The following is a 57,019-nucleotide window of genomic DNA, read 5'->3' on the forward strand; positions in this document are numbered from 1 at the left end:
CGCCGGAACAGTGTCCACAACTCGTCCGGCACCAACCGCTCCAGCAGATCCGTCATGCACGGCACAACGAGCGATCACGCCATCAGAAACGACGTCTTACTGCCCGAACGCTCGGTCGTAGAGGCTCCGCAGCTTCGGGGCGGCCTCGGCATCGCCGTAGCACACCGGCACCTTGCCGTCCTTGGCGTAGACGAGGTAGGTCTGGCCGACAGCGAACTCCTGGCCGAATGACTCCAGTTGTCCTTCGTGGGTGTTGTCGAGCCGGACGGTGGAGGCGTCTTCGCCGCGGTACCAGTGGTCCACTCGGAGAGTGATCTGGTCGCCGTCGATGGACGTCGCGGTGCCCTCGAAGGCGGTCGTGTACTGCCGCAGGGCGGTGACGTCGAGTTCGGCGCACGCTGTGGCCGGGCCGCCGCCTGTGTCCTGCTGAACGGTCAGGACCAGCGGGGCGGCCACGGCCGGAGGAGTATCGCGGGTCGCCGTGACTCCCCAGGTGATGCCGGCTCCCACCGTGAGCACAGCGGCGGCTGCTGCGGCCAGCAGCAGAGATCCCCTACAACGGCGCCCAGTGGGCGCGGGCCTGGCCAGGGGCTGGGTGAGGATGGAACGTCGGCCTCATCGCGGCCGCACTCTCCGGCTTCGGGGTGACGGGCGGCCGCCAGAGGCTGCACCGCGCCCCCGCCCGGACTAAGCCCCGAGAAGACCGCCGCCCCGGCGTAGCGGAACCACTCACATGCCCGCCCGGGCCATGGGCGGCGCGAAGATCGCCCCAGAAAGGCGTCGTAAACCGATCGGTTTTCATTTTGTCCACATCGAGTTAACCTCGCGGCATGACCACCGAAGTGAAGCCAAGTACCAGAGAGCGGCTGCTGGAAGCAGCGGCCATGCTCACCTACCGAGACGGTGTCGGCATCGGCATCGACGCCCTGTGCAAGGCAGCCGGAGTGTCGAAGCGCTCCATGTACCAGCTGTTCGAGAGCAAGGACGAACTGCTGGCGGCGAGCCTGGGGGAGCGCGCCTCTGCCTTTGCGGACGGGCTCCTGCCGACGGCGGACGACGGCCGTTCACCCCGCGAGCGGATCCTGCACGTCTTCGACCAGCTGGAGGGGCAGGCGGGTGCGCCCGACTTTCAAGGCTGTCGGTACCTGGCTGCTCAGATCGAGCTCAAAGACCAGAGCCACCCTGCGAGCCAGGTGGCCCACCGGGTCAAAGAGAATCTGACCGTCTTCTTCCGTGCCGAGGCCGAACGGGGCGGGGCGAGCCATCCCGAGCTGCTGGCCCGGCAGCTCAGCCTGGTCTTCGACGGCGCCAGCGCCCGCGCGGGGATCGGAGCCGACAATCTGACAGGGCTCGTCACGCCCACCGTGACCACCCTGCTCGATGCGGCAGGCATGCACTGACACATCCCCTTTCGAACAGGCGCCGTGACCGTGCCCTCCCCAGGCCGATGACTCCCGCCCCCGATTCCCCGCAATCGAGGGGAGCCCGGTGGCCGTAAGGGTGTTGACGGGCGTGCCGCGCGCCAGGAAGGCCGTCGCCTCGTCGACATCAGCGCCCCACAGCAGGTACGCGGTTCCCCAGGGCCTCATCCAGTCGGCCCGGACCGCTTGGCCGCATCACCCTTGACGTCGGCGGCTGGCCACGGCGCCGTAGCCCTACACCTGCAGCTGGAGCGTTCAGGCGTGCCGCAGTAGCCCTTGAGCGCGGAATCGGCGGCCGCTGTACGGATGACACTCTCGCGTCCCTCCTGTGCGCTGACCCTATTGCTGCGGCTGGCAACCTCAGCCTTGCGCTCGGAAACCGATCGGTTTACGATGATGGAAACCGGTCGGTTTCTCAATGAACCCAAGGCCTGTCCGTGGTCACGCCCCCTTCGGGCGGGCCCTGCCCGAATCACCCGTCCGCAGCAGTTCACACAAAGGGAAACTGACGAGATGCCCAGCTCAGAGCCACGTCCCACGATTCACATCCCGGGAACCACCAGCCACACCATCGCCCCGCGCGCAGGACACCGCAGCGACGAGGGGACCCTGCGCTACCTCGGAGCAGGCACCGGTGCTCCCGTGGTCCTGCTGCACACCGTGCGCACGCAGGCCGAGCACTTCCGCTCCCTCATCCCGCTGATCGCGGACCAGTACACCGTGTATGCCCTCGACCTGCCGGGGATGGGCTACTCCGAGATCGTGCCCGGTGCGTCGTACGACGAGCCGGCCATGCGCGCGGGCGTCAAGCGGCTCCTGACCGAACTCGACCTCCACGACGTGACCCTGGTCGGGGAGTCCATGGGGGCGGTGCTCGCCCTGACCACCGCGGCTGACCTGCCTGAGCGGGTCCGGCGCGTCGTCGCGGTGAACACGTACGACTTCCGCGGCGGTATCGCCCGGTCCAGTCTTCTCGCCCGTGTGGTGGTCAGCGGTGTCCTCACTCCGGGGGTGGGCCCGGTGGTCGCCGGGGTGGAGCCCAAGGCCGTCGTCCGCAGGATCCTTCAGGGCGGGCTGGTCGACAAGACCGCGCTGCGGGAGGACTACCTCGACGAACTCCTCCAGGTGGGCCGCCGCCCCGGCTACTCGACCGTCGCCAGGGCCGTGTACCAGAGCCTGCCCAGTCTCATCGCCGCCCGCTCGCGCTACCCCGAGGTCAAGGCACCCGTCCACCTCGTCTACGGAGAGAAGGACTGGTCGCGGCCATCGGACCGGCAAGCCGACAAGGAGCTGCTGCCGGCCGCCGATTTCACGCAGGTGCCGGGAGCAGGCCACTTCATCGCCTTGGAACGGCCCGACCTGCTGGCCGACCTGCTGAACGCGGTGGCGTGACGGCCCCGAGAGCGCCGTGGACACCCTCGTTCGGGGGTAGTGCGTGAGAGGGCCAGGTTCGACCATGTCACGCGAGAGTGTCTTGGCGCGAAGGAGCAGCGCGTGGCGGAGATCCAGATCGAGTTCGATGTTCCGGCTCAGATGCGTGACGGCACGGTGCTGCGCGCGGATGTCTACCGGCCCGGAGGTACGGGGCCGTGGCCGGTGTTGCTGGCTCGGCTGCCGTACGGCAAGCAGGCGCCCATGATGGGCGTCGTACTCGATCCGCTGGCGGCGGCCAGGCGCGGCTTCCTGGTGGTCATCCAGGACACCCGGGGCCGGTTCGCCTCCGACGGGGAGTGGGAGCCGTGGACGTATGAGAAGAGCGACGGCTACGACACCGTGCGGTGGGCCGCCGCCCTGCCCGGCTCGAACGGCTCCGTCGGCATGATCGGCGGCAGCTACTTCGGCAACACCCAGTGGATGGCGGCGCTGTCGAAGCCGCCGGAGCTCAAGGCGATCGCCCCGTTGATCACGTGGTCCGATCCGGAGGACGGACTGTGGACGCGCGGCGGCGCGATCGAGCTCGGCATCACCGTGCCGTGGTCGCTCATGCAGGGTGCCGACACGTTGATGCGCCGTCACCGCACTGACCTCGAAGGTCTCGTGAGCAGCATCACCGGGCTCGTGCAGGATCTGGACGGCCTGGCGAGCGGCGGCTACGGAGAGCTGCCCGCCGGGCGGTTTCCCGCGTTCGCCCGGCACGATCTGCCCGAGCTGGGCTACGAGCGGTCCCGGCGGGAGCCCCACTGGGCGCGGTCCTGCACTGTCGCGGGCCGGCACGACGAGGTCGACCTGCCCACCTTCCAGGTCGGTGGCTGGTACGACATCTTCAGTCAGGGCACGCTCGACAACTTCACCGCCATGCGCAGCGCCGGCCGGTCCGCCACGCTCATCATGGGCCCGTGGACCCACACCAACTGGCAGCACGTGGTCGGTGACGTCAACTTCGGGTTCGGCGCGCACTCCGAGTTCATGGGCATGCGGGGACGCGTGCACGACATGCAGTTCGACTGGTTCGCGCGCACGCTCGGCGAGGACGGAGCGGCCCCGGAGCCGGACACGGGCACGGTGCTGCTGTTCGTCATGGGCGTCAACCAGTGGCGTGAGGAGACGGAATGGCCCCTGTCGCGGGCCGTGGACACGGACTTCCACCTGCGTGCGGGCGGACGCCTGACGCGGGAGCCGGCGTCCACCGCCGAGCAGGCTGAGGAGTTCACCTACGACCCGATGGATCCGGTGCCCACCACCGGCGGCGCGCTCTTGATGACCGACGGCTTCCGTCCCGGACCGCTGGACCAGACGGCCGTGGAGGCGCGTGAGGACGTCCTGGTCTTCACCACCGAACCGCTCGCCGAGGACCTGGAGGTGACCGGCCGGGTCCGGGCGCTGCTCTTCGCCGCCACGGACGGAGTCTCGACCGACTGGGTGGCGCGCCTGTGCGACGTCGACGAGAACGGTGTCTCCCGCAATGTGGCCGATGGCATCGTGCGGGTGCGCTCGGTGACACCGGGCGAGGCGGCCGAGCACGTCGTGGACCTGTGGTCGACCAGCATCGTCTTCCGGGCGGGTCACCGGATACGGGTGCAGGTGACCTCCAGCAACTTCCCGCGCTGGGACCGCAACCTCAACACGGGCGAACCCGAGGAGAGCGCGACCACGGCCCGAGTGGCCCGCCAGCAGGTCTTCCACGACCCCGCACGCCCCTCCCGCATCGTCCTGCCCGTGGTGCCTCCAGTCTGACCGGGAGCGATGGGGGAGCCGCCGATCCGTTGCTCCGGTGGGCAAGGGCGCCGAAGTAGCCATGTCGGCTCGGTCGAAGGGCGGCAGGCATCCTGCGGCGGAGGCGATGACCTCCCACGGGCGCCTGCCCCTCGGCAAACGCCGCGGTGAGGATTCCTCGGTCAGCAGACCGACCAGGTTCCGCTCGACCGGCCTGCGATGACGCGGCCGGATCCGGAGGGGCGGCCATCCGGTCGAGTACGGCACCGAGATTCTGGGCCAAGGGGGCACGAGTGACCCGCCTGCTCGATCTGAGGCCAGAGTTGGCCACCGAACTCCAACTGCTGGTCAACCACCCGCTACGCCGGCCACGATCCACTTCATCGACGCCCTGCCCACGACCCCCAGCGGCAAGACCGCAGCGCTACCCGTTGCGCAACCGCCGGCGCACCGAACTCGCCGCCCCGGAGCCACGTCGACCCGCATGGAACCTCTGCTCGTCGAGCAACGCGGCACCGTCCGGTGGCAGGGTGCGCAGTCTCAGCGTTGGAGGCCGGCGGCGGTCAGTCCGGCGTTGCCCCGCGCCGATGACCACCGCGTCGAATTCCGTCGTCGTGGTTAATTTTCGGCGGCCTCTCGGGCGATCTGCTCGAACTGGGCGCCCATGGCCTCGCCGAGCGCCTGGGCGGCGGAGAGCGGGCGCACCATCACCGTGAACTCGTCGATCTTCCCGTCGTCGTCGAAGTGCAGGAAGTCGCATCCCTGGAGCTGCTTGCCGGCGACAGTGGCGGTGAAGACGAAGGCGTGATCGCGGCCGTCGGGATTGGCGATCTCACGGATGTAGGTGAAGTCCTCGAAGACCCGGAGCACGCCGCGCAGGATCGCCGCGGTGATCGCCTTGCCCGGGTACGGCCTGAAGGTGACGGGGCTGGTGAAGACGACGTCGTCGGCCAGCAGAGCGGCCACGGCGTCCAGGTCGCCGCTCTCGACGGCCTTGCGGAAGGGATGCATGAGCCCACCTCTGATACTCAGCAACTTGAATAGGTGTGATTGAGAGTAGAGGGCCCCTTAGGGCTTGTACACAAGGAAGGGGTGACTTTTAGTCACGTTGTTGATTAATCTGCTAGCGTGCATCCATGGCTTTGCGGAACGCGGTGATGGCCGCGCTGTTGGAGGGCGAGGCGTCCGGGTATGACCTCGCCAAGGCGTTCGACGCGACGGTCGCCAACTTCTGGATGTCGACGCCTCAGCAGCTTTACCGGGAGCTGGATCGCATGGAGGCCGAAGGGCTCGTCACGGCCCGCGTCGTCGAGCAGAAGCGCCGCCCCAACAAGCGACTGTTCTCCTTGACGGAGGCCGGGCGGAAGGCCGTCCACGCCTACACCGCCGAGCCCTTGGGTAAACCGGCGGTGATCCGGGACGAGTTGCTTGTCAAGGTGCAGTGCCTGGACGAGGGTGACGTGGAAGCGGTCCGGACCGCCATCACCGAGCGCATGGAGTGGGCCACCGCCAAGCTGGCCCGCTACGAGCGGCTCCGGCAGCGCCTGCTCGACGGGCGCTCCGAGGAGGCGTACTTCGCCGAGGCCGAGCGCATCGGCCCGTACCTCACCCTGCTGCGCGGGATGTCGTTCGAGCGGGAGAACCTCCAGTGGGGGGACATGGCGCTACGCAGGCTCGAACAGCGCACGGCCGCGCTCCGGTCCGACGGCTGACCGCGGCGGTCCCACACGCACCGTTAGTCAACAAAGTTAGTATCTGGACGGGTCGTGAGCAGCCCGGCCTCTCAGGGGTCGTCGGTCCGTGTCCGAGCGAGGACCGGCTGCGGTTCCTTGTAGGGGGCTTGCGATGCAGTCCCTTGCGCTCGTAGAACCGGATCACGCCGAAGCCGAAGAGGCACGCGACCGCGAGTCCCATGCCCAGGTTCACCCAGGGTCGGGGCAGTCCGGCGTCGCCCTGGGCGTCGTCGCAAGCCAGAGCATCACACCGCTGGGGAGGTGTCCCCAGCGGACGTGGCCACCGGAAGCAGCGCCGGCCGCTTGGCCTGGCGGCCGTCGCCGGAGGAGCGGCCACGCAGGCGGCGGCCTACCCAAGGGCCGAGGAAGGTGCCGGCCCAGCGCGCGTCGGCACCCACGGTCCTCCAGACCGAGATGTCTGTCCCCTCGGCCGGAAGGGGAAGGGTCCACTTGTCGTCGCTGCCCGGCAGACCGAGCGCCTGGGCCACGGCAGCCGCGATGCGCGCGTGTCCCAGCGGGCCGGCGTGCAGCCGGTCAGCACTCCACAACCGCGGATCGGTCGCCGCCGCGTGCGCGGCCGTCTCCGCCACCACCACGCCGTGGCGGTCGGCGGCCTCCCGGATGCGCGCGTTGAGTGCGAGAACACGGTGACCGATCGGGCGGGCCAACGGCGTGATACGCCCGACGTCGGGAAACATGAGGGTCGCGACGGTGGCGCCCTGCGCGGTGAGGGCGGCGAACATCGCCTCCACGTGGCCGGCCACCTCGTCGAGGTCGCAGCCCGGGCGCAACACGTCGTTGACCCCGGCCACCACGGTGGCGAGGTCGGGCCGCATCGCGAGAGCCGGAGCCAGCTGCTCGGCGCGCACCTGACCGGCCTTGCGGCCGCGCACCGCGAGGTTGGCGTAGAGCAGGCCGGGGCTGTGGTGGGCGACCTGCTCGGCGAGCCGGTCCGCCCAGCCCCGAAGGCCACGGACGTCGTCGCCGTCCCCGAGCCCCTCGGTGTGACTGTCGCCCAGGGCGACATAGCACAGATACCCACTGCTCGACACGGGGCCGACCGCCTCTCGTCAACGCTGCTGATGGAAGTGGCACACGGCCATCGCTAAACAACGACAGCCCCAGCAGGTCGCTAACTGGATCATGTGGAATCCCGAGCGACTGCACCTTGAAGAGCAGCTGCAACTCACTGATGTACTTCTGCGCTGCCCGGAGTTGAATGCGGTGCGCGGCCACGTGCACACCTTCGCCCAAATGGTCCGCGACCTTGCTGGCGACCGCCTGCCGGCGTGGATGGATGCCGTCCACGCCGATGACCTGCCCACGTTGCATGCCTTCGCCGATGGACTGCAGCGTGACCACGACGCCGTCATGGCTGGTCTGACGCCTCCTTGGAGCAGCGGCCCAGTCGAAGGACACGTCAACCGCATCAAGGTGCTCAAGCGACAGATGTACGGCCGGGCGGGCTTCGCACTACTCCGCAAACGGGTCCTCCTGGCCTGACCGATATAACGCAACGTCACCTCGTCACGGAAATCTTGACTGAGCCTCTCGATAACGTCGCACCGCTCCCGCACCTGGGCACCCGGAGGGAGCACGCCTGTGGTCCGGTTCAACGGCGCCTCCCGAGGCCGCATTTCGATGGCTGCGCTGGTGTGCTTCAGGGCTGGCGGACGCAGCCGCTTGATCTACCGGCCCCGCATCCAGGGCCATCACCGAGGGGCCCATCGCGGTTTCACCTGGCAGGACTACCGTGATCTTCTCGGGCGGGCGCACCTTCGGTTCGGCGGTCCTGTCGTGGTGATCTGGGACAATCTGAATGTTCATCGCTGCAGTCGATTACGTGAGTACGCGCCCGGCCAAGACGAGGGCATCCAGGTTCGCCACTGGACCTCCTGGCATCGCCACCTCACCCTGGCGATGCTTGCGCTGGCCTTCCTCGCCGCCGTCGCCGTCAGCGCGAAGCCCGTCCGGAACACCGACCCGAACCGTTCAGTGCGCAGCAACGACCTGATCGACCTGACCGTCCCGGAGATCCGCCACCTCATCGCACTGGACTAGCTGCGGAGATGTGTCGTCTCCAGAGTCGCTCGGGCTGCCGTCAGCGCCGGGTGGGTCTGTTGCGCGACGCGGTGGAAGGTTTCCTGGGCGGGGCGGGCCGGCCAGGCCGGGGGAAGGTGGCGGGCCGGGAGTCTCGGGTCCGTGCGGATGGTCCGGAGCCAGTCGCTCACCAGGCGGAGCCGGGTGCCGATCGGGTCGTGGTCGGTGCCGTTTCCCAGGTGGGCGCTCCAGCGCTTGTCGAAGGCGACATAGCGGGCGGCGATGGACTCCAGGTCCCAGGTGTCGCAGATCATCTGCTCGATGTCGGTCACCTCGGCGGCCTGGGCGTGGAAGATCTTGACGTGGGCCGTGAGACCGAGGTCGGTGACCACCCTGGAGACGTCCACGTGCCCGGGGGCGATCCACAGGCCGCTGTACAGCGCGCCGAATCCGGACCAGGTGAGCCGTGAGCGCAGGTCGTGGCGCTGGCGTTTCCAGGAGTCGGGCAGGGAGAAGCCGAGCAGGGTCCAGGAGCCGTCCCAGTCGTCGTTGACGGCGCCCTGCTTCCAGATGCGGGTGCGGCCGTCGATCAGGACGCGGCCGGCCTGCGGGGTCAGGCCGAAGAACATCTTGCGGCCCTCGCGCTGACGCTGGAGCAGGCCTCGGTTGACCATGCGGGTGAGGGTGGAGCGTACGGCCTGTTCGCCCACGCCCACGCGGCCCAGGACGTCGATGATGCTGCCCGAGTAGACGCCCAGGTCCCCCTCCTCCAGGACGTGGTTGCCGAAGAAGGTGAGCATGAGCGACTGCGGGCGCGGCTGCGGCCCCTCCGTGGTGTCCAGGATGTCGTCGTCCTCCACGGGGGCAAGGGTACGACCGCCCGCCGACCGTGCGGCAGGCGGTCGTACGAGGTCACCGGCGGTCGGCGGGGTGGGCAAGGTCGTAGGGGCGGAGGTAGGGAGTGGGACGGTACGTGATGTAACGGGTGGGGGTGGTGGGGTCGGCCGCGGTGGCGCGGGCGTTGAGCGACGCCGGGTCGGTGCCCTGCCAGCTGCCGGTGGTCAGGCGGTCCTCCAGGGTGTGGAGGGCGGCCAGTTGTTCGGCGGGGCTGAACGTGCAGTGGCCGGCGTTGTCGACGTAGGCCTGGCGGAGGAGGGGGGCGGAGCCGGCGGCCGTCACCGCTCGGCGCAGGGCGCTTTCCGTCTGGACGGGAACCAGGGGGTCGCCGACGGTGTGGATGGAGAGCTGGGGCTTGGCCAGCTTGCCGGTGAAGCTGCTGGTGGTGCCCATCCAGGCGACGGCGGCCGGGTCCGCGGTGACGCGCGGGGCCTGGTTGAGGGCGGCGAGGTCCTTGGTCAGGGAGAGGCCCGCCTTCTTGTACAGCGCGGTGACCTCCTTGCGGACGGAGGACTTCCCGAGCAGCCGTGCGTAGTCGACGCCGGTGTTCCAGGACATGTTGCCGCCTGCCCGCACCTCGGCCTCGTGGCGGCGGTTGAAGGCGGCGATCTTCAGCAGGCCCTTGACGGCGTCGTACTGGTTGACCTGCTGGGCGTCCCAGTCGTTCGCGGCGGGGCGGGTCTGGGTGGGCGAGTTCCAGACCGGGATGTTGTGCAGGGCCGCGGCGAGGGCGATACGGGCCCGGCCCTCGGCCGTGGACTGGGCGGAGTCGACCTTGGCGGTGAGGGTGTTCGCCGCGTCGGTGGCCGCCTCCTGGCTGGGGAGGTTCACCAGCGGGACGTCGGAGCCCAGGAGCGTCTTGAGGGCGAACACCGGGTCGAGGGTGTTGTTCCAGTTGGCCACGCCACCATGGACCAGGCCGCACATGGAGAGCGAGCCGTCGATCTCGTCTGGGGCGCGCTCGGCTATCGCGGTGGTGACCAGGCCTCCGTACGACCGTCCCCACGCGATGGTGCGGGAGGCCTGGCCGAAGCGGGTGGTGAAGGCCTTCAGGGTGGCCAGCTGGTCGGGAACCGCGTCGGTGACCGCCCAGCCGGTGCTGGCGTACGAGGAGCCGATGAGGGCGTAACCCTGCTGGAGGAGAAGGGCCTTGGTGGGGGCGTCCGGGGCGTCCTGGGCGGGGTTGGCGGGGCCGGCGTTGTAACCGTGGCTGAAGAGGAGGACGGTGCCGTTCCAGGTGGCCGGGACGTCCATCATGTACGTGGCCCCGGAGGGGAGCCTGCCGTCCACGTGGGTGGGGTCCGCGTCCGCCGCCGTGGCCGCGGGTGCGGTGGTGAGGGTGAGCAGGAGGGCTGCCGTGCAAGCGATGCGGGTGCCGTGCCTCATGCGGTGATCTCCTCGGTGTGGTGGGGGGTGGTGGGGAGTTCGGGGGTGGGCTCGTCGCCGAGCGAGGTACGGCTCGTCTCGCGGACGAACCACACCGTCAGCGCGGTGATCAGCGAGCCGCCGCACAGCAGGAGGGCGACGGGGGTGCCGTTGCCGCTGCTCGCGACCAGGCTGCCGGCGATCAACGGGAGAATCCGGCGCCCACGAGGGTCGCGCCCTGGTAGCCGAGGGAGGCGCCGGTGTAGCGGACCCGGGTGCCGAACATCTCGCTGAACAGGGCTCCCAGCGGGCCGTACATCAGCGACTGGGAGATGCCGTGGCCGATGACGACGGCCAGGATCAGGGCTCCCGACGACCTGGAGTCGACCAGCGCGAGGACGGGGAAGGCGGTGGCCGCGGACAGGATCGCGCCGGTGAGGACGACCGGGCGGCGGCCGATCCGGTCGGAGAGCGCGGACGCGCAGGGCAGGACCACCAGGGCGACCGCGGCCGAGACGGTGAGCGCGGTGAGCCCCTGCGGGCGGGGACAGCCGATGCCGGTGGCGTACGCGATCAGGTAACTGGTCAGCAGGGACTGGGCGGTGAAGGCGCCGATGCCGACGCAGCAGGCCAGCAGCACGGGCTTCGGACGGCGCAGGACGTCGAGGATGGGGAGCCTCGACTGGGCGCGGTCCTTCTTCACCTCGGCGAACAGCGGACTCTCGACCACCTTGAGGCGGACGAACAGGCCGACGCCGAGCAGCAACACGCTCAGCAGGAACGGCACGCGCCAGCCCCAGGCCGCGAACTGGTCCTTGGGGAGGGTGGAGACCAGGGCGACCACGGAGGCGGAGATCAGGGAGCCGAGCGGGGCTCCCATCTGGGTGAAGCTCGACCACAGGCCGCAGCGGCGCTCGCCCGCGTGCTCCACGACCATCAGGGTCGCGCCGCCCCACTCACCGCCGATGGCGATGCCCTGCACCACGCGCAGGGTGATCAGCAGGACCGGGGCCCAGACACCGGCGGTGTCGTACGTGGGCAGCACGCCGATGAGAAAGCTGGCACCGCCCATCAGGCCCATCGTGAGCAGCAGCATGTTCTTGCGGCCGAGGCGGTCGCCGAAGTGGCCGAAGACGATGCCGCCGATCGGACGGGCCACGTATCCGGCGGCGAAGGTGCCGAACGCGGCGATCGTGCCCACGGCGGGGTCGGCGCCGGGGAGGAACAGTTCGCCGAACACGAGTGCGGCGACCGTGCCGTAGACGAGGAAGTCGTAGAACTCGACGGCGGTGCCGAGCATGCCGGAGAGGGCGACTCGGCGGAGTTGGAGGGTGCGTTCTGGCGCGGTGGGGGCCGGAGGAATCGCGCTCTCCCTTGAGCGGGGGAAGGACACCATGAAATTAGGCTGCCTGATGACTACCGTCAAGAAAGTGCACAACATTAGCGGCGGCATGCGGGGAGAATGTGATGCGTGCCACTGGAACTCACTGATCCCCAAAGGCAGTTGCGAGCGTGACCACAGATGTGCGAACCCGGATACGCGCCAGGGATCCGGACGCCCTTCGCGGAGCTCTACGACGAGTGCGCTCGCTCGGTGTGCAACCACGCCTTTCCAGCTGACCGACGCCGGTTCGCTGCGGCCCTGGCTGCTCGGCATCGCCATGAACGTCTCGCTCCCACGGGCGCGGCAACCGGCGGTACCGGGCAGCCGCGGACGAGGCGGCCGGGACGGGTGTCGCTGAGGTCGCCGACCACGCGGAGGAGATCGCCGGGCGGCTGGACGACCGGCGCCGGACCGTCATCTGCCCTTTGTGGAGCGGCGTCTGCCGGCGGGCCGCCACCAGTTCCCCAAGGAGCAGATGACGGCCCGGATCCGCCAAGACCTGCGTACGACCACTGGCACACCCCGCCGCAACCCGTTCCCACGCCGGGCGGTCGTCCTGCTGCCCGCGCCGGCCTGCGCCCTGGCCGACGCGGTCATGGGCGACCTCGCTCTGACCGGCCGTGACGGGAACTCCCTGACCACACGGCCCGCCCTGACGCCCCGGATCGGCACCGCCGACGGCCGGGGCGGCGACCGGCTGCTCGACTTCCTGCTCGTGGCCCGGCCGACCCCGTCGGCAGCGAAGGAACTGCGGGCGAGTGTCCGGTCGGTGGAACGCCGGCGGTTCAACGACGAAGTGCCGGGCGTATGCTCGCGGCCTCAGCGCCAGTCGGGTACGCCGGAGACGGGCGGCAGGCGGGTTTCGATCTTCGCTCGTATCTCCTGCATCACGGAGATGACGCGGGCCTCGTGTTCCCTGGTCAACCGGGCCACCGGCACCGAGCAACTGATGGCGTCGGTGGCCGGTGTGTCGTACCGCAGGGCGAAGCCGAAGCCGGCGATACCGGGCACCGTCTCCTCGCGGTCGATGGAGTAGCCGCGCTCGCGCACCTGGGACAGGTCGGCGAGCAGTGCGGCACCGTCGGTGTGCGTGTTCTTCGTGAGGGTGGTCAACAGCCCGTCCGTAAAGGGCAGTTCGTCGTCGGCGCGCTCGGCGAGCAACGCCTTGCCCAGCGCGCCCGCATGGGCCGGGACGCGACGGCCGACCCGGCTGATGGTGCGCAGGTACTCGTGGGACTCGCGGGTGGCGAGGTAGACGACGTCCGTGCCGTCGAGTCGTGCCATGTGGATCGTCTCGCCGAGCGCGTCCGACGCCTCGTCGAGGTACGGGCGGACCAGGCGGATGCGCCGGTCGCCGTCGAGATAGCTGGTGCCGGTGAGCAGCGCGCGGATGCCGATGCCGTAGAGGGAGCCGGTGGCATCGGTGCGGACCCAGCCGTATTCGACGAGGGTCTGGAGCAGCTGGTACATGCTGCTGCGCGGCACACCAAGCTCCTCCGCGAGCTGATCCAGGCGCGAGGGCTGCTCACCCCGCTCGGCGAGGAGTTCCAGCAGCACGACGGCCCGGGCCGCTGACTTCACCCCGCGAACGCCTCTCGTCTCTGACATGCGCTCATCGTAGATCCGCGTCTATTCGTGTCCGCTCACCCATTGACCCATCGGGTTCATGGTTCTAGCCTCCATCTGCATACATAGACAGCATCTGCATACAGGGACAGGCGACAGGCATGACAGCAATCAGCACCGAGGCAGCAGGGGTCGTCCAGCGGCTCCGTGAGGGAATGGCGAGCGGGGTACTGTCCTTCCCCCTCACGAGCTTCCGGGACGACGGCCGCCTCGACCTGGACGCCTACCGGGCATACCTGGCCGACCGGGTGGACAGCGCACCCGGCGCGGTGTTCCCGGCCTGCGGGACCGGGGAGTTCTTCTCGCTGGACGAAGACGAGTACCGGGCCGTCGTGCGGACCACGGTCGAGATCGCCGACGGGCGGCTGCCGGTGGTCGCGGGCATCGGCTACGGCTGGGCACAGGCGCTGCGCTTCGCCCGTATCGCGGAGGAAGCCGGTGCGGACGCCGCGCTGGTACTCCCTCACTACCTGGTCGGTGCCCCACAGGACGGTCTGGTGGAGCAGCTGCGCCACATCGCCGACGGCACCCGGCTGCCACTCATCGCGTACCAGCGCGGTCAGGTCGCCTTCACCGCCGACAGTCTGCGCCGGATCGCGCACATCCCCACCGTCATCGGTCTGAAGGACGGACAGTGCGACCTGGACCGGCTCCAGCGCCTCACACTGGCCGCGCCCGACGGCTTCCTCTTCTTCAACGGCGCCTCTACCGCCGAGATCCAGGCCCGTGCCTACGCCACCGTCGGCGTGCCCGCCTACTCGTCGGCCGTCCACGCCTTCGCACCCGAGATCGCGAACGCCTTCTTCGCCGCTCTGCGGGACGGGGACGACGCGGGCGTGACCAAACTCCTGCGCGAGTTCTACGTCCCGCTGGTCGAACTGCGCGACCGGGTGCCGGGCTACGCCGTCTCCCTGGTCAAGGCCGCCGCCAGGCTGCGTGGCCTGCCGGTCGGCCCGGTGCGCGCCCCGCTCACCGATCCTGGCCCGGTCGACCTTGCCGATCTGGAGAAGGTGCTGGACCACGGTCTGAGCCTGGTCGGCGCCGTACGACGACCTGCTTGACGAGCCCGGTCACCTCCCGCGCCCGTCCACCTCCCGGCTCTGCCACGCGCCAGTGCCGTCTGCCTTCCGAGACGTGCGGCCGTTCTCGCCGTACGCCGATCGGGCCGCCCGGAGCCGACGGGGCGTCCGCCTGCCCAGCCAACAGTTCAAAGGGGAACTGTCATGCCCATGCTCGTAGTCGGGATCAGTGTTCTGATTCTGCTGCTCCTCATGACCAAGCTGAAAGTCAACGGCTTCGCGGCCCTCCTGCTCGTGGCGGTCGGCGTAGCACTGGTCCGGGGAATCCCGGTGGCGACCATCCCGGACGTCCTCTCCGAAGGCATCGGGGGCCAGATCGGCGACACCATGCTCACCATCGGACTAGGTGCCATGGTCGGCCGCATCATGGGGGACTCGGGCGCCGCTCAGCGTATAGCCGGCAAGCTCCTGGACGCTTTCGGCCCCCGTGGGGTTCAGGTGGCCATGGTGGTCACATCCATGCTGATCGGCGTGACCATGTTCTACGAGGTCGCGTTCGTCATCGTGGTGCCCATAGCCTTCACCCTGGTCAGGGTCACCGGAACGAAGCTGCTGTGGGTCGGCCTGCCGATGTCCATCGCCCTGTCCACCATGCACAGCTTCCTGCCGCCGCACCCCGGCCCCACCGCGGTCGCCGCGACCTTCCACGCCTCCGTCGGGCTCACGTTGTTCTACGGCCTGTTCATAGCCGTTCCCGCCGGTGCGCTCATCGCCCTGACCTGGCCCCGTCTTCCATTCATCAAGGCGATGAACCCTTCCATCCCCAAGGGACTGGTCGGCGAGCGCGAGTTCACCGACGAGGAGATGCCCGGGCTGGGGTGGTCGCTGTTCGTGGCGCTCTTCCCCGTGGTGCTGATCGTGGCCGCCGCCGTGACCGACATGGCCACCTCCACCGAGAGTCCGCTCCTGCACACCGTCGCCTTCATCGGCTCGGCCCCGATCGCGTTGCTGCTGACCCTTTGCCTGGCGGCGTGGGCGTTCGGACCGCGGATCGGCCGCAGCCTGGACGACGTCAGCGCCTCCTGCACCTCAGCGGCCAAGGCGATGGCAATGATCCTTCTGGTGATCGGCGCCGGCGGGGCCTTCAAGAACGTCCTCGTCGAAGGCGGGATCTCCGACTACATCAAGGACGCCACGGACGGCTGGTCCATCTCGCCGATCATCCTTGCCTGGCTCGTCGCCGTCATCCTCCGCATCGCGCTCGGCTCGGCGACGGTCGCCGTCGTCACGGCCTCCGGCGTGGTGCTGCCGCTCCTGGCGGGCAGCGGGGTCCACCCGGAGATCATGGTGCTCGCCGTCGCCTGCGGTTCCATCGCGTGCTCCCACGTCAACGACCCTGGATTCTGGCTGTTCAAGGAGTACTTCAACCTCTCCGTCGTCGAGGCGATCAAGGTCCGCACCACCTACACGACGGTGCTCGCCGTGCTCGGCCTGGGCGGCGTCCTGGCGGCCGAGTGGGCCCTCGACATCCTCAGCCTTTGAACCGGAACCCTCTGAACCGGAACCCTCTGAACCGGAAACCTCTGATCACCCGCACCGTCTCACCCGCAGAAGGACACCCGATGAGTATCGGACAGCCGACCGTCACGGCGCTCTCCGTCTACCCGGTCGCAGGCCGGGACAGCATGGAGCTGAACCTCTCCGGCGCCCACGGCCCCTACTTCACCCGCAACATCGTCGTCCTCACCGACTCCGAGGGACGCACCGGACTGGGCGAAGTACCCGGTGGGGAGAAGATCACGCAGACGCTGCGCGACGCCGAACCGCTGGTCGTCGGGGCGAAGGTGGGCGACTACAAGCGCGTCCTGCGCGAGATCGGCGACCGGTTCGCCGACCGCGACACCGGCGGACGGGGCGCCCAGACCTTCGACCTGCGCACCACCGTCCACACGGTCACCGCCATCGAGTCCGCCCTGCTCGACTTGCTCGGGCAGCACCTCGACGTGCCCGTCGCGGCGCTCCTGGGCGACGGGCAACAGCGCGATTCCGTACGGGTGCTGGGCTACCTCTTCTACGTGGGTAACCCAGACCGGACCGACCTGGAGTACGTCCGGGAACCCGACTCCCCCGTTGAGTGGTACCGGGTCCGGCACGAGGAGGCCCTGACGCCCGAGGCGATCGTCCGTCAGGCCGAGGCGGCCTACGGCCACTACGGATTCCGGGACTTCAAGCTCAAGGGGGGCGTCCTCAATGGCGCCGAGGAGGTCGCGGCCGTACGAGCTCTCAAGGACCGCTTCCCCGAGGCCCGCATCACCCTCGACCCGAACGGCGCGTGGTCACTGAGCGAGGCGATCGAACTGTGCCGGCCGCTGGTCGGCACGCTCGCCTACGCCGAGGACCCCTGCGGAGCCGAGGACGGCTACTCCGGACGGGAGATCCTCGCCGAGTTCCGCCGCGCCACCGGCCTTCCCACCGCGACCAACATGATCGCCACCGACTGGCGTCAGATGACCCACGCTCTGGCCCTCCAGTCGGTCTCCATCCCGCTGGCCGACCCACACTTCTGGACCATGCAGGGCTCTGTCCGGGTGGCGCAGCTGTGCAACGCGATGGGACTGACCTGGGGCTGCCACTCCAACAACCACTTCGACATCTCCCTGGCCATGGTGACCCACTGCGGCGCCGCGGCCCCCGGCGAGTACAACGCCCTGGACACCCACTGGATATGGCAGGAAGGGCTGGAACGCCTCACCACCGCCCCACCGCTCATCACCGGTGGTGAGATCGCGGTTCCGGACGCGCCGGGGCTGGGCGTCCACCTCGACATGGACCGGCTCCTCGCAGCCCACGATCTCTACCAGGAAAAGGGGTTGGGGGGCCGCGACGACGCAGTCACGATGCAATACCTCATTCCTGACTGGAAGTTCGACAGTAGGCGCCCCTGCCTGGTTCGGTAGGCGACTGTCCGTGGACCCGCCTTCGTTCGGTCCTGATGAGAGCACCGTCCTCTAACGGAGCAGCATCGCAGATCAGGGGCGATTGCAAGGGCCATCCCGTCCATTGCGGCGGTGTGCAGGGGGCCGTCCGGGCCGCGGTGCGCTGGAGAGGCACCCGTCGATGCTTTGATTCCGGCACTCCCGCCTGTCACACGGCCGCTCCGAAGGAGCCGGTTCCGGTGCGGTGGCTGACGGCAGCGGCCGGCGTCACCCACACCACGCCGGGGCGGTGGCGGGTTAGGGACGGTGGCCGGACCTCTCGTCAGCGTCTCCGACGGCACCTCCCGGGCCCGGCCGGCCCCAGGTCGGCCGTTCCTCATCCGTTCGCCAAGGGGCAACAGTCATGCCGGGCCCGGAGGCCAGCAGCCCTCTTTCAGGACCGCGAAGAAAGTGACCGGGCACCGCAGGGCCTGGCGGGAGGGGTGACCGACTCGCAGCCCGTCGAGGCGTACGCGCGTCGTCGGCTGCGCCAGCGACACACCTGCGCCTGCGGACGATCGTCCACTCCCGTCCTGCCGCCGCCCGAGGGCGAGTTCGGCCTGGATGCGGCCGACCTCCTCACCAGGTTCTTCCACTCGACGGCCAACGGCAGCCCAAAGCGGCGGGCGGTCTCAACTTCCGGAGCGGGCCCCGCCAGGCTCGGCCTCCGACCGTCACTCCAGGCCCGGCTCACGCTTCGAGGTGTTGAGCAGCGTTGCGTGAAGGGACAGCCGCTGGAAGCGCCTCGATGGCCAGTGGCTTGCCGGAATTTCCGGTCCGCTGCTCGCGGGCCGGGTGCAGAGAAGGCGTGAGATCCCCCGCTGCGTGAGCGTCGGCCCGGTCGGCAGCAACTGCAGATGAGCAGGGAAACCCGACGAGCTTGCGTGACGCCGCGCCTGACGCCCCATGGAGAGAAGCGCTTCGACGCGCACCCTTTCGAACTCGATTGAGGTTCCATGCGGATCAGCCCGTTCTCTCCGTCGTCAGGTTGCGCTAGGCTCCCGCAACGTGTCGAAGCGCTTCGACGATGACGTCTTCGACATGGGGAAGGACTTTCGACTCAATGGAGAGTTCTATGCCGAGTTCAACCGGTTTCACTCGTCGCCAGGTCATGACGACCTCCGCGGCCCTCGCCGCCACGGCGTTGTCCATCCCGACGGCCGCCCAGGCCGCTGCCCGGTCCACTGCTTCCGCCGCGTCGGCGTCCGCGCTGGACGTAGTCGCAAACATGCAGCCCGGCTGGAATCTGGGCAACAGCTTCGAGGCCATCGGCGCCGACGAGACGGCGTGGGGCAACCCGCGGGTGACCCAGGCGTTTTTCCGCAGGCTGAAGGCGCAGGGCTTCAGAAGCATCCGGATCCCGGTGACCTGGGGCCAGCACGAGGGTTCGGCTCCGACCTATACCCTTGACCCGGTGTTCCTGGCCAGGATCAAGCAGGTGGTCGACTGGGCCTTGGCCGACGGTTTTTACGTTCTGATCAACATGCACGGCGACGCGTGGCAGTGGGTGCCGAACATGCCGACCCAGCATGACGCGGTCCTGGCCCAGTACACGGCCACCTGGCAGCAGATCGCGGCCACCTTCCGGGACGAGCCGCGCCGACTGCTTTTCGAGAGCATCAACGAGCCCTTCTTCACCGGCAGCTCCGGCGATCAGCAGAACGCCGTTCTGATGAACGAGCTCAACACGACATTCCACTCCGTCGTGCGCGCGACCGGCGGAGGCAATGCCGACCGCCTGCTCGTCATGCCGACCCTCGGGGACACCCCGGATCAGCCCAAGATCGACACCCTGCTCGCCACCTTCTCCGCGCTCGACGACCCCAACCTCGTGGCCTCGATCCACTACTACAGCTTCTGGCCCTTCAGCGTGAACCTCGCCGGCTACACGACCTTCAACGCGACCACCCAGCAGGACCTGACCGACACGTTCGACCTGCTGCACAGGGCCTTCGTGGCCAAGGGGATCCCGGTCGTCGTCGGTGAGTACGGGCTGCTCGGCTGGGACTCCGGCCCCGGCACGGTCGAACAGGGCGAGACGCTCAAGTACCTTGAGTATCTCGGCTACTACGCGCGCCACCGGGGCTTGACCACGATGCTGTGGGACAACGGCAGTCGCTTCAACCGCCGCACCCTGCAATGGAACGACCCGAGCCTCTATGCGCAGATACGGTCCAGCTGGACCGGGCGCTCCGGCACCGCGTCCACCGATCAGCTCTTCGTTCCCAAGGGCAAGACCCAAACGGACGCGACGATCACGTTGAACCTCAACGGCACCAGGCTGCTGAGGATCGATGTCGGCACCCGCCCCCTGATCCGGGGCGTGGACTACACCGTCAGCGGCAACACGCTGACGATCGCAGCGGCGACGCTCAGCCGGCTGACCGCGTCGCAGGAGTACGGCACGAATGCCGTCCTGTCCCTCCGGTTCACCGACGGAATTCCCTGGACCGTCAACGTCATCACCTATGACAAGCCGGTCCTGACGAGCGCGACGGGTACGACAGCCTCACTGGTGATACCCACCGCGTTCAACGGCGACAAGTTGGCGACCATGGAAGCCGTCTACGCCGACGGCACCGCCGCCGGTCCGCAGTCCTGGACGACGTACCAGCAGTTCAATGTGGCCTTCACACCGGACTACACCGCAGGCACGATCACCTTGCCGACCGCGTTCTTCGACGGTGTCACCGACAACACCACCGTGACCCTCACCTTCCACTTCTGGAGCGGGGCGATCCTGACGTACACGCTGACCAGGTCCGGCACCGCGGTCACGGGCACCTCTGCCTGAAAAACGGGTCCACCAGGAATGCGGCGATATCACACGTGGTGAGTTCGGCACGTCTCTTGTAGCAGGTCAGGGCGGCGGCGAGGCCAAGGAAGACGAGGAGGTGGCTGCCTTTTCGTTCGTACCGAATGGTGAGGCGGCGGAGCCGAACAGCCAGGAGACCGCTCGATCTCCCAGCGGTGCCGCCAGAGCTGTTCGGAGGACTCGATGCCCGGCCGAACGATCCGGGCGACGATGCCGCGTTCCCGCAGCCAGGAAAGGACGTCGGCGGAGTGGTAAATCCGCGTTCGTCCGCTTGCCTGCCTCCTTGGCTCGCGCGTCCGCCTGGATGCAGGTGAGTCCCTCGGCGGACAGCCGCGGGTCGTCCTTCGGGGCCGCCGTGGAACTTCGACCAGATGGGGCCGGGACTGGAGCAGCGCGGGTCAGGAGCGGCAAGGTGCCCTGGTGGTGCTTCGTATGACGAGGTGTGGTGTGACGACGACTTCTCGTTCGTCGTCCGCCGCCCCACCCTCCAGCCGGGCGACGGCCCGGCTCACAGCCCGGCGCGCCAGCTGGCGCGCTTCTTGCCCGACCGTGGTGAGTTGGACATGGGCGAGGCGGGCGAGGTGGCTGTCGTCGAATCCGACGACCGAGATCTCGTCGGGCACAGGGATACGGGCGCGCAGGAAGGTGTCGAGGACGCCGATGGCGCAGTGGTCGTTGAAGGCGAGGACGGCGGTGGGGCGGGCCGCCTCGGCGAGGAGTGTTCGTGCGGCTGCCGCGCCATGGTCCTCGGTCAGCCCGCCCGGCACGAGGCGGACGCGGTCGGTGAGGCCGTGGTGCTGCATGGCCGACTTGTAGCCGCGGCGCCGGTCGGCCGCGCCCGGCGCCCTGCCCCCGTCGATGTGGGCGATGTCGCGGTGGCCCAGTGCCACGAGGTGGTCGACCGCCTGGCGGGCGCCCTCGTCGTCGGCCGCGCGGACGACGTCGACGCCGTCGGCCAGCGGACGCAGCCGGCGGGCTACGGAGACGACGGGAAGCTGCGCCGCGAGTTCTGCCAGCCGGGCCGCCGGGGCATGGGGGCTGAGCAGGATCAGCGCCTCGCAGCGGTCGGCGAGCAGCATCTCCACCGCCTCCTGTTCGCTGCGGCTCGCAGCGACGGCGCTGAGCGCGATCTGGTAGCCGGCCGCCCCCGCCGCGGCGTAGAGCGCCTCAACCATGTCGGCGTGGAAGGGCTGTCGCAGGTCGAACTGCACTCCCACCAGGTGCGAGCGGCTGCTGCGCAGGAGGCGGGCCCTGCTGTCCGGCCGGTAGCCGATCTCCTGCGCGGCCCGCAGCACCCGCTCGCGACTCGCCGCGCTGGGCCCCTTGGCACCGCGCATGACCATGGAGGCAAGCGGCACGGAGACACCCGCCCGCGCCGCGAGGTCGCTGAGCGTCGGCCGCTTTCCGTCCGGGACGGCAGAGCGCGATGGCACCGTCGGCCTTCCTGATCGAGGGTCTTCTCCGAGGTGATCGTAGACCGAGCCAAGCAGGACACGCACTGGTCACCGTTGTTACAACGTTATAAATCAAATGTCCGCACAAACCCTTGACAGGCTGCCCGGCGCCTGGCGTACTGCTCCTGTTTTCTTAGAACGTTATAAGTCTGGAGCTGCGATGTACACGTTGGCGGTCTGTGCCGAGATGGTCTACCGCGACCTGCCGATCGAGGAGCGGGCCCGGCGCATCCACGAGGCCGGCTTCCAGGTGGAGATCTGGGACTGGACCCGGCACGACCTGGACGCACTGGCCCAGACCCCCGCCGAGTTCTCCTCGATGACCGGCTACATCCGCGGCACCCTGACCGACCCGGACGGCGCAGCCGAACTCCTGCGCACAGCCGGGGAATCGATCAAGGCCGCCGAGCATCTCGGCTGCCCCCGGCTCAACCTGCACGGCACCGGCCTGGACGGCGAGGGCCTGCCCGTGGTGCCGGTGACCGGCGAGGCCACCGGCGACATGTGGATCACCGCCCACCGCACGCTCACCCGCCTGGCCGAACTGGGTGAGAGCGCGGGCGTCACCTTCACCTTGGAGAACCTCAACACCGCCGTCGACCACCCCGGCGTCCCGTTCGCGCGGGCCGCCGACACCTACGCCCTGGTCGCGGCAGTCGATCGGCCCGGTCTGCGGATGAATCTGGACCTGTACCACGCCCAGATCGGCGAGGGAAACCTCATCGAACTGATCCGCCGCGCGCACGGCGCCGGCCTGATCGGAGAGATCCAGGTCGCCGACGTGCCCGGCCGCTGCGAACCCGGCACCGGAGAGATCAACTATCCGGCCGTCGCCCGCGCCCTCACCGACCTCGGCTACGACGGCACGGTCGCCCTGGAGGCATGGCCCTCCGGCGACAGTCACACCGCCATGGAGCGGTTCCGCGCCGCGTTCACCCTCTGATCCCACCCCGAGTCACACAGCAGGCCACCCAATAGCTCCCCGCCCGACCCGCAACGGGATGTGTCTGCGTCCCGCCGGTGGATCACCCCTTCCCGCAAGTCAGCACAGTGAGGTGCCGAAAATGAACCGCTCGCTTTCCTCCCGCTCCCGCAGATTCACCGTCTTGGTGGCCGTGGCCGCCAGTACAGTCCTGGCACTCGCCGGCTGCTCCAGCAACTCGGGCGGCAAGAAGTCGGAGGAGAGCGCCGGTGGCGTCTCTGCCGGCAAGGCCACCACGCCCCGCATGACCATCGCGATGATCACCCACGCAGTCCCCGGTGACACGTTCTGGGACACCATCCGCAAGGGCGCCCAGGCCGCGGCCGCCAAGGACAACGTCAAGCTGGTCTACTCCTCCGACCCGAACGGGGGCAACCAGGCCAACCTGGTGCAGAACGCGATCGACCAGAAGGTCGACGGCATCGCCGTCACCCTCGCCAAGCCCGATGCCATGAAGGGCACCGTGGCCAAGGCAGTGCGGGCCGGTATACCCGTGGTCGGCTTCAACTCCGGTGTGGACGACTGGCAGAAGCAGGGCCTGCTCCAGTACTTCGGCCAGGACGAGACCGTCGCGGGCGAGGCGGTCGGCAAGAAGCTGAGTTCCCTCGGTGCCAAGAAGGTCGCCTGTGTCATTCAGGAACAGGGCCAGGTCGCCCTCGAGGCACGCTGCGCGGGCGTCAAGAAGGGCTTCTCGGGCACGACGGAAAACCTGTTCGTCAACGGTGCCGACATGCCGTCCGTGAAGTCGACCATCACCGCCAAGCTCAAGCAGGACCCTTCCATCGACTACGTCGTCACCCTCGCCGCCCCGGTCGCGCTGACCGCCACGCAGGCGGTGTCCGACGGCGGCAGCAAGGCCAAGGTCGCCACCTTCGACCTCAACAAGGAACTCGTGAAGGCGATCCAGGGCGGCAGCATCGAGTTCGCCGTCGACCAGCAGCCTTATCTGCAGGGCTACCTGGCGGTCGACTCCCTCTGGCTCTACAAGAACAACGGCAACTACAGCGGCGGTGGCGTGGCGCCCGTGCTGACCGGCCCGGCCTTCGTCGACAAGTCCAACGTCGAGGCCGTCGCCACGTTCGCGGCCAAGGGAACACGGTGACGCGTACGACCCGGGTCACGGCCGGACCCATGTGGGTTCGGCCGGCCCTCTGCTGACCGTCACCGCCATCGCCCACCCTCAAGTCAAGGAACCACATGACCTACCGCACCTCCCTCGGAGTCGCCGTGATCGGCGCCGGCCGCATGGGAGCCGACCACGTACGCCGGATCAGCGAGGTGACCAGCGGCGCCCATGTGGCCGCCGTCGTCGACGTCGACATCGATCGCGCCAAGACGGTCGCCGCCGACGTCGACGGATGCGCGGCCTACGGCGACGTCGCCGAAGCGATGGCCTCACCCGACGTCGACGCGGTGCTGCTCGCCTCCCCGGGCGTCGCCCACGAGGCGGCACTGCTCACCGCGTTCGAGCACGACCTGCCCGTCCTGTGCGAGAAGCCCCTCACCCCCGACGCCGCCTCCGCCCTGCGCGTGCTGGAGGCCGAGCAGCGGCTCGGGCACCGCCGGGTGCAGGTGGGCTTCATGCGCCGTTACGACCACGAGTACATCAAGCTCAAAGCGCTGCTGGACAGCGGGGAACTGGGCCGGCCGCTGATGCTGCACAACCGGCACCGCAACCCGTCCTGCCCGCCGGACTTCACCAGCGCCATGCTCATCAACGACTCCGTGACCCACGAGATGGACATCACCCGCTGGCTGCTCGGCCAGGAGATCACGTCCGTCACGGTGCTGCGGCCGCGGCCCTCCGGCAACGCGCCCGAAGGACTGGCCGATCCCCAGTTCGTCGTCTTCGAAACCGACGGCGGCGCCCTGGTCGACGTCGAGATCTACGTCAACGCCCGCTACGGCTACCAGGTCCAGGCCGAGGCGGTGTGCGAGCACGGCACCGCCCGCATCGGCGACCCGCACGACATGCTCGTCACCACCGGCGGACGCTGGGGCGGCACGGTCACCCCCGGCTTCGTCGAGCGGTTCGAGGAAGCGTACGACCGCGAGGTCCAGGCATGGATCGACGCCACCCGGCGCGGCGAGGTCACCGGCCCCAGTGCCTGGGACGGCTACGCCGTGGCTGCGGTCTGCGAGGCGGGCATCCGCGCCCAGACCGAGGGCCGCCGCGTCGAGGTGGAACTCGCCGACCGCCCAGCCCTCTACACCTGACCCCCACCGCCGGCACACCGAACCAGCTGGGAGGGCCGCTCCCCGCCCGACCACACCCCGGACGGGACGCATCTTGACTTCCTCCTGCTCGTGAACGAGGGGATTCCTACGGCTCGCGCAGTGGGGTTTTCTGCTTCATCGCCGACTGCCCATCACTCGGATAGAAGCGGTACTTGAACGCCCGCTTCACAGGGTGCACGGCCACGCCCACAAACCAGCTGCCGGTCAGGACACTGTGATCCGCCCTGACGGCGCATCCCACCTCTATGCCCTGCTCCGCAGGAGTTTCGCTTCCTCCCCCGGGTGAAGCCGGGGGTATCCACGAAAGGATTCCGATGAAGATCGGTCTGAACACCGACAGCGTCGGGCACCTCACGCTCGACGAGACCCTGGACCTGGCCCGCGAACTCGGCCTAGACCACGTGGAGTTCGCCACCGGCGCCTGGTCCACCGCCCCGCACATCGACATCGACCGGCTTCTCGACAGCGACAGCGCGCGCCGTGAACTGCTGGCCAAGGTCGCCGACCGAGGGCTCACGATCAGCGCCCTCACCTGCTCAGGCAACCCTCTGCACCCCGGGCCCAGCGGCCGCGAGCACGACCAGGTCACGCGCAGGACGATCGCTCTCGCCCCGCTCCTCGGCGTCGACCGCGTGGTGATGATGTCCGGGCTGCCGGGCGGGCCGGGCGACGCCAACCCCAACTGGATCACCGTCTCCTGGCCGCCGGAGACCACACAGATCCTCGACTGGCAATGGACCGAGGCCGTACTCCCGTACTGGCGAGACCTCGTCGCCCACTCGCGTGACCGGGGCGTACCCAAGCTCGCTCTGGAGATGCACGCCCACCAGGCGGTCTACAACGTCCCCACCCTCCTGCGCCTGCGTGAGGAGGTCGGGCCTGTGGTCGGTGCCAACTTCGACCCCAGTCATCTGATGTGGATGGGTGCCGATCCGCTGGCCGCCATCGAGGCCCTGGGTGAGGCGATCTACCACGTGCACGCCAAGGACACCCGGCTGGAACCCTCCCGCCAGGCCCTGACCAGCAGGCTGGAGACCCTCCCGGTCATGGCCGCCAAGGAACGCTCCTGGAACTACGTCACCCTCGGCTACGGCCACGACGACGCGTTCTGGCGTGCTTTCTGTCTCGCCCTGCGCCGAGCCGGCTACGACGACGTCCTGAGCATCGAGCACGAGGACGTTCTTGTGGACCCCGTTGAGGGCGTCACCAAAACCGTCGACCTCCTAGGTCGCGTCGCCCTGTGCGAACCCAGCTCCTACAAGCCCCAGGAGATCTGAGCCCGGTTCCACCGGCTTGATTCCCGGTTGATCGTTTCGGGCATGGGGTGGCCGCTGGTCTGCCCAGCTCTTCCTTGTCCACAGGTCTCAGGCCCTTTCGGGCAGGTCGCTCAGGGAGCGTCAGAGGGCGGCGGTGCATGCACCGTGCTGAACAGCTGGGTGAAGTCCTCGCTCCAGGGCCAGCGTTCGGGCAGGTGCAGGGTGAGGCCGCGGGCGGAGCGGGCCAGGCGGGCGGGCGCGTTGATCAGGCGGTCACGGATGGTGGCGGTGGTCGCCCAGGCATGGAACGCGGAGGCCAGGGCGCTGGCGGCGCGGGACAGGTTGTGTGCCAGGGCCGCCAGGGCGAGCCACGCGGCATTGGCCTGGAAATGACCGGACGGCGCGTGGGCGAAGCCGCTGTTCTTGACATCGGCGATCACCTGCTCGACGACAGCGTGCCGGCGGTGATCACGCTCGGCATCCCTCAAGGCGAGCGGGGAGTTGGTGAACGCGGCGTGGTAGCGCCAGGTATCGAAGAGCGTGCCCTGCCCGGCGGGGACGGTACCGGCCCTCAGGCGCTTGACGCGGCGCACGATCAGTCGGGCGGTGACCTGCTGTCCGGTGGTGGTGCGACGGTCCCGTGACAAGGTCCGCCTGAGCCGCAGCAGCGGGGTCGCGGGAGCCGACGCCCGGGCCGGCCGACATCGCTGGGGCGGATGCGGGACGGCGCGGACGAGGCCTCCGAATCGATCTGATAACTCATCAGTAAAGTCAGCAAGTGGTCAGCATCAGTCCTGCGAAACCCTGCGAAAGCTTGTCGAACACGAGAATCGTGGCAGGGATGCCATGGTGTGCCTGACTCGTGAAGGTACAGGTCAGCATGGGCGGCCAACTGTCCTGCGGTGCCCTGCGATGCATCCTGCCCGCTTCCGATCAACCCCGTTCAACCCCCGACCGCCTCCCTGCACATTCCCTTGGAAAATGCCAAAGCGTTCACCTGTGCCGAGCACCGTGCGTAGTCTCGTGCTCACGTTCGCGGGAACGGCCGTGCAGGGGGAGGGGATTCGGCGTGCCCGGAATCGACGAGAGTCTGCTGGAGGCCATGCGTCTGCCAGGTGCTCGAGGGGCGTCGGTGGTCGACTGGATCAGTGGTCTTGCCTTGGGCGCGGTGGGTGACGCACCCGGTGGCGATGTGGAGGCGACGGCTGCGGAAACCGCCGAACTCGCCCGCCTCGCGACCGAGAGCGGCGCCCTCGCCCTGACCAGCGGCGACGCAGGCAGCCCGGGTGAGGCGTCCGGCAAGGAACCCCCCGTGCAGGACCTGATCATCACGAACGCCGACTCGTACCACCTGCTCAGGTTCGTCACCACGACCTTCGACAGCACCGTGTTCGTGCATTTATGGCTCGACCGCCGCGAAGGGAACCTGGCCCTCGCCCGCATCCGGCTGGCCGAGATGGCGGACGGGCTGGTGCTCGGATGACCATCCCGACCAAGACGCCGCGCTCGGGCGAACCGGCCTCGGCCATGCTCGGCACCCTCGCCGCGCAGGGTGCGACCGGCGCCCTGTCCACCGAGTCGGGGATGGTCTACCTCGCGGCGGGACACGTCGTCCACGTCGAATCCGCCGTCACACCCGACCTCGGCGACCTGCTCACCCACAGCGGTGCGCTCGCCCCGGACGGCTGGTGGGAGGCGATCGACCGGGCCGGCCGCCGCTGCCGTGTCGGACGGCAGCTGGTGGACAGCGGCCACCTCGCCGCCGGCGCGCTGGAACTGTGCCATCTGGGGGCCCTCTTCGACGCGGCGTACTTCGTCCTCGCCCACGACGGACCGGCGCTCCGGTTCCGGCCCGGAGCCGCACACTGGCTCGGCGCCGTCCGTCCCGTGCCGGTGGACACCGTCCTGCGCGAGTCCAGACGCCGCCGTGAACTGCTGCACCGCATATGGCCCGAACCCGACGTGGACCGTGCGCCTCTCGCCCGCGTGCCCGGGCCGGACACCGCCGACCTGCCGGCCCGCCGCGGCCGGACCCTCGCCCAGGTCGACGGTGTCCGCACCGCCGCCCAGATCGCCACGGCCCTCGCCTGCCGCACCTTCCACACCCTCGTCGAACTCCGCCGCCTCGCCGCCGCCGGGCTCGTGACCCCCGTGGCACCCCCGGCCCCCGTCCCCTCCCCAGCCCCTGCCCGTGCCCCTGCCTCAGCCCCTGCGTCCGCCCCCGCCACCGTGTCCGCCGAGCCGGGCGCCACCCCTCGTCCCACGACATCGGACGAGCCCGACACCGCACTGCTGCGACGGCTGCTGCACGCCTTGGAGGCACTGTGATCCGCGCGCGAAGACAGCGTGCCGAAAGGAGACTGCTCATGGCCGTCGAGACCGACGTCCTGGACGAACTGCGTCGGCTCCGCACCCGCATACCCCGGCTGACGGGCTCCCTCGCCGCCACCGTCGACGGACTCGTCCTCGCCCACGACGTGCCCGATACCGAACCGGAGGGCCTCGCGGCGCTCACCGCCGCCGCCCTCGGCGTGGCCTACCGCATGACCGACGCCGCCGCCCGCGGCGACTTCCGCGAACTGCTCGTCCGGGGCTCCGGAGGCTACGTCGCCACCTACGCCGCCGGAACGACCGCCGTACTCACCCTGCTCGCCGAGGACCGCGTCAACGTCGGCCGGCTCCACCTGGAAGGCAGGCGCAGCGGCGCACGGATCGCCGACCTGGTCGCCACGCGCGTGGCCCCTGGGACCGGCCGCCACGCCGACCGGCCGGCGCCCGAAGAGCACCTCGCCACGGTGCTCCCGGCCACCGACCGCCCCATCGGCACCCTCCCGGTACGCACCCCGCAGCGGCCCACGCACCAGCCGCGCCCGCACACCGGCATCTGAACACACCCGAACCCTTCCGACCCACCGAAGTAGAAGACCGAAGTAGAAGACCGATGAAAGGAACCGAGCGCATGGCCAACACGGAGACCGCGCTGAAGGAATGCCTGAGCTCCATCGACGGAGCGACGGCCGTCGCACTCGTCGACTACACCAGCGGCATGGCCCTCGGCACCCTCGGCGGCGGCAAGGACTTCAACCTGGAAGTCGCCGCCGCGGGCAACACCGACGTCGTGCGGTCCAAGCTGCGCACCATGGAACATCTGGGGCTGAAGGAGGAGATCGAGGACATCCTGATCACCCTCAACACCCAGTACCACCTCATCCGCCTCCTGAAGGGCCGCGGTGGCAGCGGACTCTTCCTCTACCTCGTGCTCGACGGGAGCCGGGCCAACCTCGCGATGGCCCGCCACCAGTTGCGCCGCATCGAAGCCGACCTGGAGGTCTGAACCGGCACCGCCGGACGGGAGCCCTCCGCCACTGACACGTCGCGGAGGGCCCCGGCACGCCGCACGGTGACGACGGGCGCGCAGCCGGCCGCGTCTACGGTGGATCCATGACGGCACCCCTGGACGTGCTCGTGGTCGGCGCGGGCCCCACCGGGCTCGCACTCGCGACCCAACTGCGCGCCTGCGCAACCCCGTTCCGGATCGTGGACCGCTCGCTGGACCGCGCCCGGGAGTCACGCGCCCCGGCGATTCAGCCCCGCACCCTGGAGATGCTGTCCGCGTTCGGCGTGGCGGACGACCTCGTCGACCGGGGCAGTGCGGCGGTCGGACTGCACCTGCATCTGCCTCGCCGGGTGCTGCACGTACCGGTGTTCGACGTCGGCTGCGACGACACGCCGTACCCCTTCTTGCTCTTCCTGCCGCAGTCGGAGACGGAGGCCGTCCTGACGGCCCGTCTGGCCGAACGGGACGTGACGGTGGAACGGGGCACGGAGCTGCTGAGCGCCGAACCGGAGGACGCCCACGTCAGGTGCCGCCTGCGGCGCCGGGACGGGGCCGAGGAGACCGTACGGGCCCGCTACGTCGTCGGTTGCGACGGCGCGCACAGCACCGTGCGGGCACGGGCGGGCATCGACTTCGAGGGGTACGCCTATCCGCAGACGTTCCTGCTGGCGGATCTGGAGGCCGAAGGCCTGGAGCCCGGGGTGGCGCACACGTACATGAGCGCGGCCGGGCTGCTGTTCTTCTTCCCGCTCGGCACTCCGGCCACCTGGCGGATGATCGCGATGCACCCACCGGGCGCTCCGGGCGGCGAGGTGACCCTGGACCTCCTCCAGCGGATCGCCGACGACTGGACGCCCGACAGGCTGTCCCTGTGCGACCCGGTCTGGATGACGAGCTTCCGTATCCACAACCGCGGCGCCGCCCACTACCGCAAAGGCCCGTTCTTCCTCGCCGGCGACGCCGCGCACATTCACAGCCCGGCCGGGGGACAGGGCATGAACACCGGCATCCAGGACGCGCTCAACCTGGGCTGGAAACTCGCCCACGTCTGCCGCGGCGCCGCACCTGAGGAGTTGCTGGACACGTACCAGGCGGAGCGTGCCCCGGTCGGCCACGGTGTACGCCGCCTCACCGACCGCGCGTTCACCGTCGGTACGAGCAGCCACCCGGCTCTACGGCTGGCACGGACGCGTCTCGCCCCGCACGTGGCCCCGCTGCTCCTGCGCGCGACCGGTGCCCGGGCGCGCCTCTTCCGGACGGTCTCCGAACTCGGCATCCACTACCGCCGCGGTCCCGCCTCCGTCACCGGACCGCGCCGTCCGCGGCAGGGTCCACGCGCCGGAGACCGCCTGCCCGACACCCCGGCCGGACTCCAGCGACGGGTCGCCGGACCGGGCTACCACCTCCTGCTCACCGGCCCCGCCCACCTCTGGCCCGAGGTCCCGCCCCTGGGCGGACGGCGCGACTTGGTGAGCACGCACCACCTGGGCACGCGAAGCCCGTGGCCGGGTATCACCCACGCCCTCGTGCGGCCCGACGGCTACGTGGGCTACCTGGCAGGCGGCACCGACCTCACGGGCCTGCGCACCCACCTCGACCGCTGGCTGCCGGCCCCCTAGGCCGGGAGTCCGGCGAGCCACTCGATCAGGAGCCGGTTGGTATCGGCCGGCCGCTCCTGCTGGACGAAGTGACCGCAGCCGTCCAGAATGTGCGAGGCCTTCAGTCCGGGCAGCGTGGTCGGGTACGCCTCGATCGCGTCGGCCAGCCAGGTCGTGGACGCGTCCAGGCTGCCGCCGATGAACAGCGACGGCCGCGTGACAGGGGCACCGGCGAAGTCCGCCAGGTCCTCCCAGTCGCGGTCCATGTTCCGGTAGCGGTTCAGAGCGCCGGTCAATCCGGTGCGTTCGAACTCCGCGGCGTAGACGTCCAGGTCGGCCTCGCTCAGCCAGTCCGGCAGCCGGCCGGCGGGGAACCGGTCGCGCAATCGACCGCCGGGCGCCACGAAATGGGGGTCCGCTCCGGGCATCGTGTCCGCGGACAGGGCCGCGTAGAAGCCCGCGAGCCAGCCGCGCACGTCGGGCTCGATCTCCGCCTCGGCCCGGCCGGGCTCCTGGAAGTAGGAGACGTAGAACTCCTCGTCACCGCCCATCCGCGCGAAGACCTCACTCGGCCTCGGCCCGCCGGGCGGCGTGTAGGGCACGCTCAGCAGTCCCACCGCGCGGAAGACCTCCGGCCGGACCAGAGCGGAAGTGGCGGCGATGGTCGCACCCCAGTCGTGCCCGACGACCACCGCGGACCGCTCGCCGAGCGCCCGCACCACGGCGACGTTGTCCTCGACGAGCTCGAGCATCCGGTACGCGTCCACCTCGGCGGGCCGGGACGAGCGCCCGTAGCCGCGTACGTCGACGGCCACCGCGCGGTAGCCGGCCGCGGCCAGGGCCGGCAGCTGGCGGCGCCAGGTGTACCAGGACTCGGGGAAGCCGTGCAGAAGCAGCACCAGTGGCCCGGCGCCCTGCTCCACGAGGTGAATGCGGCCGGCTGGTGAAGGCACAAGGCGATGCGTGCGGTCGGCGGCGGACGTCTGCGGCATGGATCCTCCCGCGATCCGGAGGGGTACTCGGCCCACCGATCATCCAGCGCCCGCCGCGCCGCACGCGAAGCCTGTTGCCGGTTCGGCAAAGGCTCAGCCGTGGTACGTGATGTACCCGTTGCGGTCCTGGTCGGAGCCGGTCTTCGTGTACGAGTGCACGTCGGCACGGCTGCCGGACGGCTTGTACACGTAGATCGTGTCCTTGTCGTTGTTCCACATGAAGTTGCAGTTGTCGCGGTAGACGACGTTCTTCGTGTCGGAGTCGGCGCCGTTGCCGCCGCGCAGCTTCACGTAGTCACCCGGCTGAAGGGTGTGGCTCGCGGTGAAGGTGAACTTGTTCCCCGCGGCGTCCTTCACGACGTACCCCTTGAGGTTCACCGTCGTGGAGCGCGCGTAGTTCTCGATGGCCAGGTACTCCTCGTCGGTGTTCCCGCCCGAGCACCGGTTCGAGTCGCTGCCGGGAGCGTCGTACTGGATGCCCCGGATCTTCAGCGCGGAGTTGTACTCGGCGGCCTGGGCCGGAACCGCCGACAGGGCGGTCAGGGCCCCGGCAGCGAAGGCCGTGGTGGCGACAAGGCGTATACGCATGGACGTTCGTCCCCCCTGCATGGCCTTCAGGTGAAGGCGATGTGATGGTTCGGTGAAGCATCCGGATCGTACACGCTTCAAGTACGCGAAAGGGCGGGTCCGGTGACATTGCCACCGGACCCGCCCCGCGGGGTGTATGACGTCAGGCGCCGCTGGCCCGCAGCATGTCCTCGCGCTCGACGATCTTCACGCGCTCGCGGCCCTCGGGCTCGCCCAGCGCCTTCTCCGCGGCGTCCAGCTTGTACCAGCCGTCCCAGGTGGTGAAGCGGATGTCGCGCTCGGCGAGGAACGCGTCCACGGCCTCGGGGGCTGGAGTGGCGGGTGTGTGCAGCCGGTCGTTCCTGTAGTCGTCCAGCAGGTTCGCCACCGTCTCGTTGGCGTCACCCTTGGTGTGCCCGATGAGGCCGATGGGACCGCGCCGGATCCAGCCGGTGACGTACGTGGACTGCAGGTGCTCGCCCGACTCCTGCATGACCCGGCCGCCCTCGTCCGGAACGGTGCCGGAGTCGAGGTCCCAGGGCAGCTTGGGGAGCTTGTCGGACAGGTAGCCCACCGCGCGGTACACCGCGCCGACGTCCCAGGTGTGGAAGGTGCCGGTGCCCTTGACGTTGCCGGTCCCGTCGAGCTCCGTGCGTTCGGTACGCAGACCGACGACCTTGCCGTCCTCTCCGAGGACCTCGACCGGCGACTCGAAGAAGTGCAGGAACAGCTTGTGGGGACGGTCGCCGACATCCCGGATCGCCCAGTTCTCCAGGGTCTTCGCCACCATGTCGGCCTGCTTGTTGCCGCGCCGCGTGGTGATCGAGCCCTCGTCGTAGTCGATGTCCTCGGGGTCGACGATGACCTCGATGTTGGGGGAGTGGTCCAGCTCCCGCAGCTCCATCGGGCTGAACTTCGCCTGAGCCGGGCCGCGGCGGCCGAACACGTGGATCTCCTTGGCCCGGTTGGCCTTCAGACCCTCGTAGACGTTCGCCGGGATCTCGGTGGGCAGCAGCTCGTCCGCCGTCTTGGCCAGGACACGCGCGATGTCCAGTGCGACGTTGCCGGCGCCGAGCACGGCGACCTTCTCCGCCTCCAGCGGCCAGGTGCGCGGCACGTCCGGGTGGCCGTCGTACCAGGACACGAAGTCCGCGGCGCCGTACGAGCCGTCGAGGTCGATGCCCGGCAGCGAGAGCGCCCGGTCGGCCGTCGCGCCGGTGGCGAAGATCACGCCGTCGTAGAACGCCCGCAGGTCGTCCAGGCCGATGTCGGTGCCGTAGTCCACGTTGCCGAAGAGCCGGATCTGCGGTTTGTCGAGCACCTGGTGCAGAGCGGTGATGATGCCCTTGATCCGCGGGTGATCGGGGGCGACGCCGTAGCGGATCAGTCCGAACGGAGCCGGCATGCGCTCGAAGATGTCGATGGACACGCCGGGTTCGGCGGCCACCTCGGACTTGAGCAGGGCGTCGGCGGCGTAGATCCCGGCGGGGCCGGATCCGACGATGGCTACCCGCAGGGGGCGGGGCATGGTCAGGTTCCCTTCGAGCGGCGACAAGCGATCTCGATGGGAAGCCTAAACTAAGGCATGCCTAACCCGGTACGAGGGTCCGGTCTATGAGCTCATAAGGCTACTTTATGGGTAGTCCATGGTGGCGCTTATGGCAGGGGCTGCTCCGCCCAGATCACCTTCCCCGCCGGCAGATAACGCGTTCCCCAGCGTTCCGCGAGCTGCGCCACGAGGAACAGCCCTCGCCCGCCCTCGTCCGTCATGGTCGCGTACCGCAGGTGCGGCGAGGTGCTGCTGCTGTCGAACACCTCGCAGATCAGGTTGCGGTCGCGCAGCACCCGGACGTGAATGGGGCCCCCGCCGTACCGGAGCGCGTTGGTGACCAGCTCGCTCAGGATCAGTTCCGTGCTGAACGTCAGCTCCTCCAGACCCCACTCGGCCAGCTGCCGGCTGACTGCGGCCCGCACCTCGCCCACGGCCGCCGGGTCGGCGGGCACCGGCCACTCGGCGACCCGGTCGGCGGCCAGCGCCCGGGTCCGCGCGACGATCAGCGCGATGTCGTCGCTGGAACGGGCCGTGAGCTGCGAGTCGAGCACGACCCGGCAGGTGTCCTCCGGTGACTGCCCCGCCCGGCCCAGCGCCTCGCGCAGCATCTCCAGGCCCACGTCGATGTCCCGCTCCCGGTCCTCGACCAGCCCGTCGGTGTAGAGGACGAGCCGGCTGCCCTCCGCCAGCTCGAGCTCCGCCGTCTCGAACGGCAGACCACCGAGCCCGAGCGGGGGACCGGCCGGCACGTCGGCGAACTCCACACTGCCGTCCGGGTGGATCAGCGCCGGCGGGGGATGCCCGGCCCGCGCGACGGTGCAGCGCCGGGACACCGGGTCGTAGACGGCGTACAGACAGGTCGCGCCGGTGACCGGGGCGCTGCCCTCCTCCTCCGTCTCGTCCTGGTCGATACGGCCTACCAACTCGTCCAGCAGGGCGATCAGTTCCTCGGGCGGCAGATCGAGGGCGGAGAAGTTGTGCACCGCGGTGCGCAGCCGTCCCATCGTGGCGGCGGCGTGCAGCCCGTGGCCCACGACGTCCCCGACCACGAGCGCCACCCGGGCCCCGGACAGCGGCAGCACGTCGAACCAGTCACCGCCGACCCCGGCCTGCGCCGGCAGATAGCGGTAGGCGATCTCCAGGGCGCCCTGCTCGGGCAGGCTGCGGGGGAGCAGGCTGCGCTGGAGCGTCACCGCCATGCTGTGCTCGCGGGTGTAGCGGCGCGCGTTGTCGATGGAGACGGCGGCCCGCGCCACCAGCTCCTCGGCCAGCGCCAGCTCGTCCGCGTCGAAGGGCTCCGGCTTCTCACAGCGCCAGAAGCTGACCACGCCCAGCACCAGGGAGCCGGCCCGCAACGGCACCGTGATCAGCGAGTGGATGCCGTACGCGATGATCTGCGCGGAGCGCTCGAGGTCCTGTGCCTGCCAGCCCGGGGCCCGGCTCAGCCGGGGCTCCAGGACGGGGCCGCCCGTGGCGAGGCTGCGGCCCTGCGGAGAGGACTCGACGAACCTGATCCGCTCGCCGGCCGGGTAGAGCGGCGCGTCCTTGCGGATCCCGCTCACCGCCGTCCGGCTGAGAGCTGCCGCCGCGTTCGGCTGCCCGCCGCCCAGCACCGCGTCGAACAGGTCCACGGTGACGAAGTCGGCGAACCGGGGAACGGCCAGCTCGGTCAGTTCCTCGGCCGTGCGGGTCACGTCCAGGCTGGTCCCGATGCCCACACCGGCGTCGTACAGCATGTTGAGCCGTTCCCGCGCGGTCTCGGCCCGCCCGGACAGGGCCCGCAGCTCGGTGGAGTCGCGCAGGGTCGCGACGCTGCCGGGCGGCACGCCCGCACGGTCCGTGGTCCGCTGGTTGACGGCGAGGAGCCGGTCCCCGACCCGGTGCACCTCGTCCGTGGCGACGCGGCCGGAGGCCAGCAAGTCTGCCGTGCCCGGGTCGAGACCCAGACTGAGGATGTGCCGGCCCTCGGCGTCGGCGGGCAGATCGAGTAGCCGGTGCGCCTCGTCGTTGGCGAGCAGCAGGGTGCCCCCGTCGTCGACGATGAGCACCCCCTCCCGGACGGCGTGCAGCACGGCGTCGTGATGTTCGTACATCCGGGTCATCTCGTGCGGCCCGAGCCCGTGGGTCTGGTGCAGCAGCCTCCTGCTCACCAGCGCGGCACCCGCCGTCGCCAGGGCGAGCGCCGCCGCGGCGGCCGCGAGCACGAGGGGCAGCTGACGGTCGGCGGTGCCGCCGACGTTCTTGGTCGTGATCCCGGCCGAGACCAGGCCCACGACCCGGCCGTCCGGGTCCTTCACGGGTACCACGGCCTGGACGAGCGGGCCGATGGTGCCGTCGACCTCCTCGGTGAACGACTCCCCGGCCAGCGCCGGCGCGACCGTCCCGACGAACTGCTTCCCGATCCGGTCCGTCTTGGGATGGGTGTAGCGGATCCCGTCGGTGTTCATGACGACGATGAAGTCGACCTTCGACCGTTCACGGGCGGCCTCGGCCCGCGGCTGGAGCACGGCGGTGGGATCAGGGCTCTGCAGCGCTTCGACCGTGCCCGGCGCGTTGGCGAAGGTCTCCGCCACGGCGAGCGAACGGTTGCGGGCCTCCTGCGTCGTGTCGTGCCGTACCTGCAGGACCAGTGCCACCACGGCCGCCACGACCAGCAGCAGCACGATCACCACGACGAGCAGGAACACCTGTCCGGCGACGCTACGTCCGCCCAGCACCGACCGCAGCCCCGCCACCGGTTGCCACCGCGACGGGCCCGCCTCCCGCCGCTGCCGTGCAGACGGCGCAGCGCCGGGCCGCAGGGGCGATCGAGTCCCGGATCGACCCAAGAGTCGGACCATGTGCCATGTCTACACTGCCCGGCCCCGGGAGGCGAGGGGCATCACCCATGGTGACAGGGGGTCCTCACCGTTTCGTCACGTCTGCGGGCGTGCACGGGCTCGCGCCCCACCGGAACACGTACGACCTGTCACCGGAAACGTACGACAGCCTCAGGCGCCCAGCGAGCGGGCCAGCTCGGTCGTGGCCCGGGCGATCTCGCCGTCCTGGTCCGCCATCAGTCTGCCGAGTTCGCCGCGCCGGGCCCGCACCGCCTGGCGCGCGGCACGCTCCCACACCACCGGGTTCTCCCGATGGTTCAGCAGCTTCGGATAGACGGCGGCGGTGCTCTCCCATTGGCGGGCGTCGGCGATGTTCTTGAGCAGGCGGATGATCTGGGCACGGCACGTCACCTGCGGCAGCTTCGCCAGCTCCCACAGGAACGGAACCGTGGCCGCTGTCGCCTGCTCCACCACGAAACCGAACTGGCAGATCCGTTTCCGCAGGTCGTCGAGGGCGGAGCGGGCGGTGTCGGCATCATCTCCGGCGATGCCGTTGAGCAGGAGGGGAATGCCCGCCGCCGAGCCGGTGGAGTCCTGGATGTCGCCCCACGGCACGCGGTCCAGTGTCGTGAGGGGCGTGTTCCGGGCGGCCGGGGCGTCGGGGCGCTGGGGGCGCTCGCTGCTCGGGTGTTCCGTCGAAGCGCTGCGCATGGCGAAGGGCCTTTCCGCGGCAGTCGTGTCAGATGGGTGGACAGGGCGTGGCCGGCCGGGTCGACAACCTGGCCCAGACCGTCTTGCCCGCCGGGGGGCTGGGGGTCCAGCCCCACTCCTCGGCCAGGGCGTCGACGATGCACAGCCCCCGGCCGTGCTCCTCCAGGGCTGCGCCGGCCGGCGCGAACACGGGCGGGTGGTCGTCGAGGTCGGAGACGGTGACGAGCAGGTGGGTGGGGTCCAGGACGAAGCCGAGCCGGATCTCCGGCACACCCGGCACATCCGAGACTCTCGGCGCCGCGTGTGTCGCGGCGTTGGCGGCGAGCTCGGTGATGACGAGGGTCGCGTCGTCGCACCGGTGGTCGAGTGACCAGTCGTGCAGGGTGTCGCGGGTGAAGCACCGGGCTCGCGCGAACCCCTCCCGGCTGCACTCGACTCGCAGCGCGGCCGAGGCGGACAGGGCACCCGAGAACTGCGGCAGTGTTTCGGGCAGCGAGTGCGGGGCCCCGTACGGCGAGACCGACTTCGGTCCGGCCGGGAAGGCGTGGTTCGCCCCGGGTGCGCCTGCGTGTGCCGCAGCCCCACTCGGCGGCCGGAGCACGTGCTGCGCAGGTGAGGACACGGCATCTCCCCGATGCGACATCAGGACACGGCGCCCACCCGGGGGTTGACGCCGCAGCTATTATCCACGCTGAAGGCGCTCGCGTGCAATTGCACGAGAAATTGCGTGAAAATCCAGCCGTTGTGGGTACGCAAGCCGGGGCGAGTGCGGTCGAAGGGATGCGGCCGCTCTCGCCCGGACGGCCGGGCACACCGTGCGCGGCGGGGAACGAGAACAGCAAGGAGACTGCGGTGCCACCAGTGCAGAACGGAGTGCAGGCAAGCTCGTTGGAAGCCTGCTGGATGAAGAGCCGGCACAGCAACGCCGAGGGCAACTGCGTCGAAGTCGCCCCCCTCGTCGACGGTGGGATCGCGATGCGCAACTCCCGCGATCCCGACGGACCCGCCCTCGTCTACACGGCGGCGGAGGTGGCGGCCTTCCTGGCAGGAGCGAAGGACGGCGAGTTCGACCACCTGCTGTGAGGAACGGCATTGTCCCGCCCGCGGCGCGATGCCCTCGAGGGAGAAGCGGAGTCCAACTTCCTACTTCTGCGGGGACGCTGCGGGCGGATGCGTGAAGACTCGGTGAAGTGCGATAGTGTAAGTCGCCCTTGTGCCGGTCTGCTGGGAGTCAGGATGTCCGCCGCGTCGCATCGCATCTCCCGCCTGGAACCCTACCTGGACAGGCCCGAGCCGGCGCCGACTCTGCTGAAGATGCTGGTCGGTGTACAGCTCGCCGGCTTCCGCGAGGACGCCGGGCTCGCCCAGGACCAGGCGGCGCGCGCTGTCGGGTTCAGTGCCGCGAAGCTGTCCCGCATCGAGTCGGGCAAGGCTCGCCGCCCGCCGACGGAGAACGACGTCCGCGCGCTGCTCGAGCTGTACGGCACCGATGCGTACGAGGCCTCGGTGCTGCTCAAACTGCTGCAGCGGGCTGGAGAGCCGGGCTGGTGGCAGCGGTACGACAAGCGGCTGATGCCCGAGTGGTTCGACCGGCTGGTCGGGCTGCAGGAGGCCGCCGCCACCATCCGTACCTTCGAGATCCAGTACGTGCCCGGCCTGCTGCAGACACCCGCCTACACCAGGGCCGTGGTGGAGCGCGGCCTGCCCAACGCGCCGTCCGGTGAGGTGGAGCGGCGCGTCGAACTGCGCAGGCACCGGGCCCGGTTGCTGTCGCGCACCGACGCCCCGCAGCTGTGGGCGATCATCGACGAGTCCGTGCTGCTGCGCGTCCTGGGCAGTACCGAAGTGATGCGGGAGCAGCTCGCACACCTCGTCGACATGGCCGAGCGCTCCAACGTGACGTTGCAGATCGTGCCGTTGAGCGTCACCAACGCCTCGGCACCGGCCATCCCGATCACGTTCCTGCGCTTCGGCGGCCTCGATCTGCCCGACGTGGTCTACCTGGAGCACATCAAGAGCGCGAACTTCCTCGAGGATCGCGACGAGACCGAGGAGTACCGGATCGCGCTGGACCGGCTCGCGGACGAGGCGCTCAAGCCCCGTGACTCGCTGGAGCTGCTGCGGCAGACGATGGAGCAGCGCTACCCGTGACGGCCGGATGCCTCGTGCGGGACGACGACCGTCCCGCACGAGGCACCGCCTCGGTCACTTCTGCAGGGGGATCCGCCCGACCCCGCCGAACTCGATCCACTCGTGACTGAGCTGACGGGGTGCCACCTCGGTGTCCGGGCGCCAGGTGGACACCTCGACGAGCCCCGGCTCCAGGATCTCCAGGCCCTCGAAGTACGTCTGCACGTCCTTCGGTTCACGCACGCGGCCCCAGTGGCCCTGAGTCGCCTGGTCCATGAAGTTCGTGACGAAGGCACGGACCTCCGGGTCCTCACTGACCAGCTGGCACATCACCATGAAGCTGCCGGGCGCGAGCCTCTCCCGCACACGGCGGGCCACCGCGAGCGGCCCGTCGGTGTCGCTGTCCGGGATGCAGTGGAACACCGAGTTGAAGAGCACGCATACGGGCTCGGAGAAGTCGATCAGCCGCTTGGTGTCGGCGTGGCCGAAGATCAGGTCGGTCTCGCGCAGGTCCGCGTGGATGACGGTCGTCCGCTCGTCCTGCTCCAGCAGCGCGCGGCCGTGGACCAGCACCATCGGGTCGTTGTCGACATAGACCACGTGGGTCGAGGGATCGATGCGCTGGGCGACCTGGTGCACGTTGTCCTGCGTCGGCAGGCCGGATCCGTGGTCCAGGTACTGCCGGATGCCGTACTCCTCGGAGAGGGTCTTCACGACTCGCTGGAGGAAGCGCCGGTTGTTCAGCGCCAGGCGGCGCGTGCTGGGCACGACCTTGTCGAGTTCCTCGCACGCGGCGCGGTCGGCCGCGTAGTTGTCCTTGCCGCCCAGGTAGTGGTCGTACATGCGCGCTGCCGTCGGCACGTTCGCGTCGATCTCGGTGGACAGCTGCTTTTCGGAGTGCATCGTTCCCCCTGCAAGGTGCCGCGCCAACGGACTGGCTGGACAGGAAGTACATCCTAGGGAGCGGGAGTTGGGCGGTGCCAGCCCACCGGCGAAGGTGCCCACGATCGAACGACAAGAGGATCACCGCCCGTGCCACCGTAAGCGCCCTATGTAACTGTTCGCGCACTTTGTGTCACCGGTATCCGGGCGGCTGTCCGCCGCCGACGGTGCCGTCGACCGTGGGTCCTCCAGGGCGTCCGCTTGGTCGAGGTCCTGGCGCCGCGACTCCTGACCGGCGTCCGGGCCGGGCCGTCACCGCCGCTGCGCGGCGATCATGGACCGGTACCAGTGGTAGCTGTCCTTCGGTGTGCGCCGCTGCGTGGCGTAGTCGACGCGGACGATCCCGAAGCGCTTGTCGTAGCCGAAGGCCCACTCGAAGTTGTCGAGAAGCGACCACACGTAGTAGCCGCGCACGTCCACGCCCGCGTCCATCGCGGCCCGCAGCGCGGTGAGATGGTCCCGCAGGTAGGCGACCCGGTCCCTGTCGTGGACGGCCCCGTCGGAACCCGCCTCGTCGTCCTCCGCCGACCCGTTCTCGGTGATGTGGACGGGCGGCAGGGCAGCGCCGTAGCGCTCCCTGAGCCCCACCAGCAGGTCGGTGAAGGTGTGGGGTGCCACGGCCCAGCCCATGGCGGTGCGCCGCACACCGGGCATGGGCACCTCCTCGTACCGGTTGTCGGTCGCGACGCGCCGCGCCGCGTCGTTCTCCCGGTACGGGGCGTCGGCCACGACGATCGGCCGGTAGTAGTTGATGCCCAGGAAGTCCAGGGGCTGGGAGATCAGCTCGAGGTCGCCGCTTCGCCGGAAGTCCTGACCGGTGATCAGTTCGCCCCAGGTGTCCTCCTCGGTGGCCGGGTAGCGTCCCTTGAGGATCGGCTCGGTCCACACCAGGTTGTGCAGGGTGTCGGCCCGGGTGACGGCCGCTGCGTCGGCGGGGGAGCCGGTCGCGGGGAGATGGTGGTCGAGGTTGAGGGTGATGCCCGCCTCGCGCACTCCGGCCGCCCTCAGGGCCTGTACGGCCAGGCCGTGCCCGACCAGCAGGTGGTGGGCGGCGGCCAGCGCGCCGCGGCCCTCGCGGGCGCCCGGGGCGTGCCGGCCGACGGAGTAGCCGAGGAAGGCACTGCACCACGGCTCGTTGAGGGTGATCCAGCGCGGCACCCGGTCGCCCAGGTGCTCCGCGACGACGGCCGCGTACGCACCGAACCGCTCGGCGGTCTCCCGCACCCGCCAGCCGCCGCCGTCCTCCAGGGCCTGCGGAAGGTCCCAGTGGTAGAGCGTGGCGGCGGGCTCGATCCCCGCCGCCAGAAGCTCGTCGACCAGTCGTGAGTAGAAGTCCAGCCCCTTGACGTTCACCGGGCCGGACCCGTCGGGCACGATCCGCGGCCAGGCGACCGAGAACCGGTAGGAGTCCACGCCCAGCTCGCGCAGCAGCGCCACGTCCTGCGGATACCGGTGGTAGTGGTCACAGGCGACATCGCCGGTGTCCCCGTTCGCCACCAGCCCCGGGGTGTGGCTGTAGGTGTCCCAGATGGACGGCCCGCGCCCGTCCTCGTGCACCGCGCCCTCGATCTGGTACGAGGCGGTCGCGGCCCCGAACAGGAAGCCGGGCGGGAAACTCGGGAAGTCAGTCATGCTCGTCATCATCGGTGACGAGGCCGGCGCCGCGCTGTCCGGCCGGGGTGAGGGCCTGTCCGGTACGCGGGAAGCCGCACCGCCACACTTTACCGCCGCCCGAACCGCTAATCTGGAAATGTGAGAATTGATCGAAAGTCGAGGGTATGTCCGTAACCGCTATTCTCACGGCTCCGGCCGCTTTTCCCAGGAGAAACCCATGGGCGACTATTACGACCTCGGTACGCACAGCCGTCCCGTCACCACGTCCTCCGTCGATGCTCAACTCTGGTTCGACCGCGGTCTGGTGTGGACATACGCCTTCCATCACGAGGAAGCCGTCGCCTGCTTCGAAAAGGCGGCCGAGGCCGATCCGGAGTGCGCGATGGCGTATTGGGGCATCGCCTACGCGCTCGGCCCGAACTACAACAAGCCCTGGGAATTCTTCGACGGCGAGGAACTGGTGCAAACCGTCGAGCGCACGCACGCCGCCGTCGAACGGGCCCATGGGATGGCCGCCCGCGCCACCCCGGTCGAGCGGGCCCTCATCGGCGCACTGCGGGCCCGCTATCCGCAGCCGGAGGCCGTCGAGGACTGCTCGGTGTGGAATGAGCCCTACGCGGACGCGATGCGCGCGGTCTACGACCTCGCGCCCGACGACCCGGACATCGCCACCCTCCACGCCGACGCCGCGATGAACCTCACCCCGTGGCAGCTGTGGGACCTCAGGACCGGGCAGCCTGCCGAGGGCGCCCGGACCAACGAGGCCAGGGCCGTGCTCGAAGGCGCCCTCGCCACCGAGGCCGGCGTGCGGCATCCCGGCATCCTGCACCTGTACATCCACCTGATGGAGATGTCCCCGACACCGGAGCAGGCCCTCACCGTCGCCGACCGTCTGCGCGGCCTCGTGCCCGACGCCGGGCACCTGCTCCACATGCCCTCACACCTGGACGTCCTGTGCGGCGACTACCGCCAGGTCGTCGCGGCCAACAGCGACGCGATCGCCGCCGACGAGAAGTACCACCGGCAGACCGGCGCGATGAACTTCTACACCCTCTACCGGGCGCACAACTACCACTTCAAGATCTACGGCGCCATGTTCCTCGGCCAGGCGCAGGTCGCCCTCGACACCGCCGCCCGGCTGGAAGCCGCCATTCCCGAAGACCTGCTCCGCGTCCAGATCCCCCCGATGGCCGACTGGCTCGAGGCCTTCCTGGCCATGCGGGTCCACGTCCTGATCCGCTTCGGCCGCTGGACCGAGATCCTCGAACTGCCCGCCCCCGCCGACCCGGAGCTCTACGCGACGACCGTCGCCATGCGGCACTACGCCCGGGGCGTCGCCCTGTCCGCCACCGGCGAGGTCGACCGGGCGGAGGCCGAACGCGAGCTCTTCCGCGAGGCGGTGAGCCGGGTGCCGGAGACGCGGATGCTGTTCAACAACACCTGCGCGGACATCCTCGCCATCGCGGCCGCCATGCTGGACGGCGAACTCGCATACCGCAGGGGCGACCACGACCTCGCCTTCGCCGCCCTGGAGCACTCCATCGAGCTGGACGACAACCTGCCGTACGACGAGCCCTGGGGCTGGATGCAGCCCACGCGCCATGCCTACGGCGCACTGCTTCTGGAACAGGGCCGCGTCGCGGAGGCCGAGGCCGTCTACCGCGCCGACCTCGGCCTCGACGACACCCTGCCCCGGCCCCTCCAGCACCCCGGCAACGTCTGGGCCCTGCACGGCTTCCACGAGTGCCTGCTCCGCACCGGCAAGACCGGCGAGGCAGCCCTCGTCGCCCACCAGCTCAAGATGGCGAGTGCACTTGCCGACGTGCCGATCAGGGCGTCCTGCTTCTGCCGCCTGGATGTCGCGGAGCCCGCGGACGAATGCTGCCACTGACCTCCGCGGTCACGGCCGGTGCAGGCGCGCCAGCTCCAGCGCCCGGGTCATGGCCGGCCGGTCCCGCTGCCGCCAGGCCGGGTCGGTGGTGAGAGACATCAGCAGCTCCGGGGTCAGGCGGTGGTCCTCGGCGTGCGCCAGGAGGGCCGCCGCATCGCGGGCGGACGTGGCACCGTGGTCCTGGTCGGCGATGGTGCGCAGCACATCGTCGCGGTCGGTGAAGCGGCTCATCCCGCAGTCGAGCCCGTCGTCGTCCAGCGTGCCGGGGTGCGGGGCGCGGGCCCAGGCCCCGTTCTCGTACCAGTAGACACAGCCCAGCTCGTTTCCGCTCAGCAAGTCCCGCAGCTCGTCGTGGGGCAGCCAGGCGGGGGCGCCGGCGAGCATGTCGACCGGCGGCTCGTGCCACTTGCAGCCACTCGACTCGTCCTCGCCGAAGAGCACGTACCGCCCCTCGCCCCGCGGTGCGAACCCCCACCACGTACAGCCGGAGTCGTCCAGATGGAGACCCGCGTCGTCCACCCAGGTCCCGCTACGGTGACGAGCCGGCCGCTCGTCCGCCGTGGTGGCCTCCAGCACGGCGATGAGCGCCCAGCGCGCCCACAGCACCTCCGGCGCCGGCAGGTCCTCGGGCAGCCCCGGCCGGTTGATGGTCATGCCCCGTCCTCCGGGCTCGTCACGCGGATCATGATCAGGACAAGGCTCTCACGAGCCAACGGCCAGGGCGCACGTTTGAGCTGCCGCTTTACCGGTCACTCGTGCCGTGACCCCGTAGTCGGACACGACTTGGAGTGAACGAACCGTGGCTGGAGAGCAGAAGGGCAAGGCCAAGGCCGAGCAGGCCAAGGGCAAGGCCAAGGAGACGATCGGCCGTGCGGTGGGCAACGAGCGCATGACGGCCGAGGGCCGGGCCGAGCAGTCGAAGGGCGACGCCCGGCAGGCCAAGGAGAAGACCAAGGACGTCTTCAAGCACTGAGTCACCTACTGTGCCGCGTCCCCGTTGCGCGGACGCGGCACAAGGGCATGACCTTCGCCCACCGTGAGCCCGGCCGGGTTCGCGGTGGACGCCCAGCACACAACAGCCGAGCGGGCACCACGCCCGCTCGGCTGTTCCGCGTGGGTACGGCCGCGTGCGCGACAGAGAGCCGGTTCCCCACGCGCCCCACCTCTTGACGTGTTGATTGCCGTCCTAAAACATTCGGGAAGCTCGATTGATTCTGCGCGGTTCTGTGCACTCCCGAAGGGAATCCATGTCCAGCAGACATCGCCTCGTCCGGACGGCACTGGCGATCACCGTCCCCCTGGCACTCGGCGCCGGCCTCGTGACCGGGCCGCCCGCCGCCGCTGCCGCCGACCCGCCGGCGAGCGCGGTCACGGTACGGATCGACCCGTCCTACCGGCAGCAGGAGTTCGAAGGGTGGGGCACGAGCCTCGTCTGGTTCGCCAACATCACCGGCCGCTATCCCGAACCCATCCGGCAGAAGCTCGCCGAGATGCTGTTCGGCGAAGACGGGCTCCGCCTCAACATCGCGCGCTACAACATCGGCGGCGGCAACGCCCCCGACGTCCGCAAGGACTACATGAAGACCGGCGCGACGATGGACGGCTTCTGGAAGGCCCCGGAGGGCACCACCAGGCAGGACACCGACTGGTGGAACCCCGACAACCCCGAGCACTGGGACTGGTCCGCCGACGCCGGCCAGCGCTGGTGGGTGGACCGGGTCAAGAAAAAGGTGACCCGCTGGGAGGCGTTCAGCAACTCCCCGCCCTGGTTCCAGACCGTCAGCGGGTACGTCTCCGGCGGCTTCGACGCCAACACCGACCAGATACGGGCCGACCGCGTCGACGACTTCGCCACCTACCTGGTCAAGGTGACCGAGCACCTGGAGAAGAAGCACCGCATCGACTTCGACACCATCGCCCCGCTCAACGAGCCCAACACCAACTACTGGGGCACCCAGATCGGCCCGGACGGGCAGCCCACCGGCGGCCGTCAGGAGGGCGCGCACGCCGGCCCCGAACTCCAGCAGAAGGTCGTCCTGGCCCTGCAACGCGCGCTGGAGAAGACGAGCACCCGCGCCAAGATCTCCGCGATGGACGAGACCAACCCCAGCACCTTCGTCCGCAACTGGAACGCCTACGACAGCTCCGCCCGGGCCGCCGTCGACCAGCTCAACGTGCACACCTATGGCACCGGCATGCGCACCAGCGCCCGCGACAGCGCCAAGGCCGCGGACCGGCCGTTCTGGATGAGCGAGGTCGAGGGCACCTGGGGGACCGGCACCGACTTCACCGGCATGGAACCGGGGCTCGGCATCGCCACCCGGGTCGTCGAGGACATCCGTGAACTGGAGCCGTCGGCCTGGGTGTTGTGGCAGCCGATCGAGGACTCCATCCCCCAGGCGCAGGCCGGCAAGAACTGGGGCAGCATCCACGTCCCGTTCAACTGCACGGCCGAGGACACCCTGGAGACCTGCCCGGTCAAGGCCAACACCAAGTTCCACACCCTGCGCAACTTCACCCACCACATCCGCCCCGGCGACCACTTCGTCAAGGCCGACGACCCCTCCAGCGTCGCCGCCGTACGCAAGTCCGGCCGCGGAGCGACGGTGGTGCACGTCAACAACGGCACGACTCCGCGTGCGGTGACCCTGGACCTCTCGAAGTTCCGGCGGGTCACCCGCGGCGCCACCGTGACCCCCGTGGTGACCAGCGCCGACGGCGCACTCGTCCGCGGCACGCCCGTGAAGGCCGAGGACGGCTCCGCCACCGTGACCGTTCCCGCCAAGTCGGTGACCACCCTCCTCGTCGACGGTGTGTCCGGCACCGCGAAGGACGCCGCGCTCGTCCGGCCCGGCCACGTCTACCGCCTCCAGGGCACCCAGAGCGCCAAGTCCCTGGCACCTTCCGCCGAGGGCAACGGCGTCGTCGTGCGCACGGCCGACCCGGCCGCCAAGTCCCAGCTGTGGTCCGTGAAGCAGCTGACCCGGGGCGACAGCAACCGTGAGCGCTACGCCCTCGTCAACGCCGCCGACGGCAGGCGCCTGGCCGTACGCGACGACGAGGCCGTACTCGAAGACCGGGACACGCCGGCCGCACAGTGGATCATGTCCACCACCGGAGACGGCACCTGGACCTTCGTCAACGCCGCGACGGGCCGCCTCCTCGACGTCGTCGGGCAGTCGACCGCGGACGGCGCCCGCGTTTCGGCCCACCTCCCCACCTCCCAGGCGAACCAGCGCTGGGGCGTGACCGACGAGACGGTGCTCCGTACGCAGCCGGCCAAGGCGTTCACCGTCCCCGGGCGCGCCCCCGAACTGCCCGGGACCGTGACGCCCGTCTTCCGCGACGGCGCCCGCGGAGCGCTCCCCGTGCAGTGGACGCTGCCCTCCGGTTCACGCTGGCGCAAACCCGGAACGGTACGCGTGCAGGGCAGGGCCACCGACGCCCTCGGCCGGACCGTCCCGGCCGAGGCGGTCGTCACCGTGGACACCATCGCCTCCACCCTCCCGGCCCGTGCCAAGACCTACACCGGGGGGCGGCCCGACCTGCCCGCCACGGTCACCGGCGTGGGACGGCACGGCGGAACCGCCGAACTCCCGGTCACCTGGGACACCGCACCCGACGGCGCGTTCGACGACACCGGCGTGGTGACCCTGCGCGGCACGGCCCGCGTCCCCGGCTCGGACACGGCCGCGGCGACCGTACGCGTCCAGGTCACCGCGCCGAAGGAGACCAACTCCGCGCGCGACGAGGGCGTGACGGTCGGGGCGACCTACACCGAGAACGGCTACTCCGCCGACGGCCTGCGCAACGGCACCACGTCCGAGAAGGCCTGGTCGAACTGGAAGTCCGGCACGAAGAACCCGTCCGACACCATCACCTTCACCCTCCCGGAAGCCCGCGATCTGACCCGGGTCGTGACCCACTTCCACCGTGACGGCAGCAACCTCAGCTTCGCGGAGTCCCTCAAGGTGCAGGTGCGCAGTGCCGACGGAACCTGGTCCGACGCGAGCGACCAGGTCGCCGTCGGCACCGAGGGGACGCCCGTGGCCGACGTCGCGGTGCGCGCGGCCGGCCCGGCGACGGGCGTGCGCGTGGTGATGACGGCCCGCCCGGGCGGTTACATCACCCTCGGGGAGATCGAGGTCCACGCCAAGGCGCCGGGCGCTTCCGCCGACGCTGCGGCCGCGTCGATCGAAGTGGACGGCAAGCCCCTGAGCGGCTTCGACCCGGACCGGACGAGCTACCGGGTTGCGGTCGACCGCCCGGACCGGACCGGGATCACCGCCACACCGCGTGACCCCTACGCGAAGGTGACGGTCGGCAAGGACGCGTCGGGGGGCAAGACGGCCCACACCGTCTCGGTGGCAAGCGAAGACGGCTCACAGGCACGGGAGTACAGGATCGAGCTGACCCGCCGCTGAACACACGAAAGCGCGGGGCCCGCGCCCCGCGCTTTCGTTTTCCGGGATTGCGGGGTGCGCGATTTCCCTTCGTGAAGGGCACGCACTCCGGACCCCCTCCTGGTCAGGACGCGACCGCTTCTGTCGCGGTCTGAGTGAACGCCCAGTGGGAGTGAACGATGCGCCACTCACCGTCGATCAGCCGGTAGGCCTCGGTGGCGTTCCAGGCGCGGAGCTGCTGCTCATCGCCGTTGTCGTCGAGCACGTACGTGTCGAGGTTGTAGGCCAGGACCGCGAAATCACCACTGTCACTGACGTTCACGGCCGGGTTGAGGTACTCGTTCCGCACGATGCGCGGGTTCGAGTAGAGCGATTCGATGTGAGCGATGACCGCGTCACGACCCACGATCAGTTCCCTCAGCACCGGATCGAAGTAGCTGATCTCGTCGGCGTAGTTGTCGAGGTACCCGCGGTTGTCGCCGACGCTCCACCGGTCGTTGGAGGCCTTCTCCAGCTCGAGAATGGTCTTGCCGATCTCTTCCTTACCGATGGTCATTCCGTTTCCCTCCGTGGATGGTGTGGCCGGCCGCATCGAGGCGGCGCACGTGTGCGGCACCGGCGGCCCGGCTGCGCGGGCCTCACCAGCCACTATTCCCCGGGGTCTGGAGCTTCGGGCCGTAGACAACGGACACAAGATGGTCACCAGCGGACGGTGGCACGTAGGCGGGTTCCTGTGCCACTGCACGGACTTCGCTCTATGACCATGACGCAGTAGTTGATGCAACAACTAGATTCAGCGGAGAGGTCCTGGACGCCCGAGTCCCGGCGCCGGGACACCGGGGCGGCTTTCGAAGCCCACCGTGCCGTGCCCCGCCGGCACGTAGGCCAGTGCGCTGTAAGCCGGGTCCCACGGCAGGTCGACCTGTGTGCCGGGTTCGATGGTGAGGTGGGCGACAGTGATCGGGGTGTGGGTGACGCCCGGGCCGGTGATTCTCTGTCCGTCGCCGTCAGAAGGCGTGCGGGCCGAAGCGGCCCCAGGCCACGAAGACGGTCAGGGCGAACAGGACCGCGTTCACGACGACCGACTGGAGTTCCCCGCGCCGACTGTGCGTGATGGCGGCGCCGAGCATGGTCAGTGCGAGGCCGGAGGCGTGGAGGCGGTACGAGAGCTGTTCCTGGACCATGTCACCCCGGCGGAGCTGCGGACGCTGGTCGACGTCTCCGACCGAGTGGTGGCGAAGCTGGACGAGGACCCCGCCTGATCGTCCGATCGCAGTGGGTTCGAGGTTGGTGGCCCACTTGTCGCTGAGGGAGGGACGGCGCCCGGGCAGTGGGACCGGACCGAACGTGCCGGCTCCGAGGCAGGTCCTCCAGAGGGAAAGCCTCCTCCGCCGACAGGAGAGTCTCAGCAATCCGGAGCGGCCTGACGAGCCGCGTAGGCGGCGGGCGTGAGGCCGGCGTGCTGCCGGAAGAAGCGGCCGAAGTTGGCCGTGTCGGTGAAACCGAGATGGTCGGCGACCGCGCGGGCGGTCCACCGGGCGTGGCCGAGCAGACGGCGCGCTTCGAGCAGTCGGCGCTGATCGATGACCTGCCGTGCTCCGGTGCCGGCACCGGCCTGGGCGGCGCGGCTGAGGGTGCGCACCGAACAGCCGAGCAGCCGGGCGTAGTCGTCGACGCGGTGCAGCTCGCGGTAGTTCAGCTCCAAGGCGTCCAAGAATCGTACGTAGACCGGCGTGCCCCCGAGGTGCCTGGCATCAGCGTTGTTGGCCGAGGAAGCGTTTTTGGCGGTGACCGGAGCCTGTGCGACGTCCGGTGAGTTGGCGAGCCGTAGCAGCAGGGCTTCGAGGAGGCTGCACCGCAGGGCGTGATGGGCCGCGAGCGGGCGGCGTCCCAACGCGCGGTGTTCGTCGAGGAGTTGGAGCGCGGTCTGTTCCAGCCAGAAGGCGTCGGCCGGATGCGGGGTCAGCACGGCGGGGGCGTCGTGTGAAATGACGGGAGCCAGCTGGTGGGCGATGTCGGGCCGGAGTGCCTCCGGTTCGAAGAGGATGAAGGGGCCGCGGGCGGCGCTGGGGTCGTGCCAGCACTGCACGTGCCCGGGGCGTACCCACAGCCATTGGCCGGGAGCGACCGTGCGCATGACGTGATCGACGTCGTGGCGCAGTTCACCCTCCGTGACGAGGATCAGGTAGTGGAAGGTTGCACGGCCCGGACGGGGCGGGTTCCACGGCCAGTCGTCGTGGTCGGCGTGGAAGTCCTCGACGGTGGTCACTTCCAGGCCGTACGGCGTACCGACCGGGGGCTGGAAGCCGTACAGCGGGACGGGGTCCGGCTCTGCGCGTGCGGCGGGGTCCGGTCGTGAGACGAGGAGGTCGGAGAAACCCCGTTCCGACCCCGGCGGGTGTCGCCTGTTGACCATCATGTGTCCGCAGTTTACCGGCGGCGTTGTCGTCGGCAGGGACAAGGATGGTGATGCGGACGAGCACCCGGCCGCCGTGTCGGTGTACGCGGACCTCGCCGCGCGCGTGGCACCGACCGAATCACAGTCGAAGGAGCTGATGGCCATGGACGGAAAGACGCTGCAGAAGACCGCGGCCGACTACGCCGAGGAACTCCCCCAAGCCGGGCTGGAGCACCCGTTCGGCCCCGAGTGGGAGGTGTACAAGGTGCGCGGCAAGGTCTTCATGCTCATGACGCAGGTGACGGGTGAGCCCTTGGTCATTCTCAAATCGGCGCCCGACGAGGCGGCAGCCCTGCGACACGAGCACGTGGAGATCACCCCTGGCTACCACATGAACAAGAAGCACTGGATCACGCTGGAGGGCGGAGACACGATCGACGAGACGCTGGTGAAGGAGCTCGTGACCGACTCCTACCGCCTTGTCGTCAGCGGACTCGCCAAGTCCCGGCAGCCTGTCGATCCGCACACCTACGGCCGCCACGCCTGACCTCCGGCATGTCGTTCAACGGCACGAAGCTTCAGGACACCGCGCGGCACACCGCACTCGCGCTCCCAGGAGTCAGCCACGGGCGCCCGTTCACCGAGCAGTTGGACGTCTACGAGGTGGCGGGCAAGGTCTTTTTGATCGTCACCGACGACCCGGACGAACTCATCGTCACCCTCAAGGCGGAACCGGAGTACGGGCGGCTGCTGCAAGACCAGTACCCGTCACTCACTCCGGGCCGCTACCTCGACAAGCGGCACTGGATCTCCGTAGGAGCCGGCCGGGGCGTCACCGCGGACCTGGTCGCCGAACTCGTCGACCAGTCCTACCACCTCGTTCTGGAGACGGTTTCGCGCAACCGCCGTCCCGGATGACCACGGACCGACCGACCAGGGAAAGGATCGACGAGAGGTGGTTACCGGAGCGGAGTCAGTGCGCACCAAGTTCCGAGGTGCATCCAGTGCGCATCCCGTACCTGCATTGCGCACTGACCCGCGGATCCCACAGGGATCAGACCGCCGGAGCCGGGTACGTCGGGTACTCCACGCCGGACACGTGCTGCACGACGCGGATGACCTGGCACGAGTAGCCGAACTCGTTGTCGTACCACAGGTAGAGGATCGCGTTGTCGCCGTCGACCTTGGTGGCGCCGGCGTCGACGATCGAGGCGTGGCGCGAGCCGATGAAGTCGCTGGAGACCGCGTCGGGAGCCGTCGTGAAGTCGATCTGGCGCTTGAGCGGCGAGGTCAGGGAGACGTCGCGGAGGTGGTCGAGGACCTCCTCGCGGGTGGTCTCACGGCCGAGCCGCAGGCTGAGGATCGCTATCGAGACGTCCGGCACCGGGACGCGGATCGAGCTGCCGGTGATGGGCGCCTTGAGGTCCGGCAGCGCCTTGGCGACGGCGGAGGCGGCACCGGTCTCCGTGATGACCATGTTGAGTGGCGCGGACCGCCCGCGGCGGTCGGCCTTGTGGTAGTTGTCCAGCAGGTTCTGGTCGTTGGTGAACGAGTGCACCGTCTCCACATGGCCGCGCTGGACCCCGAACTCGTCGGCCATCGCCTTCAGCGGCGGCACGATCGCGTTCGTGGTGCAGGACGCGCAGGACAGGATCCGCTCGTCCGGCTTGATCGTGTCGTGGTTGACGCCGTGCACGATGTTGGGGACGTCGCCCTTGCCGGGCGCGGTCAGCACGACCTTGTCGATCCCCGGGCGCAGGTGCTCGGACAGGCCCTCGCGGTCGCGCCACTTGCCGGTGTTGTCGATGAGGATGGCGTCCTTGATGCCGTACGCCGTGTAGTCGATCTCGGACGGGTCGTTCGCGTAGATCACCTTGATGGCGTTGCCGTTGGCGACGATCGTGCTGTTCGCCTCGTCGACGGTGATCGTGCCCTGGAACTGGCCGTGGATCGAGTCGCGGCGCAGCAGCGAGGCGCGCTTGACGATGTCCTGCTCACCACCCCCGCGCACGACGATGGCCCGCAGTCGCAGACCGTTGCCCGAGCCGGACTTCTCGATGAGCAGCCGGGCGACGAGCCGGCCGATGCGGCCGAAGCCGTACAGGACGACGTCCCGGCCCTCACGGCGCTCGATCTTGTTGGCGCCCGTGGCACCGGCGACGGCCTCGGCGGTGAACTCGGCGACCGACAGGCCGCGGTCGTCCTCGCGGTACGTCGCGGCGAGCATGCCGATGTCGATCTGGGACGGCCCGAGGTCGAGTTCGGCGAGGGTCTTCAGGAAGGGCAGCGTCTCGGTGACCGAGAGCTCCGCGCCGGCGATCTGCCGGGCGAACCGGTGGGTCTTGAGGATGCTGACCACCGACTTGTTCACCAGGGAGCGGCTGTGCAGCAGGACCGTCACGTCCCGCTCCCGGTGCAGCTTCCCGATGATCGGGATCATCGACTCCGCGATCTCCTCGCGGTTCTTCCAGTTGGTGAACGAGTCGTCGTTGACAGTCACGAGTCCATCTTTCGAGCTAGGCGGCGCTCATATGTTAAACCGTCGATTTCCCGATCATGAACGGGGTGCCTCCGATGCGCTCGGCGGCCTCTCCGCGCGCCTCCGAGGGCAGGTCCTGAGACGATCGAAAGCGGATCTTCCGTGTGGAAAGGGGTGCTCATGGACTACGACTCCGTGGCCGACGAGCTGTACGCCCTGCGCCCGGAGGAATTCACCGCCGCCCGCGCCTCCGCCATGGCCTCCGCCCGCACCGCCGGCGACCGGGAACTCGCCGAGCGGATCCGGACGTTGCGCAAGCCCAGCCTCGCCGCCTGGGTCAGCAACCTGCTGGTCCGCACGAGCCCCGGGGAGGTCGAGCCCCTGCTGCGCCTGGGGGAGGGGCTGCGGCAGGCCCACCAGGACCTGGACGCCGCGCAGCTGCGCGAGCTGAGCCGCCGGCAGCACGCGCTCATCCGCGCCCTGTCCCTGCAGGCCCGGCAGCTCGCGAAGGAGGCCGGCCATCCGATCGGCGAGAGCGTGCAGCGCGAGGTCGAGAACACCCTGCACGCCGTCCTGGCCGACCCCGAGGCCGCCCGGGCCTGGGCGGGCGGCCGCCTGGCCAGACCGCTGAGCGCGGCCGTCGGCTTCCCCGCCGTCGCCGAGGGCGCCCGGCCGCGGCGCCCCGCACCCGCGCCCGCCCCCTCCCGCCCGGACAAGAAGGGGGCCGAGCAGCAGCGACGCCGGCTGGCCCAGGCCCAAAAGGACGCCGAAGCCGCCGAGCGGGAGCTGCGGGAGCTGCGGGACGCGGCGGCGACCGCGGGCCAGGAGGCAGCGGAGGCGAAGCAGCAGATGGAAGACCTCCAGCGGCGAGTGGAGGAACTTGCCGACGAACTGGAACGCGCCAGGAGCGAACACCAGCAGGCCCGCTTCGCCGAACGGACGGCCCGGGAGCGGGCGCGTACGGCCGACCGCCAGGTGCGTGAAGCCGACCGCAAGGCCACGACAGCCGCCGCCCAGCTCGAACGCCTGACCTCATCGGATGCGTGATCGACAGGCCGGTACGGCGATGCGCGGCGCCCGGTGCCCAGCGAGGCGCGATCATGGCGACTGTGACTGACCTCACACACCTCAAGTGGGCCGTCCCGCACGGCATTACGCGCACGACACCAAAATTGAACCGTTCGTTTTCTTGAACCAGTCGTGTTTGTGTGGCTAGGTTGACCGCATGACCGCATCCGGAAACCCGCCCACCGCCGAGGAGCTGCGCGGTGCCGGCCTGAGAGTGACGGCCGCCCGCGTCGCGCTGCTCGAGGCCGTGCGGGACGGTGACCACCTCGGTGCCGAGGCCATCGCCTCCGAGGTGCGCGGCCGCGTCGGCCACATCTCCGTCCAGGCCGTCTACGAGGGGCTGCACGCACTCACCGCGGCGGGACTGATACGCCGCCTCGACCCACCCGGCAGCCCGGCCCTCTACGAGGGACGGGTCGGCGACAACCACCACCACCTCGTGTGCCGGTCCTGCGGGGCCGTCGCCGACGTCGACTGCGCGGTCGGCCACGCCCCCTGCCTGACCGCGTCCGACGACCGCGGCTTCGCCGTCGACGAGGCCGAGGTCATCTACTGGGGCCTGTGCCCCGCCTGCTCCACCGCCCGCAGTTCCTGAGCACATGATCCGCCCGCAGTTCCTGAGCACGTGATCCACCCGAGCGTTCCTGAGCACGTGATCCACCCGAGCACCGTGATCCACCCCGTCCGGAAGGATTTCCATGACTGAGAACCACGACGCGATCGTCACCGACCCGAAGCAGGAGGAGACGAGCGGCGGCTGCCCCGTGGCGCACGGCCGCGCCCTGCACCCGACCCAGGGGGGAGGCAACCGTCAGTGGTGGCCGGAGCGCCTCAACCTGAAGATCCTTGCCAAGAACCCCGAGGTCGCCAACCCGCTCGGTGAGGAGTTCGACTACGCCGAGGCCTTCCAGGCCCTCGACCTCGCGGCCGTGAAACAGGACATCGCCGAGGTGCTGACCACCTCGCAGGACTGGTGGCCCGCCGACTTCGGCAACTACGGCCCCCTGATGGTCCGTATGGCCTGGCACAGCGCGGGCACCTACCGCATCAGCGACGGCCGCGGCGGCGCCGGCCAGGGCCAGCAGCGGTTCGCCCCGCTCAACAGCTGGCCGGACAACGGCAACCTCGACAAGGCCCGCCGCCTGCTGTGGCCCGTGAAGAAGAAGTACGGCCAGAGCATCTCCTGGGCCGACCTCATGATCCTCACCGGCAACGTCGCGCTGGAGCAGATGGGCTTCGAGACCTTCGGCTTCGCCGGCGGCCGCGAGGACGTCTGGGAGCCCGAGGAGGACGTGTACTGGGGCCCCGAGACCACCTGGCTCGACGACAAGCGCTACACGGGCGACCGCGAGCTGGAGAACCCGCTCGGCGCCGTCCAGATGGGCCTCATCTACGTCAACCCCGAGGGCCCCAACGGCAACCCGGACCCGATCGCCGCGGCCCGCGACATCCGTGAGACGTTCCGCCGCATGGCGATGAACGACGAGGAGACCGTCGCCCTGATCGCCGGCGGCCACACGTTCGGCAAGACCCACGGTGCCGGCCCGGCCGACAACGTCGGCGCCGACCCCGAGGCCGCCTCCATGGAGGAGCAGGGCCTGGGCTGGCGCAGCACCTACGGCACGGGCAAGGGCGGCGACGCCATCACCTCGGGCCTCGAGGTCACCTGGACCAGCACGCCCACCCAGTGGAGCAACGGCTTCTTCAAGAACCTCTTCGAGTTCGAGTACGAGCTCGAGCAGAGCCCGGCCGGCGCCAACCAGTGGGTGGCGAAGGACGCCCCGGAGATCGTCCCGGACGCGCACGACTCCTCGAAGAAGCACCGTCCGAAGATGCTCACCACCGACCTGGCGCTGCGCTTCGACCCGATCTACGAGCCCATCTCCCGCCGGTTCTACGAGAACCCGGAGCAGTTCGCGGACGCCTTCGCCCGCGCCTGGTTCAAGCTGACCCACCGTGACATGGGTCCGAAGTCGCTGTACCTCGGCCCGGAGGTCCCGGCGGAGACCCTGGTGTGGCAGGACCCGCTGCCGGAGGCCGAGGGCGAGGCCATCGACGCCGGTGACGTCGAGACCCTGAAGACCAAGCTCCTCGAGTCGGGCCTGTCCGTCTCGCAGCTGGTGTCCACCGCCTGGGCCTCGGCATCCACCTTCCGCGGCA

General features: G+C 69.7%; 49 protein-coding genes and 4 pseudogenes (1 of these 53 cut by a window edge). 31 read left to right on the forward strand and 22 right to left on the reverse strand.

Features of this window, described 5'->3' with window-relative positions; translation table 11 throughout:
- Positions 1–96: 96 nt before the first annotated feature.
- Positions 97–519 (reverse strand): hypothetical protein, encoded by a 423-nt coding sequence (locus IO24_RS0116990; protein WP_157851260.1) that lies wholly within the window; start codon positions 517–519, stop codon positions 97–99.
- A 311-nt stretch (positions 520–830) separates the two neighbouring features.
- Between IO24_RS0116990 and IO24_RS0116995 the strand changes: the two genes are divergently transcribed.
- The 3 genes from IO24_RS0116995 to IO24_RS0117005 all read left to right on the forward strand — a co-directional run bounded on the left by IO24_RS0116995 (position 831) and on the right by IO24_RS0117005 (position 4,595).
- The gene (locus IO24_RS0116995; protein WP_031136595.1) at positions 831–1,400 is read left to right on the forward strand and encodes a TetR/AcrR family transcriptional regulator; all 570 of its coding nucleotides are present in this window, start codon (positions 831–833) and stop codon (positions 1,398–1,400) included.
- Between the two features lie 534 nt (positions 1,401–1,934).
- Entirely contained in the window at positions 1,935–2,813 is an 879-nt protein-coding gene (locus IO24_RS0117000; RefSeq protein WP_031136596.1) for an alpha/beta fold hydrolase, read from the forward strand.
- Between the two features lie 102 nt (positions 2,814–2,915).
- Positions 2,916–4,595 (forward strand): CocE/NonD family hydrolase, encoded by a 1,680-nt coding sequence (locus IO24_RS0117005; protein ID WP_031136598.1) that lies wholly within the window; start codon positions 2,916–2,918, stop codon positions 4,593–4,595.
- Between the two features lie 597 nt (positions 4,596–5,192).
- Here the strand turns inward: IO24_RS0117005 and IO24_RS0117010 are convergent.
- Entirely contained in the window at positions 5,193–5,585 is a 393-nt protein-coding gene (locus IO24_RS0117010; RefSeq protein ID WP_031136600.1) for a nuclear transport factor 2 family protein, read from the reverse strand.
- A 125-nt stretch (positions 5,586–5,710) separates the two neighbouring features.
- On the opposite strand from IO24_RS0117010, the gene IO24_RS0117015 reads away from it, so the two are divergent.
- Positions 5,711–6,286 (forward strand): PadR family transcriptional regulator, encoded by a 576-nt coding sequence (locus IO24_RS0117015; protein WP_031136601.1) that lies wholly within the window; start codon positions 5,711–5,713, stop codon positions 6,284–6,286.
- 266 nt (positions 6,287–6,552) lie between these two features.
- On the opposite strand, the gene IO24_RS0117020 is transcribed toward IO24_RS0117015, so the two are convergent.
- The gene (locus IO24_RS0117020) at positions 6,553–7,359 is read right to left on the reverse strand and encodes an SGNH/GDSL hydrolase family protein (protein ID WP_031136603.1); all 807 of its coding nucleotides are present in this window, start codon (positions 7,357–7,359) and stop codon (positions 6,553–6,555) included.
- A gap of 64 nt (positions 7,360–7,423) precedes the next feature.
- Between IO24_RS0117020 and IO24_RS46435 the strand changes: the two are divergent.
- Positions 7,424–7,810: pseudogene (locus IO24_RS46435) on the forward strand (ISL3 family transposase); the annotation flags it as partial.
- Between the two features lie 369 nt (positions 7,811–8,179).
- Positions 8,180–8,356, forward strand: a pseudogene (locus tag IO24_RS46440) (IS701 family transposase); the annotation flags it as partial.
- 8 nt (positions 8,357–8,364) lie between these two features.
- Here IO24_RS46440 and IO24_RS0117035 read toward each other — a convergent pair.
- The 3 genes and pseudogenes from IO24_RS0117035 to IO24_RS40725 all read right to left on the reverse strand — a co-directional run bounded on the left by IO24_RS0117035 (position 8,365) and on the right by IO24_RS40725 (position 12,005).
- A complete protein-coding gene (locus IO24_RS0117035; protein WP_031136608.1) occupies positions 8,365–9,207 on the reverse strand; it encodes a PaaX family transcriptional regulator in 843 nt (280 codons plus the stop codon).
- 52 nt (positions 9,208–9,259) lie between these two features.
- The gene (locus IO24_RS0117040; RefSeq protein WP_031136609.1) at positions 9,260–10,630 is read right to left on the reverse strand and encodes an alpha/beta hydrolase family protein; all 1,371 of its coding nucleotides are present in this window, start codon (positions 10,628–10,630) and stop codon (positions 9,260–9,262) included.
- A pseudogene (locus IO24_RS40725) lies at positions 10,627–12,005 on the reverse strand (MFS transporter). The gene IO24_RS0117040 and the pseudogene IO24_RS40725 overlap by 4 nt, the downstream one beginning before the upstream one ends.
- A 116-nt stretch (positions 12,006–12,121) precedes the next feature.
- Between IO24_RS40725 and IO24_RS46445 the strand changes: the two are divergent.
- A pseudogene (locus IO24_RS46445) lies at positions 12,122–12,403 on the forward strand (RNA polymerase sigma factor); the annotation flags it as partial.
- A 409-nt stretch (positions 12,404–12,812) separates the two neighbouring features.
- On the opposite strand, the gene IO24_RS0117050 reads toward IO24_RS46445, so the two are convergent.
- Positions 12,813–13,601: an IclR family transcriptional regulator gene (locus IO24_RS0117050; RefSeq protein WP_031136610.1), complete on the reverse strand. Its 789-nt coding sequence runs from the start codon at positions 13,599–13,601 to the stop codon at positions 12,813–12,815.
- A gap of 119 nt (positions 13,602–13,720) precedes the next feature.
- On the opposite strand from IO24_RS0117050, the gene IO24_RS0117055 reads away from it, so the two are divergent.
- From IO24_RS0117055 to IO24_RS0117070, 4 genes are all read left to right on the forward strand, one after another.
- On the forward strand, positions 13,721–14,680 hold the full coding sequence (locus tag IO24_RS0117055; protein WP_031136612.1) for a 5-dehydro-4-deoxyglucarate dehydratase: 960 nt from the start codon (positions 13,721–13,723) through the stop codon (positions 14,678–14,680).
- A 162-nt stretch (positions 14,681–14,842) separates the two neighbouring features.
- On the forward strand, positions 14,843–16,180 hold the full coding sequence (locus tag IO24_RS0117060; protein WP_031136614.1) for a gluconate:H+ symporter: 1,338 nt from the start codon (positions 14,843–14,845) through the stop codon (positions 16,178–16,180).
- 86 nt (positions 16,181–16,266) lie between these two features.
- On the forward strand, positions 16,267–17,595 hold the full coding sequence (locus IO24_RS0117065; RefSeq protein WP_037667986.1) for an enolase C-terminal domain-like protein: 1,329 nt from the start codon (positions 16,267–16,269) through the stop codon (positions 17,593–17,595).
- Between the two features lie 1,045 nt (positions 17,596–18,640).
- Positions 18,641–20,407 carry a cellulase family glycosylhydrolase gene (locus IO24_RS0117070; protein WP_234335246.1) on the forward strand — a complete coding sequence of 589 codons (1,767 nt, stop codon included), beginning with the start codon at positions 18,641–18,643 and terminating at the stop codon, positions 20,405–20,407.
- Positions 20,408–20,826: 419 nt separating this feature from the next.
- On the opposite strand, the gene IO24_RS0117075 is transcribed toward IO24_RS0117070, so the two are convergent.
- On the reverse strand, positions 20,827–21,861 hold the full coding sequence (locus tag IO24_RS0117075; RefSeq protein ID WP_031136621.1) for a LacI family DNA-binding transcriptional regulator: 1,035 nt from the start codon (positions 21,859–21,861) through the stop codon (positions 20,827–20,829).
- A 181-nt stretch (positions 21,862–22,042) separates the two neighbouring features.
- Between IO24_RS0117075 and IO24_RS0117080 the strand changes: the two genes are divergently transcribed.
- From IO24_RS0117080 to IO24_RS0117095, 4 genes are all read left to right on the forward strand, one after another.
- Positions 22,043–22,825: a TIM barrel protein gene (locus IO24_RS0117080; RefSeq protein ID WP_031136623.1), complete on the forward strand. Its 783-nt coding sequence runs from the start codon at positions 22,043–22,045 to the stop codon at positions 22,823–22,825.
- A gap of 121 nt (positions 22,826–22,946) precedes the next feature.
- On the forward strand, positions 22,947–23,966 hold the full coding sequence (locus IO24_RS0117085) for a sugar ABC transporter substrate-binding protein (protein WP_031136625.1): 1,020 nt from the start codon (positions 22,947–22,949) through the stop codon (positions 23,964–23,966).
- 95 nt (positions 23,967–24,061) lie between these two features.
- Positions 24,062–25,081: a Gfo/Idh/MocA family protein gene (locus tag IO24_RS0117090; protein WP_031136626.1), complete on the forward strand. Its 1,020-nt coding sequence runs from the start codon at positions 24,062–24,064 to the stop codon at positions 25,079–25,081.
- 335 nt (positions 25,082–25,416) lie between these two features.
- A complete protein-coding gene (locus tag IO24_RS0117095; protein ID WP_031136628.1) occupies positions 25,417–26,379 on the forward strand; it encodes a sugar phosphate isomerase/epimerase family protein in 963 nt (320 codons plus the stop codon).
- A gap of 110 nt (positions 26,380–26,489) precedes the next feature.
- On the opposite strand, the gene IO24_RS0117100 is transcribed toward IO24_RS0117095, so the two are convergent.
- Positions 26,490–27,005, reverse strand: a complete 516-nt coding sequence (locus IO24_RS0117100) for a transposase (protein WP_157851261.1) — start codon at positions 27,003–27,005, stop codon at positions 26,490–26,492.
- Between the two features lie 422 nt (positions 27,006–27,427).
- On the opposite strand from IO24_RS0117100, the gene IO24_RS0117105 reads away from it, so the two are divergent.
- The 5 genes from IO24_RS0117105 (at position 27,428) to IO24_RS0117125 (ending at position 31,314) form a co-directional block, all read left to right on the forward strand.
- Positions 27,428–27,841, forward strand: a complete 414-nt coding sequence (locus IO24_RS0117105) for a hypothetical protein (RefSeq protein ID WP_031136632.1) — start codon at positions 27,428–27,430, stop codon at positions 27,839–27,841.
- Positions 27,838–28,686 carry a hypothetical protein gene (locus tag IO24_RS0117110; protein ID WP_031136633.1) on the forward strand — a complete coding sequence of 283 codons (849 nt, stop codon included), beginning with the start codon at positions 27,838–27,840 and terminating at the stop codon, positions 28,684–28,686. The genes IO24_RS0117105 and IO24_RS0117110 overlap by 4 nt, the downstream gene beginning before the upstream one ends.
- Before the next feature lie 38 nt (positions 28,687–28,724).
- On the forward strand, positions 28,725–29,246 hold the full coding sequence (locus tag IO24_RS0117115) for a roadblock/LC7 domain-containing protein (RefSeq protein WP_031136635.1): 522 nt from the start codon (positions 28,725–28,727) through the stop codon (positions 29,244–29,246).
- 71 nt (positions 29,247–29,317) lie between these two features.
- Positions 29,318–29,692 (forward strand): roadblock/LC7 domain-containing protein, encoded by a 375-nt coding sequence (locus IO24_RS0117120; RefSeq protein ID WP_031136637.1) that lies wholly within the window; start codon positions 29,318–29,320, stop codon positions 29,690–29,692.
- A 107-nt stretch (positions 29,693–29,799) separates the two neighbouring features.
- Complete coding sequence (locus IO24_RS0117125) at positions 29,800–31,314, forward strand: FAD-dependent monooxygenase (protein ID WP_037667961.1); 1,515 nt, start codon at positions 29,800–29,802, stop codon at positions 31,312–31,314.
- Here IO24_RS0117125 and IO24_RS0117130 read toward each other — a convergent pair.
- The 6 genes from IO24_RS0117130 to IO24_RS0117155 form a co-directional block, all read right to left on the reverse strand.
- Positions 31,311–32,285, reverse strand: a complete 975-nt coding sequence (locus IO24_RS0117130) for an alpha/beta fold hydrolase (protein WP_031136641.1) — start codon at positions 32,283–32,285, stop codon at positions 31,311–31,313. The genes IO24_RS0117125 and IO24_RS0117130 overlap by 4 nt on opposite strands.
- A gap of 93 nt (positions 32,286–32,378) precedes the next feature.
- Complete coding sequence (locus IO24_RS0117135) at positions 32,379–32,873, reverse strand: lamin tail domain-containing protein (protein WP_031136642.1); 495 nt, start codon at positions 32,871–32,873, stop codon at positions 32,379–32,381.
- Positions 32,874–33,015: 142 nt separating this feature from the next.
- Positions 33,016–34,380, reverse strand: a complete 1,365-nt coding sequence (locus IO24_RS0117140) for an FAD-dependent oxidoreductase (RefSeq protein ID WP_031136644.1) — start codon at positions 34,378–34,380, stop codon at positions 33,016–33,018.
- 128 nt (positions 34,381–34,508) lie between these two features.
- A complete protein-coding gene (locus IO24_RS0117145; RefSeq protein ID WP_199808846.1) occupies positions 34,509–37,244 on the reverse strand; it encodes a SpoIIE family protein phosphatase in 2,736 nt (911 codons plus the stop codon).
- Between the two features lie 150 nt (positions 37,245–37,394).
- The gene (locus IO24_RS0117150) at positions 37,395–37,934 is read right to left on the reverse strand and encodes a hypothetical protein (protein ID WP_031136648.1); all 540 of its coding nucleotides are present in this window, start codon (positions 37,932–37,934) and stop codon (positions 37,395–37,397) included.
- Positions 37,935–37,962: 28 nt separating this feature from the next.
- On the reverse strand, positions 37,963–38,556 hold the full coding sequence (locus IO24_RS0117155) for an ATP-binding protein (RefSeq protein ID WP_037667963.1): 594 nt from the start codon (positions 38,554–38,556) through the stop codon (positions 37,963–37,965).
- A gap of 230 nt (positions 38,557–38,786) precedes the next feature.
- On the opposite strand from IO24_RS0117155, the gene IO24_RS0117160 reads away from it, so the two are divergent.
- Together IO24_RS0117160 and IO24_RS0117165 are read left to right on the forward strand one after the other, a co-directional pair.
- A complete protein-coding gene (locus IO24_RS0117160; RefSeq protein ID WP_031136651.1) occupies positions 38,787–39,017 on the forward strand; it encodes a DUF397 domain-containing protein in 231 nt (76 codons plus the stop codon).
- A 153-nt stretch (positions 39,018–39,170) separates the two neighbouring features.
- Positions 39,171–40,085, forward strand: a complete 915-nt coding sequence (locus IO24_RS0117165; protein ID WP_031136653.1) for a helix-turn-helix domain-containing protein — start codon at positions 39,171–39,173, stop codon at positions 40,083–40,085.
- Positions 40,086–40,139: 54 nt separating this feature from the next.
- Here IO24_RS0117165 and IO24_RS0117170 read toward each other — a convergent pair whose 3' ends face one another.
- The gene (locus IO24_RS0117170; protein WP_031136654.1) at positions 40,140–40,967 is read right to left on the reverse strand and encodes an SAM-dependent methyltransferase; all 828 of its coding nucleotides are present in this window, start codon (positions 40,965–40,967) and stop codon (positions 40,140–40,142) included.
- Positions 40,968–41,258: 291 nt separating this feature from the next.
- Entirely contained in the window at positions 41,259–42,638 is a 1,380-nt protein-coding gene (locus tag IO24_RS0117175) for a GH1 family beta-glucosidase (RefSeq protein WP_031136656.1), read from the reverse strand.
- Here IO24_RS0117175 and IO24_RS47160 point away from each other — a divergent pair.
- Both IO24_RS47160 and IO24_RS0117180 read left to right on the forward strand, forming a co-directional pair.
- Positions 42,637–42,762 (forward strand): hypothetical protein, encoded by a 126-nt coding sequence (locus IO24_RS47160; RefSeq protein ID WP_267886822.1) that lies wholly within the window; start codon positions 42,637–42,639, stop codon positions 42,760–42,762. The two genes, IO24_RS0117175 and IO24_RS47160, sit on opposite strands and share 2 nt — an antisense overlap.
- Positions 42,763–42,837: 75 nt before the next feature.
- Entirely contained in the window at positions 42,838–44,511 is a 1,674-nt protein-coding gene (locus IO24_RS0117180; protein ID WP_031136658.1) for a hypothetical protein, read from the forward strand.
- Positions 44,512–44,520: 9 nt separating this feature from the next.
- Here IO24_RS0117180 and IO24_RS0117185 read toward each other — a convergent pair whose 3' ends face one another.
- Complete coding sequence (locus tag IO24_RS0117185) at positions 44,521–45,165, reverse strand: hypothetical protein (protein WP_031136659.1); 645 nt, start codon at positions 45,163–45,165, stop codon at positions 44,521–44,523.
- 145 nt (positions 45,166–45,310) lie between these two features.
- Between IO24_RS0117185 and IO24_RS43040 the strand changes: the two genes are divergently transcribed.
- Together IO24_RS43040 and IO24_RS0117195 are read left to right on the forward strand one after the other, a co-directional pair.
- On the forward strand, positions 45,311–45,484 hold the full coding sequence (locus IO24_RS43040) for a CsbD family protein (RefSeq protein ID WP_078899335.1): 174 nt from the start codon (positions 45,311–45,313) through the stop codon (positions 45,482–45,484).
- A 274-nt stretch (positions 45,485–45,758) separates the two neighbouring features.
- Positions 45,759–48,935, forward strand: coding sequence for an RICIN domain-containing protein (locus IO24_RS0117195; RefSeq protein WP_031136661.1), 3,177 nt, complete (start codon positions 45,759–45,761; stop codon positions 48,933–48,935).
- Positions 48,936–49,038: 103 nt separating this feature from the next.
- Here IO24_RS0117195 and IO24_RS0117200 read toward each other — a convergent pair whose 3' ends face one another.
- The 3 genes from IO24_RS0117200 to IO24_RS0117210 form a co-directional block, all read right to left on the reverse strand.
- Positions 49,039–49,470, reverse strand: a complete 432-nt coding sequence (locus IO24_RS0117200; RefSeq protein WP_031136663.1) for a YybH family protein — start codon at positions 49,468–49,470, stop codon at positions 49,039–49,041.
- 451 nt (positions 49,471–49,921) lie between these two features.
- Positions 49,922–50,098, reverse strand: coding sequence for a DoxX family protein (locus tag IO24_RS47165; RefSeq protein ID WP_078899337.1), 177 nt, complete (start codon positions 50,096–50,098; stop codon positions 49,922–49,924).
- A gap of 221 nt (positions 50,099–50,319) precedes the next feature.
- The gene (locus IO24_RS0117210; RefSeq protein WP_420823217.1) at positions 50,320–51,333 is read right to left on the reverse strand and encodes a helix-turn-helix domain-containing protein; all 1,014 of its coding nucleotides are present in this window, start codon (positions 51,331–51,333) and stop codon (positions 50,320–50,322) included.
- Positions 51,334–51,475: 142 nt separating this feature from the next.
- Between IO24_RS0117210 and IO24_RS0117215 the strand changes: the two genes are divergently transcribed.
- Together IO24_RS0117215 and IO24_RS0117220 are read left to right on the forward strand one after the other, a co-directional pair.
- Complete coding sequence (locus IO24_RS0117215) at positions 51,476–51,859, forward strand: MmcQ/YjbR family DNA-binding protein (RefSeq protein ID WP_031136666.1); 384 nt, start codon at positions 51,476–51,478, stop codon at positions 51,857–51,859.
- 8 nt (positions 51,860–51,867) lie between these two features.
- Entirely contained in the window at positions 51,868–52,230 is a 363-nt protein-coding gene (locus IO24_RS0117220) for an MmcQ/YjbR family DNA-binding protein (RefSeq protein WP_031136668.1), read from the forward strand.
- A 136-nt stretch (positions 52,231–52,366) separates the two neighbouring features.
- On the opposite strand, the gene IO24_RS0117225 is transcribed toward IO24_RS0117220, so the two are convergent.
- Positions 52,367–53,812 (reverse strand): glyceraldehyde-3-phosphate dehydrogenase, encoded by a 1,446-nt coding sequence (locus IO24_RS0117225; RefSeq protein ID WP_031136669.1) that lies wholly within the window; start codon positions 53,810–53,812, stop codon positions 52,367–52,369.
- Between the two features lie 159 nt (positions 53,813–53,971).
- Here IO24_RS0117225 and IO24_RS0117230 point away from each other — a divergent pair, with 159 nt between their 5' ends.
- The 3 genes from IO24_RS0117230 to katG form a co-directional block, all read left to right on the forward strand.
- Positions 53,972–54,838, forward strand: coding sequence for a hypothetical protein (locus tag IO24_RS0117230; protein ID WP_031136671.1), 867 nt, complete (start codon positions 53,972–53,974; stop codon positions 54,836–54,838).
- 178 nt (positions 54,839–55,016) lie between these two features.
- On the forward strand, positions 55,017–55,454 hold the full coding sequence (locus IO24_RS0117235; protein WP_031136673.1) for a Fur family transcriptional regulator: 438 nt from the start codon (positions 55,017–55,019) through the stop codon (positions 55,452–55,454).
- Positions 55,455–55,557: 103 nt separating this feature from the next.
- Positions 55,558–57,019 carry the 5' portion of a catalase/peroxidase HPI gene (gene katG, locus IO24_RS0117240; RefSeq protein ID WP_031136675.1) on the forward strand. The gene runs 758 nt beyond the window's last position, so the window shows 1,462 of its 2,220 coding nt (coding positions 1–1,462); its start codon is at positions 55,558–55,560; its stop codon lies beyond the right edge, outside the window.

The organism is Streptomyces flavovariabilis (assembly GCF_000725785.1).
Lineage (GTDB): Bacteria > Actinomycetota > Actinomycetes > Streptomycetales > Streptomycetaceae > Streptomyces > Streptomyces hawaiiensis.

What these genes read in the sequence shown, in the direction of transcription:
- IO24_RS0117080 (WP_031136623.1), top strand. Translation starts at nt 22,043, where the DNA reads ATGTACACGTTGGCGGTCTGTGCCGAGATGGTCTACCGCGACCTGCCG.
- IO24_RS47160 (WP_267886822.1), top strand. Translation starts at nt 42,637, where the DNA reads ATGCTCGTCATCATCGGTGACGAGGCCGGCGCCGCGCTGTCCGGCCGG.
- IO24_RS0117015 (WP_031136601.1), top strand. Translation starts at nt 5,711, where the DNA reads ATGGCTTTGCGGAACGCGGTGATGGCCGCGCTGTTGGAGGGCGAGGCG.
- IO24_RS0117095 (WP_031136628.1), top strand. Translation starts at nt 25,417, where the DNA reads ATGAAGATCGGTCTGAACACCGACAGCGTCGGGCACCTCACGCTCGAC.
- IO24_RS0117115 (WP_031136635.1), top strand. Translation starts at nt 28,725, where the DNA reads ATGGCCGTCGAGACCGACGTCCTGGACGAACTGCGTCGGCTCCGCACC.
- IO24_RS0117010 (WP_031136600.1), bottom strand. Translation starts at nt 5,585, where the DNA reads ATGCATCCCTTCCGCAAGGCCGTCGAGAGCGGCGACCTGGACGCCGTG.
- IO24_RS0117055 (WP_031136612.1), top strand. Translation starts at nt 13,721, where the DNA reads ATGACAGCAATCAGCACCGAGGCAGCAGGGGTCGTCCAGCGGCTCCGT.
- IO24_RS0117040 (WP_031136609.1), bottom strand. Translation starts at nt 10,630, where the DNA reads ATGAGGCACGGCACCCGCATCGCTTGCACGGCAGCCCTCCTGCTCACC.
- IO24_RS0117140 (WP_031136644.1), bottom strand. Translation starts at nt 34,380, where the DNA reads ATGCCCCGCCCCCTGCGGGTAGCCATCGTCGGATCCGGCCCCGCCGGG.
- IO24_RS0117085 (WP_031136625.1), top strand. Translation starts at nt 22,947, where the DNA reads ATGAACCGCTCGCTTTCCTCCCGCTCCCGCAGATTCACCGTCTTGGTG.
- IO24_RS0117200 (WP_031136663.1), bottom strand. Translation starts at nt 49,470, where the DNA reads ATGACCATCGGTAAGGAAGAGATCGGCAAGACCATTCTCGAGCTGGAG.
- IO24_RS0117220 (WP_031136668.1), top strand. Translation starts at nt 51,868, where the DNA reads ATGTCGTTCAACGGCACGAAGCTTCAGGACACCGCGCGGCACACCGCA.
- IO24_RS0117070 (WP_234335246.1), top strand. Translation starts at nt 18,641, where the DNA reads ATGACGTCTTCGACATGGGGAAGGACTTTCGACTCAATGGAGAGTTCT.
- IO24_RS0117110 (WP_031136633.1), top strand. Translation starts at nt 27,838, where the DNA reads ATGACCATCCCGACCAAGACGCCGCGCTCGGGCGAACCGGCCTCGGCC.
- IO24_RS0117185 (WP_031136659.1), bottom strand. Translation starts at nt 45,165, where the DNA reads ATGACCATCAACCGGCCGGGGCTGCCCGAGGACCTGCCGGCGCCGGAG.
- IO24_RS47165 (WP_078899337.1), bottom strand. Translation starts at nt 50,098, where the DNA reads ATGGTCCAGGAACAGCTCTCGTACCGCCTCCACGCCTCCGGCCTCGCA.
- IO24_RS0117175 (WP_031136656.1), bottom strand. Translation starts at nt 42,638, where the DNA reads ATGACTGACTTCCCGAGTTTCCCGCCCGGCTTCCTGTTCGGGGCCGCG.
- IO24_RS0117145 (WP_199808846.1), bottom strand. Translation starts at nt 37,244, where the DNA reads ATGGTCCGACTCTTGGGTCGATCCGGGACTCGATCGCCCCTGCGGCCC.
- IO24_RS0117150 (WP_031136648.1), bottom strand. Translation starts at nt 37,934, where the DNA reads ATGCGCAGCGCTTCGACGGAACACCCGAGCAGCGAGCGCCCCCAGCGC.
- IO24_RS0117125 (WP_037667961.1), top strand. Translation starts at nt 29,800, where the DNA reads ATGACGGCACCCCTGGACGTGCTCGTGGTCGGCGCGGGCCCCACCGGG.
- IO24_RS0116995 (WP_031136595.1), top strand. Translation starts at nt 831, where the DNA reads ATGACCACCGAAGTGAAGCCAAGTACCAGAGAGCGGCTGCTGGAAGCA.
- IO24_RS0117165 (WP_031136653.1), top strand. Translation starts at nt 39,171, where the DNA reads ATGTCCGCCGCGTCGCATCGCATCTCCCGCCTGGAACCCTACCTGGAC.
- IO24_RS0117215 (WP_031136666.1), top strand. Translation starts at nt 51,476, where the DNA reads ATGGACGGAAAGACGCTGCAGAAGACCGCGGCCGACTACGCCGAGGAA.
- IO24_RS0117130 (WP_031136641.1), bottom strand. Translation starts at nt 32,285, where the DNA reads ATGCCGCAGACGTCCGCCGCCGACCGCACGCATCGCCTTGTGCCTTCA.
- IO24_RS0117135 (WP_031136642.1), bottom strand. Translation starts at nt 32,873, where the DNA reads ATGCGTATACGCCTTGTCGCCACCACGGCCTTCGCTGCCGGGGCCCTG.
- IO24_RS0117120 (WP_031136637.1), top strand. Translation starts at nt 29,318, where the DNA reads ATGGCCAACACGGAGACCGCGCTGAAGGAATGCCTGAGCTCCATCGAC.
- IO24_RS0117195 (WP_031136661.1), top strand. Translation starts at nt 45,759, where the DNA reads ATGTCCAGCAGACATCGCCTCGTCCGGACGGCACTGGCGATCACCGTC.
- IO24_RS0117180 (WP_031136658.1), top strand. Translation starts at nt 42,838, where the DNA reads ATGGGCGACTATTACGACCTCGGTACGCACAGCCGTCCCGTCACCACG.
- IO24_RS0117210 (WP_420823217.1), bottom strand. Translation starts at nt 51,333, where the DNA reads ATGATGGTCAACAGGCGACACCCGCCGGGGTCGGAACGGGGTTTCTCC.
- IO24_RS0117230 (WP_031136671.1), top strand. Translation starts at nt 53,972, where the DNA reads ATGGACTACGACTCCGTGGCCGACGAGCTGTACGCCCTGCGCCCGGAG.
- IO24_RS0117060 (WP_031136614.1), top strand. Translation starts at nt 14,843, where the DNA reads ATGCCCATGCTCGTAGTCGGGATCAGTGTTCTGATTCTGCTGCTCCTC.
- IO24_RS0117050 (WP_031136610.1), bottom strand. Translation starts at nt 13,601, where the DNA reads ATGTCAGAGACGAGAGGCGTTCGCGGGGTGAAGTCAGCGGCCCGGGCC.
- IO24_RS0117000 (WP_031136596.1), top strand. Translation starts at nt 1,935, where the DNA reads ATGCCCAGCTCAGAGCCACGTCCCACGATTCACATCCCGGGAACCACC.
- IO24_RS0117170 (WP_031136654.1), bottom strand. Translation starts at nt 40,967, where the DNA reads ATGCACTCCGAAAAGCAGCTGTCCACCGAGATCGACGCGAACGTGCCG.
- IO24_RS0117235 (WP_031136673.1), top strand. Translation starts at nt 55,017, where the DNA reads ATGACCGCATCCGGAAACCCGCCCACCGCCGAGGAGCTGCGCGGTGCC.
- IO24_RS0117090 (WP_031136626.1), top strand. Translation starts at nt 24,062, where the DNA reads ATGACCTACCGCACCTCCCTCGGAGTCGCCGTGATCGGCGCCGGCCGC.